The organism is Halomonas sp. IOP_31, assembly GCF_021151495.1.
GTDB lineage: Bacteria > Pseudomonadota > Gammaproteobacteria > Pseudomonadales > Halomonadaceae > Modicisalibacter > Modicisalibacter zincidurans.
Map to the genome: position 1 here is coordinate 57,672 of NZ_JAIRBP010000006.1, position 57,134 is coordinate 114,805.

Sequence of the window (57,134 nt, forward strand, 5' to 3'; positions counted from 1 at the left end):
CACCACCCACGGCCAGACCGAGCGCGCCCGGGCACTGTATCAGCAGCTGGCGATGCGCCCGCTGGTGGTGCGCCGCGAGATCGAGGGGCATATCGCCGACCGGCTGATGGAAGCGCTGTGGCGCGAGGCGCTGCACCTGGTCAACGACGGCGTGGCCACCACCGAGGAGATCGATGCCGCGGTGGTCTACGGTTGCGGGCTGCGCTGGTCGCTGATGGGCACCTTCCTGACCTTCCATCTGGCCGGCGGCGATGGCGGCATGCGCCACATGCTCGCGCAGTTCGGTCCAGCGCTGAAACTGCCGTGGACCAAGCTCGAGGCGCCGGAACTCACCGACGAGTTGATCGCCAAGGTGGCGGCCGGCTGCGAGCAGCAGGCCGCCGGCCGCTCGGTCGCCGAACTGGAGGCGCGCCGCGACGAATTCCTGGTGCGCCTGCTGGCGCTGGTCGAGGAGTACTGGCCCGAGGCCGAGGGGCTCAAGGGTCATATATGACGGAGACGGTCATGAGCGAAGCGAATCCAGGTCCTGTCGCTCAGCGCATCCTGGCCACCACGGTGGCGGCCGGCTGGGTCGACTATAACGGCCACATGAACGATGCCGCCTACGCGCTGGTGTTCTCGCAGGCGGTGGATGCGCTGATGGCGGCGATCGACCTCGACGCCGCCGGGCGCGCGCGCCACGCCTATACTCTGTATACGTTGGAGATCCATCTGAGCTATCGGCGCGAGGCGCACCGCGATCAGCCATTGACGGTCGAGGTGATATTGCTCGACCGTGACGCCAAGCGCCTGCATGCATTCTTCAGCATGCGCGACGAGGCGGGCGAATGCCTGGCGACCAGCGAGCAGATGCTGATGGGCATCGCCACCGACAGCGGCCGGCCGGGACCGTTTCCCGAACCGGTGACGGCGCACATCGCCGCCTTGCCGCACTGCGTGAGCGGCGCTTGGCCGGCGCTGGCCGGCCGGCGCATCGCCATCCCCCGGCGGGAGGCGTCCACTTGAGCGAGACGAGCAGGAGGCAGCATGTCAGCCAGCGACGCGGACAACACCGCCGACATCGGCGTGGACGATTTCATTCGGCGTTTCGAGCGCGGCATGCAGGCGGTGACCGCCGCCGAAGACACGCTCACCGCGCGGCGCCGCTATGAAGCGCTGTGCAAAAGCTTCGCCCCGCCGGATCCCGACTCGCTGAGCGTCGTGGATAGCGAGCTCGACGGCGTTCGGGTGCGCCGTCTGCGCCCGTCGGGGATCAATGACGGCACCGCGACCGATGCCCGTGGCAATGAATGCATTCTCTACATCCACGGTGGCGGCTGGAGCCTGGGCTCGGCGAAGAGCCATCATGGCATTGCCGCGGATCTCGCGGTGCGCCTCCAGCGCGAGGTGATCAGCGTCGACTATCGGTTAGCCCCCGAGGCCGACTACAGCCAGGCCATCGACGACTGTCACGCGGTCGCCGAACTGGCCCGTCCGGTCGCGCTCATCGGCGACAGCGCCGGGGCCAGGCTGGGTCTGGACCTGGCCCGGCGGCTCGACTGGCAGCCGCCGCTGGGACTTGTCTACCCACCGGTAGGCACGCCCAGCCTGGAGACCCTGGGAGCGGATGCACCGCTACTCACTCGCGAGGATGTCCTTGCCAGTTGGCGGCAGGTCGCCCGCAGCGTTTCCAAACTGTGCGAAGCGCGGGCGCCGGCGCCGCAGATCGTCGCCCTGGCGGTCGAGCGCGATCCGTTGACACGGCCCTTCGAGGCGGCGATCGCCGACTGGCGCGCCAGCGGCGCCGAAATCGACTACTTCTGTGCGGCGGGCATGGTCCACGGCGCGCTGCATGCGCACGCCCGTTTGCCGGCGATGCGCGACGCCTGGGCTGCTTTCTGCCAGGCCTTGAAGGTACGCCTGGGCTGAGCCGCGCGCGGCGAATCCACGCCGCTTGCCATATTGTGCCTGCCTGATCCGCATGGGCAGCTAGACTGGCAGTAATCGGACGTTCCCCGCCTGGCGAGCCGCGACGGGAATAGCCGAGTTGGTTCCATGCGTTTTCAAAAGCGTCGCTCGGCGGCGAAAGGCTAATGGCAGCATCCTCTCTCGTGCCCCACGCTCTCGCAACTCGCGGTCCGCTGATCGCCATCGGCGGTGCCGAGGACCGGACCTCCGATCTGGCGGTCCTCAACCAGGTCTTTTCCCGCGCCCCGGCGGGCAACGCGGAGGTTGCGGTGATCGCCACCGCGAGCTCGATCCCCGGGCAGATCCTGCCTATCTATCAAGCCGCCTTCGAGCGGCTGGGCGCGAGTCAGGTCCACACGCTGGCGATGGAGGGTCGCCGCCAGGCGGCCGATGGCGAGATCGTGCGGCTGATCGAGCGCAGCGGGGTGATCTTCTTCACCGGCGGCGATCAGCTGCGATTGACCCACGTGATGGGCGGCTCGCCGGCGCTCAAGACAATCCGCGCCCGCTTGCGGGCCGGCGCGGTGGTGGCCGGCACCAGCGCGGGGGCGGCGGCGCTGCCGAGCACCATGATCTACAACAGCACCGCCGAGGATGCCCTGCGCAAGGGCGCGGTCAACATGACCTCGGGGCTCGGGCTGGTCGAGGGATTGATCATCGACAGCCATTTCCTCAAGCGCGGCCGCTTCACGCGGCTGATGGAGGTCGGGGCGGCCAATCCGCAACAGCTCGGGGTCGGCCTCAGCGAGGACGCCGGGGTGGTCATTCATCCTCACGGCGTGCTCGAGGCGATCGGCCCGGGCCACGTGATCATCATCGACAGCCGCGACCTGGCCAGTTCGAACATCGCCGAGCTGGAGATGGGCGCGCCGGTGGCGATCGAGAACATGATCCTGCATGCGCTGATCAGCGGCAACGGCTTCGACGTCGAGGCGCGACGCTATCTCGCCAGCGAGGCGCTACGGGCCTGCCTCGCGGAGAGTCGATGAACATTCTCGAACATCGCGCCCTGCGCGGGCCGAACTACTACAGCCGCTACCTGGCGATCTTCATGCGCCTGGACATCGGCGAACTCGAACAGCGGCCGAGCGACACCATGCCCGACGTCGTCGCGCGTCTCACCGAGCAGATGCCCACCCTCGCGGAGCATCGCTGTTCGATCGGTCGCCGCGGCGGCTTCCTGGAGCGGCTGGCCCGCGGCACCTGGGCCGGGCACGTCGTCGAGCACGTGGCGATCGAACTGCAGAACCTGATCGGCTTCTCGGTGGGCTACGGCAAGACGCTGGATACCTATGAGACGGGCATCTACAACGTCATCTATCGTTACCGGGACGAGGCCTGCGGGCTGGCGGCCGGCGTCGAGGCGGTGGACTTCGTCGAGCGTCTGTTCGACGGTCGGGCGATCGACATGCCAATGATCATTGCACGGCTCAAGACGGTCCGCGACGCGCACATGCTGGGGCCGTCCACCGCCTCGATCGTCGCTGCGGCAAGCCAGCGCGGCATCCCCTGGACGCGGCTGAGCGAGGACAGCAGCTATGTGCAGCTCGGCCACGGCCATCGTCAGCAGCGCATCCAGGCGACCGTGACGGGGCGTACCGGGTTGCTCGGCTACAGCATCGCCGACGACAAGCACTGGACCAAGCAACTGCTCGACGATGCGGGGATTCCGGTGCCGCGCGGCTGGGTGTGCGATTCGTACGAGGCGGCGCTCGAGGCGGCGCGAAACCTGGGCTATCCGCTCGCGGTGAAGCCGCTGGCGGGCAATCACGGCCGCGGCGTGAGCACCGACATCCACGATGGTCACGACCTGCGCGAGGCTTTCGAGACCGCGGCCCGGCAGCACCCGTCGGTGATCGTCGAGCAGTACATCCGTGGCGACGACCACCGCCTGCTGGTGATCGACGGCACCCTCGTCGCCGCGGCGCGGCGGCGTCCGGCGCATGTCGTCGGCGACGGCGTCTCCACCCTGCAAGCGCTGGTTGAGACCGAGAATCGCGATCCCCGGCGCGGCCTGGGCCACGAGAACCTGCTCACCCGGATCGAGCTGGACGCCCAGTCGCAGCGCTTGATCGAGCAGCAGAACCTGACCCCGCAGAGCGTGGTCGCCAGCGGCGAGATCGTCTACCTCAAGGCCACCGCCAACCTGAGCACCGGCGGCACGGCCACCGACGTGACCGACGAGGTCCACCCGGGAGTCCGCTACCTGGCGGAGCGCATCGCACGGTTGGTGGGGCTCGACATCATCGGCATCGACCTGGTGGCCGAGACCCTGAGCCGCCCGCTGGAGGAACAGGCCGCGGCGGTGGTCGAGGTCAACGCCGGGCCGGGGTTTCGCATGCACCTGTCGCCGACCCATGGCGAGGGCCGCGAGGTCGGCCGCCACGTGGTGGATATGTTGTTCGCCGAGGGCGACGACGGGCGCATCCCGATCGTCGCGGTCACCGGCACCAACGGCAAGACCACCACGGTCAGGCTGCTTGCCCACCTGCTGCGCCAGGCCGGGCGCAAGGTGGGCATGGCCTGCACCGGCGGCATCGAAATCGACAACCACGTAATCCTGCGCGGCGATTACAGTGGCCCCCAGGCGGCGGCCATCGTGCTGCGCGAACCGACCGTCGAGTACGCGGTACTCGAGGTGGCGCGTGGCGGGATCATGCGCCGCGGGCTGGGCTTCGACGCCTGCGACGTGGGGGTGCTGCTGAACATCGCCAGCGATCATCTCGGCGAAAGCGACATCCATAGCCTCGACGACCTGGCGCGCTGCAAGACGGTGGTCATCGATGCGGTGCGCGAGGGCGGAAAGGCCGTGCTCAATGCCGACGATCCCCGGACGCTGGCGGCCCAGGAGTGGGTGCGGGGCGAGAGTATCTTCTTCACCCTGGATTCCGACTCCCGGGCGGTGCGGCGTCACGTCCGCGAGCACGGCGTGGCCTTCACCGTGGTCAACGGCTGCATCGTGATGCGCCAGGGGCACGTCGAGGCCGAGATCGTTCCGGTCCTTGACGTGCCCATCGCCTTCGAGGGCCATGCCCGCTTCAACGTCGCCAACGCGCTGGCCGCCGCCGCCGCCGCCCATGCGCTGGGACTGGGCATCGCCGACATCCAGCGCGGCCTGCGTACCTTCCACCCCTCGCATGGCCAGAACCCCGGACGCACCAACCTGATCATGGCCGACGGGGTCCAGGTGCTGGTCGACTACGGCCACAACGTCGCGGCGCTCATCGCCCTCGACGAACTGATCTGCCGGCTGCCCGCGCGGCGACGCATCGGCGTGGCCAGCGCGCCGGGCAACCGCCGTGACGAGGATCTCGTGGCGCTGGGCGAGCAGCTCGCCAGGATGCACGATGCGCTCTATATCTACGAAACCGATCCGCGTGGGCGCGCCGCCGGCGAAACCGCCGCGCTGCTGGGGCGTGGCGCCGAATCGCCGGCCGCCGCTGGCCACGCCGGGCGCGGCGACCATGTCTGTCGCGTCGCGCTGATCATGGACGAGAACCAGGCCATCGATGCGGCCTTCGCCGAGGCCGATCAGGGCGACCTGTTGGTCCTGTTGATCGACGACATCGACAGCGTCATCGCGCGACTCAAGGGGCGCCGGTTCGGCGCCGTGGCCGAGGGCTTGTGATCGGCCGCGAGGGACCACCGATCATGGCTGACACGAACGGAGGAGTGCCCATGGCGCTAGAGGTCGAGGAAAGCGCGGCGCTGCTGACGCTGATCCGCGTCGGTCATATCTACGCCCCCGAGCCGCTCGGCGCCGGCGACATCCTGATCGCCGGCGGTCGCATCGCCGCGATCGGAGCCCCCCTCGAGGTCCCGTCCGGCTGGCCGCTGCGGATCGTGGAGGCGCCCGAACTGACCGCGGTGCCGGCATTCATCGACCAGCACGTCCACGTCACCGGTGGTGGCGGGGAGGGCGGCTGCGCCACCCGTTGCCCGGAGATTACCGCGCTCGAGATCGCCGCGATGGGCATCGGCACCGTGGTCGGCGTGCTGGGCACCGACAGCGTCAGCCGCTCGCCGGCGGATCTGCTGGCCAAGGTTCGCGGGCTGCGCGCCGAGGGCATCGCGGCCTACCTGTATACCGGCGCCTATCGGGTGCCGCCGCCGACCCTGACCGGCGACCTGCAGCGCGACCTGGCGTGGATCCCCGAGGTGCTCGGCCTGGGCGAACTGGCGATTTCCGACCACCGCTCGAGCCAGCCGCGTCAGCACGAGATCGAGCGGCTGGTGAGCGACGTCCGGGTGGGGGCGATGCTGGCCGGCAAGCGCGGCATCTGCCACTTCCATGTCGGCGACGGCGAGCGCGGGCTGGAGCCGCTGCGACGGCTGCTGAGCGAAACCGAGATACCCGCCGAGCAGGTGATCCCCACCCACGTCAATCGTCGCCGGGCGCTGCTCGAGGAGGCCGCGGACTACGCCCTGCGCTTTGGCGCGAACGTCGACGTGACGGCCTTCGAGGACCCAGGAGAGGCGGGGCTCGATGGCTTCGACGCGGTCTGCCGGCTGCTCGAGCGCGGCGTCCCGCTGGCGCGCATCACGTTGAGTTCCGACTGCAACGGCAGCCTGCCGGAGTTCGACGCTGCGGGACGCTATCTGGGCATGCGGGTGGCGCGAAACACCGCCCTGATCGCCGCCTGGCGGCGCTTGGTGCAAGAGGGCGTGCTGCCGCTGGAGCGGGCGCTCGGACTGATTTCCGGGCACGTCGCGCAGGTGCTCGGGCTGCAGCATCGCAAGGGGCGACTGGCAGTCGGCCACGACGCCGATGTGACGCTCGTCGACGCCGCGCTCACGCCGTGCCAGACCTTCGTCAATGGCCGCCGTGTGTATGATGTCGGGACGGCCGGCTGACGGCATGCTCGGGCAGCGGCGTCGGCGATTTCCGCGCGACGGCCCATTCCCGTTACACTATCAGGATTGGTCCATGGCGGATGTCGAGCGATGCATTGTCCCTTTTGCGGTAAGAACGACACCAAGGTCACCGACTCGCGGCTGGTCGCCGAGGGCGATCAGGTGCGACGGCGTCGTCAGTGCGCCGGTTGCGGTGAGCGTTTCACCACCTACGAGACCGCCGAACTGGTCATGCCGCGGGTGATCAAGGCCGATGGCTCGCGGGAATCGTTCGACGAACGCAAGCTGCGCGACGGCATGCTGCGCGCGCTGGAGAAACGCCCGGTGAGCGCCGAGTCCACCGAGGCCGCCGTCGAACGCATTCGCCAGCGCCTGCGCGCCCGCGGCGAGCGCGAAATCGAGGCCGGCGAGATCGGTGAGGAGGTGATGCGCGCCTTGAAGCGTCTCGATCAGGTCGCCTACATTCGCTTCGCCTCGGTCTACCGGCGCTTCCAGGACATCGACGAGTTTCGTGCCGAGATCGACCGTCTGGCCCAGGAGCCCAATTTCTCGCCCAACGAGGAAGAGCACTGAGCACCTGCTTATCGGCGCGGCGTGCTCCGAGGCGTTGATGTTCACTCTTCAGGGAATGACATGCCCAAGACGACTCCCGAATCCTGCATGGCCCGCGCGCTCAAGCTGGCGCGGCGCGGTCTTTACACCACCGATCCCAATCCGCGCGTCGGCTGCGTGCTGGTCAAGGGCGGGCGCATCGTCGGTGAAGGCTGGCACGTGCGCGCCGGCGAGCCGCATGCCGAGATCCACGCGCTGCGTGCGGCCGGCGAGGCGGCGCGCGGGGCGACTGCCTACGTGACCCTGGAGCCCTGTGCGCACCACGGCCGCACCGGGCCCTGCGCCGAGGCGCTGATCGAGGCCGGCGTGGCCAGGGTCGTGGCGGCAATGAGCGATCCCAACCCCGAGGTGAGTGGGCGCGGCCTGACGCTGCTGCGCGAGGCCGGCGTGGCGGTCGAGCTGGGGCTGCTGGAAAGCGAGGCACGGGCGCTGAACCCGGGGTTCATAGCGCGGATGAGTCGCGGCCGGCCGTTCGTGCGACTGAAGATGGCGATGAGTCTCGATGCGCGCACCGCGATGGCCAGCGGTGAATCGCAGTGGATCACCGGTCCCGCGGCGCGGCGCGAGGTGCAGCGCCTGCGCGCACGCTCGAGCGCGGTGATGACCGGCGTCGAATCGGCGATCTTCGACAACTCGCGGCTCACCGTGCGTGCCGATCAATTGGGCATCGAGGGCGAGCAGGGCGGGACGATCGCTGCCCGCCAGCCGCTGCGGGTGATCGTCGACACGCGGCTGCGGCTGCCGCTGGCGGCGGCCTGCCTGAGCGAGCCGGGGCGTACGCTGATCGTCGCCTGCAGCCAGGACGCCGAGCGCCGCGCCGCGCTGGAAGCGGCCGGCGCCGAGGTACTGATCATGCCCAGCGGGCGTGACGGGCGCGTCGACCTGGCGGCGCTGCTCGATCATCTGGCCGTCCACGAGGCGTGCAACGAGGTCCTGCTGGAGACCGGGGCGACGCTCGCCGGGGCGATGCTCGACGCCGAGCTGATCGACGAGATGCAGCTGTTCGTCGCCCCCACGCTGCTGGGCGGCGAGGCGCGCCCGCTGTTCGCCATCCCCGGGCTCGAGCGCATGGCTCAGCAGCGCCCGTTGCTGATCGACGACATCCGCGCCGTCGGCCACGACTGGCGGATCATCGCCCGCCCGCAACGCGGCGTATGACGCTCCCTCGGGGGACTGGCGCGCGCGCCTGCAGACAGGTACCCTGACCGCCGACCTGACCCGGCGTAGCGACAAAGGCGCACGAAACAGTCGCCATTTGCCGACAACGCCGCTCGAAAAAGACCGGAGATTCCATGGCGCTCTCTTCTTCACAGTCGGCTTCTTCACCGCCCGCTTCTTCACAGTCCGCCGACGATTCGACGTCCGCCCAGGGCCTGGCACGTATCGAAGCGCTGGTCGAGGACATTCGCCAGGGCAAGATGGTGATCCTCATGGATGACGAGGATCGCGAGAACGAAGGCGACATCATCATGGCCGCCGAAAAGGTCGAGGCCGCGCATATCAACTTCATGGCGCGCCATGCCCGCGGCCTGATCTGCCTGCCGATGACCCGCGAGCGCTGCGAGCGGCTCAACCTGCCGTTGATGGTGCGTGACAACGGCTCGGGCTTCGGTACCAAGTTCACGCTGTCGATCGAGGCCGCCGAGGGCGTTTCCACCGGCATCTCCGCCGCCGACCGGGCGCGTACCGTGCAGGCCGCGGTGGCGCGCGACGCCAGGGCCGCGGATATCGTCCAGCCCGGGCACATCTTCCCGCTGATGGCCGAGCCGGGCGGGGTGCTGCGCCGCGCCGGGCATACCGAGGCGGCCTGTGACCTGGCGGCGCTGGCCGGTTTCGAGCCGAGCGGAGTGATCTGCGAGGTGATGAGCGACGACGGCAGCATGGCGCGGCGCCCAGAGCTGGAGCGCTTCGCCGCCGAGCACGGCCTGAAGATCGGCACCATCGCCGATCTGATCCACTATCGCATGCACACCGAGCAGACCATCGAGCGCGTCGAGTCGCAGCCGGTCGAGACCGCCTTTGGCCCGATGACCCTGAATGTGTTCCACGACCGCATCCAGGGCGCCCACCATCTGGCGCTGGTCAAGGGCGAGCCGACGCCCGATGCGGCGACCACCGTGCGCGTGCACCTGGCCGACAGCCTGCGCGATCTGCTGACGCTGCAAAAGGCTGAGCGCAGCAACTGGACCGCCCATCACGCCCTGGCGAAGATCGCTGCGGCCGAGGCCGGGGTCTTCGTGCTGCTCGACGACGGCCGCGCCTCGCTCGACTTCAAGTCGCAGCTGGATATCTTCCTCGAGCGTCGCCGGGCGCCGCGCACCAGCGATTCCGATGGCGCCGGCAACTACCTGATGATTGGCACCGGCTCGCAGATCCTGCGTCAGCTGGGGGTCGGCAGGATGCGCCTGTTGAGCTCGCCGTGGAAGTTCTCCGCGCTGTCGGGTTTCGACCTGGAAGTGGTCGAGCGGCTGGATGCCGATTCCGCCGCTGCGGGCGAGCCGCTAGACTAAGCCCCTTTTTGTCAGGACCCTTTTTTTGCCAGGACAAGGCTATGCAACCGATTTCTCAAGTCGAAGGTTCCTTCACCGATGTCGACGCTCGCTACGTGATCGTCGTGGGGCGTTTCAACCACCACGTGGTCGACAGCCTGGTCGAGGGCGCCGTCGATAGCCTGGTGCGCCACGGTGTCGACGAGGACAATATCGATATCGTCCACGTCCCCGGCGCCTGGGAATTGCCGCTGGCCGTCAAGCGCGCGCTGCGTGTGGTCAAGCCCGACGCGGTGATCGCGCTGGGTACGGTGATCCGCGGCGGCACGCCGCATTTCGAGTATGTCGCCGGCGGCTGCAACAGCGCGCTGGGCGCCCTGCAGCTGGAATTCGAGACGCCGGTCGCCAACGGCGTGCTGACCGTCAATTCCATCGAGCAGGCCATCGAGCGCGCCGGCACCAAGGCTGGCAACAAGGGCGCCGAGGCGGCCATGGCGGCGATGGAAATGGTCTCGCTGATGAAGCGCTTCGGAGGCCAGGCATGAGTCGCCGCGAACAGCCCACGAGCAGTGCCCGCGAGGCACGTCACGCCGCCCGCGAACTGGCCGTCCAGGGCCTCTATCAGTGGCAGATGACCGGCAAGGCGGTGGCCAGCGTGGAAGTCGAGTTCCGCAGCCAGATCGCCGACGAGGATCTCGCCGATCACGAGAACTGGCGCAAGGTGATGGAGATCGCCGACCTGGCGCTGTTTCACGACCTGCTGCACAACGTGGCCCGCAACTGCGGCGAGCTGGACGCCGCCATCGCGCCGCTGCTCGATCGGCGCATCGAGGATCTCGACGCCATCGAGCTGGCGATCCTGCGTCTCGGCGCCTACGAGCTGTCGCATCGCCTCGAAGTGCCGTATCGCGCGGTGATCAACGAAGGCGTCGAGCTGGCCAAGTCGTTCGGCGCCACCGATGGCCACAAGTATGTCAACGGCATCCTCGACAAGCTCGCCGGGCGCTTGCGGATGACCGAGGTCAGCGCACGCCGTCGCTGACGTGCCCGTTGCCATGCTGAGCGAATTCGAGCTCATAGCCCGCTATTTCGCCGACCCCGCGCAGTCCACCGGGGCTGTCGGCTCCGGCGTCGTCCTGGGTCCCGGCGACGACTGCGCGGTGCTGGCACCGAGCCCCGGCAGCCAGCTGGCGGTCAGCGTCGACACCTCGCTGGTCGAGGTGCATTTTCCTGCCGCTGCGCCGGCCGTGGCGATCGGTCACCGGGCGTTGGCGGTGGCGCTTAGCGACCTGGCGGCGATGGGCGCGCGGGCGCGTTGGTGCGTGATGGCGATCAGCCTGCCCGAGGCCGACGACGCCTGGCTGGCCGGTTTCGCCGAGGGTTTCCATGCGTTGTGCCGGGTCTGCGGGGTGACCCTGGTCGGCGGCGACGTGACCCGCGGGCCGTTGAGCATCACGGTGACCGTGCACGGTGAGTTCCCCGCCGGGCAGGCGTTGACCCGCGGCGGCGGTAAAGCCGGCGACGTGCTGGTGGTGACCGGCGCGCTGGGTGGCGGCCGCGGCGGCCTGGAAGCCTGGTATGCCGGGGCGCGCGAGCTCGACGACCCGCTGCTGGCCGCCTATCTGCTGCCGCAGCCGCGGTTGGCGGCGGGCGAGGCGCTGCGCCAGCTGGCCCACAGCGCCATCGATATCTCCGATGGCCTGCTGGTGGATCTCGAACACCTGTGTAGTGCCGCCGGGCTGGGTGCCGAACTCGACGTCGCCGGCCTGCCGCTGAGCGCCGGCCTGGTGGCGCGGCTCGGCGAGGCGGGGGCGCACGAGGCGGCGCTGTGCGGCGGCGACGACTATGAGCTGCTGGTCAGCTTGCCGGCCGCCCGACTCGAAACCGCCCGGCAACGCCTCGCCGCTCTCGATGTACCGCTGACCGCCATCGGCCGCCTGCGCCGGGCACCGGGCATTGCCGGGGTCGATGCCGGGCTGTTGCGCAACGGCTGGCGACATTTTCCGGAGGGCGCGACATGAACCGAGCGCCCGCCAGCGTCTGGCGTCGACCGACGCACTTCTTCGCTTTCGGCCTGGGCAGCGGCGCCGTGCCGTTCGCTCCGGGCACCTTCGGTACCCTGGCGGCGATCCCTTTCTACTGGCTGCTGTCCGATCTCGAGCTGTCCTGGTATCTGGGGCTGACGCTGTTCGCCGGTCTGGTCGGCATCTGGCTGTGCGGCAAGACCTCGCGGGACCTGGGCGTCCACGACCATTCGGGGATCGTCTGGGACGAATTCGTCGGTTACTGGCTGACCATGGCCGCGGTGCCGTTCTCATGGGAGACGGCGCTATGGGGGTTCGTGGTGTTTCGGGTCTTCGACATCATCAAGCCCTGGCCGATTCGCTGGGTCGATCGGCGCATCGCCGGCGGCTTCGGCATCATGTTCGACGACGTGCTCGCCGGGGTCTACGCCTGGAGTACCATGCATCTATGGTTCTGGCTGCACTGAACAAAGGATTGCTCACTCGGCCCGCTCACGCGCTGGTGCTGGCCGACGGCACGCTGCGCCTCAACGACCGCCCGCTGCCCGAATTATCCTTCTAAGCTTGAAGTTCACTGCCGATGCCCGCATTGCATGCAGCATGATGGTCGTCAATGACCCAGCGGATACGAAGGTGAACGATGAACGAAAATGATCAGGGACACGATCTCGACGTAGCGGAAATTCTCGGCGATAGCGCCGAACGACAGCAGCAGCAGGGCCAGCACGGCGCCGTGGTGCCGACCAGCGAATACCTTCCCGAGCGCATCTACCTGCTGCCGATTCACAATCGACCCTTCTTCCCGGCTCAGGTCCAGCCGCTGGTGATCCAGCGCCAGCGCTGGCAGGAGACCATGCAGCGGGTCGCCAACACCAACCATCACGCGGTGGGCGTGGCCTACGTCGGCGACGCTGGCGGCGGGGAGCTCGAGCAGGACGATTTCCCCGAGATCGGCACCGCGGTCAAGGTCCACAAGATTCAGGGCGAGGATCAGCAGATCCAGTTCATCGCCCAGGGCATGCGGCGTTTTCGCATCGTGCGCTGGCTGTCGAAGAAGCCGCCGTACCTGGTCGAAGTCAGCTATCCCAAGGAGCCGATCAACGCCGAGGACGAGGAAGCGCGCGCCTACGCCATGGCGTTGATCAACGGCATCAAGGAGCTGTTGCCGATCAACCCGCTGTACGGCGAGGAGCTCAAGCACTATCTCAACCGCTTCAGCCCCCACGAACCGGGGCCGCTGACCGACTTCGCCGCGGCCATCACCTCGGCCAAGGGTGGCGAGCTGCAGGAGATTCTCGAGACCCTGCCGATCATGCCGCGCATGCAGAAGGTGCTGCCGCTGCTGCGCAAGGAGATCGAGGTCGCCCAGCTGCAGAGCGAGATCAGCGAGCAGGTCAATGCGCAGATGCAGGAGCGTCAGCGCGAGTTCTTCCTGCGCGAGCAGTTGAAAGTGATCCAGAAGGAACTGGGCATCTCCAAGGACGATCGCGAGAACGACGTCGACACCTTCCGCGCCCGGCTGGAGAATCTCGAGGTCCCCGAGCGGGTCATGTCGCGCATCGACGATGAGCTCGACAAGCTCTCGGTGCTCGAGACCGGCTCGCCGGAATACGGTACCACGCGCAACTACCTGGATTGGCTGACCGCGCTGCCGTGGGGCGTCACCTCCAACGACCAGCTCGACCTCAAGCACGCTCGCCAGGTGCTCGACCGCGACCACGACGGTCTCAACGACGTCAAGGAGCGCATCGTCGAGTTTCTCGCCGAGGGCACCTTCAAGGGTGACGTGGGCGGCTCGATTTTGATGCTGGTCGGCCCGCCGGGGGTCGGCAAGACCTCGGTGGGGCGCTCGATCGCCGATGCGCTGGGCCGCAAGTTCTACCGTTTTTCGGTGGGCGGCATGCGCGACGAGGCCGAAATCAAGGGCCACCGGCGCACCTATATTGGCGCCATGCCCGGCAAGCTGGTGCAGGCACTCAAGGAGGTCGAGGTCGAGAACCCGGTGATCATGCTCGACGAGGTCGACAAGATGGGCCAGTCCTTCCAGGGCGACCCGGCCTCGGCGCTGCTCGAGGTGCTCGATCCCGAGCAGAACGTCGACTTCCTCGATCACTACCTCGACGTGCGCCTGGATCTGTCCAAGGTGCTGTTCGTGTGCACCGCCAACCAGCTCGACACCATTCCGCCGGCGCTGCTCGACCGCATGGAACAGCTGCGACTGTCCGGCTACATTGCCGAGGAGAAGGTGGCGATCGCCAGGAATCATCTCTGGCCACGGCTGCTCGCGCGGGACAAGATCCCCAGGAAGCGCATCAACTTGACCAATGCGGCATTGCGTCAAGTGATCGAGGGCTACGCCCGCGAGGCCGGGGTGCGCCAGCTCGAGAAGCAACTGCACCGCATCGTGCGCAAGGCGGCGGTCAAGCTGCTGGAAAACGACCAGCAGAGCGTCAAGGTGTCGGTCAATAACCTCGAGGAGTACCTGGGCGCGCCGATCTTCCGCAAGGAGCAGGTGCTCAAGGGCGTGGGCGTGGTCACCGGGCTGGCGTGGACGGCGATGGGCGGCGCCACGCTGCCCATCGAGGCGAGCAAGGTGCATGCGCTGACCCGCGGCATCAAGCTCACCGGCAAGCTCGGCGAGGTGATGCAGGAGTCGGCGAACATCGCCTACAGCTATGCGCTGGGTCATCTGGGCGACTATGGCGCCGACCCGGACTTCTTCAACGAGGCGTTCATCCACCTGCACGTGCCCGAGGGCGCCACGCCCAAGGATGGCCCGTCGGCGGGAGTGACCATGACCACCGCGCTATTGTCGCTGGCCAGAAACGAGAGCGTCGACCGGGCGCTGGCGATGACCGGCGAGCTGACGCTGACCGGCCAGGTACTGCCGGTGGGCGGCATCCGCGAGAAGATCATCGCCGCCCGGCGCAGCGACATCTTCGAGGCGATCCTGCCCGAGGCCAACCGTCGCGACTACGATGAGCTGCCCGACTTTCTCAAGGCGGGCATGACGGTACATTTTGCCAGGCACTACCAGGATGTCGCGAAGGCGGTTTTCGCCTGACGCTCCGAGCATGAGCGGCGAGCTAGTGATTCTGCCTTCGCAGCGCGCGGGCAACGCAGGCCGATATCGCCCTGCGGGCATTGGTCAGCCACGACAGCGAGGATGTCCTGGCGCTGGCCGCGATCGGCGCTGCCGGTTCCTGGACGGCCGGCTGGTCGGCGAGCCGGCGATCTGACAGAATCGCTGCTCGCTGGAGACACCGTCATAGACCATCATGAGCGCCGCCCGGCGCCCCTCAAGATGGCAGTCACGATCGAGGAATGACCATGCCCGAGTATCGCTCACGCACCACCACCGCCGGCCGCAACATGGCCGGCGCCCGCGCCCTGTGGCGCGCCACCGGGATGAACGACGAGGACTTCCACAAGCCGATCGTCGCCGTCGCCAACTCCTTCACCCAGTTCGTGCCCGGCCACGTCCATCTCAAGGACATGGGCCAACTGGTGGCCCGGGAGATCGAGAAGGCCGGCGGGGTGGCCAAGGAATTCAACACCATCGCCGTCGACGACGGCATCGCCATGGGCCACGACGGCATGCTCTATTCGCTGCCGAGCCGCGACATCATCGCCGACAGCGTCGAGTACATGGTCAATGCCCACTGTGCCGATGCGCTGGTGTGCATCTCCAACTGCGACAAGATCACCCCGGGGATGCTGATGGCGGCGATGCGCCTCAACGTGCCGACGATCTTCGTCTCCGGCGGGCCGATGGAGGCGGGTAAGACGAAACTGCTCGATCACGGCCTGGACCTGGTCGATGCGATGGTGATGGCGGCCGACGACAGCGTCGACGACGCCACGCTCGACGAGGTCGAGCGCAGCGCCTGCCCGACCTGCGGCAGCTGCTCGGGGATGTTCACCGCCAACTCGATGAACTGCCTGACCGAGGCGCTGGGCCTGGCGCTGCCCGGCAACGGCACTATGCTGGCGACCCACAGCGACCGCCGGCGGCTGTTCGAGACCGCCGGCGAGCGCATCGTCGAGCTGGCCAAGCGCTATTACGAGAATGACGAGGCGCACCTGCTGCCGCGCGCCATCGGTTCCAGGGACGCCTTCAAGAACGCCATGACGCTCGATATCGCCATGGGCGGCTCGACCAACACCATCCTGCACTTGCTGGCGGCGGCCCAGGAGGCCGAGGTCGACTTCACCCTGGCCGACATCGACCGGCTTTCCCGCGAGGTGCCGCAGTTGTGCAAGCTGGCGCCCAACACCCAGCAGTACCACATCGAGGATTGCCATCGTGCCGGCGGCATCATGGGGATTCTCGGCGAGCTCGACCGCGCCGGGGTGCTCAACACCGCGGTGCCCACGGTCTACGGCGACAGCCTGGCCGAGGCGCTGGACAGCTGGGACATCATGCGCAACCCGACGCCCGCGGTAGTCGAGTTCTTCAAGGCCGGCCCCGGCGGCGTGCGCACCCAGCAGGCCTTCTCGCAGTCGGCGCGCTGGCCGAGCCTCGACGGCAACCGGGCCAGCGGCTGCATTCGCGATCTCGCCCATGCCTTCTCCCGCGAAGGCGGGCTGGCGGTGCTCTACGGCAACATCGCCGAAAACGGCTGCGTGGTGAAGACCGCCGGTGTCGACGACTCGATTCTGGTATTCGAGGGTCCGGCGCACGTAGTCGAGTCCCAGGATCAGGCGGTCGAGCATGTGCTCGAAGGCAAGGTCAAGGCGGGTGAGGTGGTAATCATCCGCTACGAAGGCCCGAAGGGCGGGCCGGGCATGCAGGAGATGCTCTATCCGACCTCGTATCTCAAGTCCAAGGGGCTGGGCAAGGTCTGCGCGCTGCTGACCGACGGACGCTTCTCGGGCGGCACCTCGGGGCTGTCGATCGGCCATGTCTCGCCCGAGGCGGCGGCGGGCGGGGCGATCGGCCTGGTCGAAAGTGGCGACGTGATTCGCATCGACATTCCCCAGCGGACCATCGACGTGCAGCTGCCTGCCGGGGAGCTGGCGCGACGCCGCGAGGCGATGGAGGCGCGCGGCAACGAAGCCTGGAAACCGGTCATCCAGCGCGTGCGCAAGGTATCCGCGGCACTCAAGGCCTACGCCTTGCTTGCGACTTCGGCCGACCGCGGCGCAGTGCGCGATCTCTCCAAGCTCGACTGAGTGGCCGCTGCGTGATTTATGACGTTCTTGATTTACAGAATAAGACCCGCGGCGCAGGCCGCGGGTCCTGGAATTTCGAATTGCTGATCGTCGCCGTGCCCTGTATCACTGACTGAGTACCCCCGACTGGCCACAACGACAGTCATTACGCGGCCTGAGGTATACCCTCGGCGGCTTCGTTCTCGAGCGCTTCGAGCTGGCATTCGATGACATACCATACGTTCAGCAATTCCAGACTTTCTTCGCCACAACACATCGTCGCTGTCTCCTGGGTCGAGTGGATAAAACATGCACCGCTCACTTACAGTGGGCTGTAAGAAGTATGGCTGCTTAGACCAAGGCCGACATGACATTTTCTTGAACGTTTTTTGATGGTCAACGTGCTCTTTTTGTATAAGCACGCTGGCCTGTATGGACAAGGAGGAAGCAATGAGGGAGTCGTTCAACGTCGGTCTGGTGGGTTACGGGTTTTCCAGTCAAACGTTCCATGTGCCGCTGATTCGCGCAACCCCGGGGCTCGAACTGGTGGCTGTCTCGTCGAGCGATGCCGCCAAGGTGCATGCCGGGCTGCCCGATGTCGCGGTGGAGGTCAGCCCGCACGCGTTGTTCGCGCGCAGCGATATCGATCTGGTGGTGATTCCCACGCCCAACGAGACCCACTATCCGCTGGCCAAGGCAGCGCTCGCTGCCGGCAAGAACGTGGTGGTCGACAAACCTTTTACCATCACCTTGAGCGAGGGGCGCCAGCTCAAGAGCCAGGCCGAGAACGCCGGTAAATTGCTGTCGGTGTTCCATAATCGGCGCTGGGACAGCGACTTCATGACTGTGCGTGAGCTGCTCGAGGCCGGCACGTTGGGAAGAGTGGTGCACTTCGAGTCGCATTTCGACCGCTTTCGTCCCGAGGTACGCCAGCGCTGGCGCGAACAAGCCAAGCCGGGGGCCGGGATCTGGTACGACCTGGGACCGCATCTGCTCGATCAGGTGCGCGCGCTGTTCGGCATGCCCCAGACGATCCTGCTCGACCTCGTCCAGCGTCGGGATGACGCCCAGATCGACGACGATTTCCATGCCTTGCTCGATTACGGCAATTGTCGTGTTGTCCTGCATGCGGCGACGCTGGTGGCGTCCGAGTCGCCACGGTTCGCGATCCACGGCACCGCCGGCAGTTATGTCAAGTATGGACTCGACCCGCAGGAGGATCGTCTGAAAGCCGGCGAGACACCGGCACCACAGTGGGGCGAGGATCCACGCAACGGCACCCTGACCCTGCGTGACGGCGAGGGGGAGGGGGCGCCATTGATTAGCCGCGAGCAACCGACTCGACCGGGCGACTATCTGGCCTATTACGCCGCTATCCGCGCTGCGCTGCGCGGCCAGGCCAGCAACCCCGTGCCGCTCGACGAGGCGTTGGCGGTCATGCAGCTTATCGAGGCGGGGTTGGACAGCTCGCGTCAGCAGCGCTGGGTGCGCATCAAGGAAAGCGGCCTCAACAAGCTGCGCGGATAGCGGCGGCTGCGAGGCTTGGCCTCGCCCGAATCCTTTCATGAGGGCCCCGGCAACCGTCGGGGTTCTTTGCGTTTGCGGGCCCGGTTGTGCGCAGGCTGTGATTGTCGGCTTGGTTTTGGCAGGCGTAGCTATTAGTCAGCTACTAAAGTTGTAGTGCAATAATTAGTCTGCTATCATGTTTTGCATCGACGAGGCGCCACGAACGCCGAGTCCGATGGCCTTTCGGCCAAGTATCTTTCAAAAGGAGATGAGCAACATGAAAAGCGTAAAGAGCCTGCCCCTGACTTCTCTGCTGCTGGCCTCGGCACTGGTATTTTCCGGCGCCGCACTGGCCCAAACAAGCAGCAGCCTGGCACCCGATCACGGCCTTGATCGTGGTCATCAGGTTCCGCCGGCATACCCGGCCCGGGATGTCCGCAACACGTCGATCAACCTGGATAGTCAATCGGCGGTCGTCGAGCGCAGCGTGAGCCTGGTGCCCGATGGCGGCGTCGATGCCAGGCAGCACCAGGCACCGAGCGAAGCGCAAGTAGATACCCGTACCGCCTACAATGTCAGCCCGCTGGTAAGCGATGCCGGTGTATAACGACTGATAGAATTGCCACCGGTCGCGCGCTTGCGGTGACCGTGCAACGAACAGACCTCGGCCAAGGCCGAGGTCTGTTCGTAGGGGTGAGTGCGTTCAAGGACTATTGGAATCGATGTGATCGTCTTCGGCATCGACGCCGCTGTCGTCGACCAGCGGCTCGCTGGAATAGGAGGTCCAGTCAGTCGAGTTGCCGGATTGGGCCATGCCGTTGGCTCGCTCCTCTTGGGCATCGACGCCGTTGGCCGGCGCCAGCGTTTCTGCACCGCTGTTGGTGTCATTCATCATATCCGCGTCTTGCATGTCTTCCATGCCGTTGGTGGACATGGGCTGCGATGCATCGGGCTGGACCTGATGGCCGGAGTCGACGCCGCTATCCGGGGCCAGTTCCGAGGTCTGCTGGGCGAAGGCAAGCGTGGAAACGCTCAGCAATGCGGCCAGCAGCACCGTTGTCGCTACGGGTGCGAAGCGTTTGAAATTCTGCATGTTCACTCTCCTTACCTAGTGTGTCCCAGGGGCCCGGCGTATGTCGTGTGCGTGCGCCCAGGGTGTCCATGGCCGGACATCGATGAATACGTTGGCCGACCCAGGATGGATTCAGCGAATGCGATAAAAATCGTTCGTGTAAAGGTACAGGCTGCGGTAGGTGATTATCGATAGCGGCACGTTTACAAAAAACCCCGGCCGGAGCCGGGGTCGTGTCATACCGAGAACGAGGGGTTATGGCGTATCGCCGTCATTGCGATCTTCACGGGTATCGACGCCCTTGTCCTCGACGAGTTCCTCGTCCTGATAGGAGGTCTGGTCGCCGTCGTTGGCGCCGGTTTCGGAATCGCGATCCTCGATGGCATCGACGCCGTCATCCGACGCCAATTCATCTTCTTCGCGCATGGTAGCGTTTTCGGCGTTGTTGATATCGGATGATTCCGTGCTCTTTTCGGGCTTCTGCGGTGGCACGTTATGGCCTTCGACCCCCGCATCGACACCACTGTCCGGAGCGACATCCGAAGATTCCTGAGCCAGCGCGGCGGCCGAAAAAGCCAGCAGCGATGTCAACAGGGCGGAACCCAGAGTCAATGATAGTCCTTTCACATTTTTCATGGTCATACCTCCTTGCATGGTCATTCCCTGTTTGCGGGTGAAGCGTCTCTCTTTCAACCCGCCTGAAACAGGTTTGCTATCAAGCGTTAACCTGTACAGAAGCTAGACGCCTGAAGCTGGCCTGTAAAGAATTCGGGTTGCTGTTGCTTTCCCTTCTGGCGGCTACTTCACCCTTCAAGTCACTGCCAAGTTAGTCAATGAACGATTGCATTTCAAACGATGATCATGCCATTACCACCAGGACTCGCTCTGGCGTTCGGTGCGCAGTTTCTCGCGGGCGATGAACAGCGCGGCGATGGCCCGAGCTTCGTGAAAGTCCTCGCGGGCAAGCAGCGCGGGCAACGCATCGATGGCGTGCGTCTCAACCACCAGCGGTTCGGGTTCGTCGCCGGGCAGACGCTTCTCGTACAGATCGGTGGCGAGCATCACCTGCATGCGGTGGTTCATGTAGTTGGGCGCCAACGACAGTTCGACCAGCGGCTCGATGCGTCGCGCGCCCATGCCGCATTCCTCCATGAGTTCGCGGTTGGCGGCGGTGATGATGTCCTCGCCGGGGTCGACCAGGCCCTTGGGCAGGGTCAGCGCATAGTCGTCGAAACCGGCGGCATACTCGTGGATGAGCAGCACATGATCGGGGTCGGGCATGGCGACGATCATCACCGCGCCGCTGCCGCTGCCCTTGAGGCGCTCGAAGGTCCGCTCGGCGCCGTTGGCAAAGCGCAATTCGAGGCTTTCGATGGTGAACAGGCGACTGCGCGCGATCTCCTCGCGGCCGAGGACCTGGGGTTTGTGGAGCGATATTGGCGGCATGGCGGGCGTATCCGTACAATGAAGCTGATCGTGTTCGTCTCTTTTACCACTGCCCCGGAGCCCCTGGCCAATGCTTGATTGGCGCGATATCGACACCGTGCTGCTGGACATGGACGGCACGCTGCTCGACCTGCACTTCGACAGCCACTTCTGGCTCGAGCACCTGCCGCGACGTTACGTCGAGCTGCATCATCTCGACCAGGCGACCCAGGACATCCTGCGCGACCGGATCATTCGCGAGCAGGGCACGCTCAACTGGTACAGCCTGGCCTACTGGCGCCAGGAACTGGGCGTCGATATCGTGGCGCTCAAGCGCGAAGTGCAGCACCTGATCGGCCTGCGCAGCGACGCGCTGGATTTCCTGACCTGGCTCAAGCAGCAGCACCCGCGGGTGGTGCTGGCGACCAACGCCGATCGCGAGAGTCTGGCGCTCAAGCTGCCGCTGACCGGTCTCGAGCAGTACCTGGACGCGATCGTCTCGTCGGCCGATGTCGGCGTGCCCAAGGAGCGTCAGGAGTTCTGGTTCGCGCTGCAGGAGATCGAGCCGTTCGATCCGCAGCGCACGCTGTTCATCGACGACAACCCGGCGGTCCTGGAGAGCGCCCGGGAGTTCGGCATTCGCCACCTGCTGGGCATCAAGCAGCCCGACAGCCAGCGACCCGAGCGCGAACTCGAGGCATTTATCGTCCTCGATCGCTTCGCGACCTTGTTACCCAGCGCCTGAATCGCCATTTACCTATTCTCTAACAGGCTATGTAACGGGCTATGCAACAGGTACGCATCGACAAGTGGCTGTGGGCGGCGCGTTTCTTCAAGACGCGCGGCCTGGCCAAGCAAGCCATCGAGGGCGGCAAGGTCCAGTACAACGGCGCCCGGGTGAAGACCAGCAAGATGGTCGAGCCGGGGGCGCTGATCAAGGTGCCTCAAGGCTGGGATTACTGGGAGGTCGAGGTACTGGCGGTCAGCGACCAGCGCCGCGGCGCCCCCGAGGCCCGCGAGCTCTACCGCGAAACCGCCGACAGCCTGGCCCGCCGCGAGCGCGAGACCGAGAATCGCCGGCTCGCCAATCAGGCGATGCGTGCGCCGCCCGGACGCCCCGACAAGCGCGAACGTCGCAACATTCAGCGTTTCCAGCGCCAGCGCCCCGTCGAAGACGACTAACCCGCCGTTCCTTTCATGTTCTTGTTCCCGACTCCGAGTGACGACGACAGCGATGACCGACCAGATCCAGCGATTCCTTTTCGATGACACCAATGTGCGCGGCGAGGTCGCCGGCCTCGAGCGCGCCTACGCCGAAGTGCTCGAGCGCCACGCCTATCCACCGGCAGTGACGCGGCACCTGGGCGAGATGCTCGCCGCCGTGGCGTTGCTCACCGAGACCGTCAAGCTCGACGGCACGCTGAGCGTCGAGGTCCGCGGCGAGGGCGCCTTGAGCCTGCTGATGGCCGAATCGAATCCCGGCGGTGAATTGCGCGCGATCGCCCGGCTCGACGAAGACGCAGCGTTGCCGGCCGACGATGCCGACTTCCACGCGCTGGTCGGCGAGGGGCGTATCGTGATCACCCTCGATCCGCGCGAGGGCAATCGCTATCAGGGCATCGTGGCGATCGAGGAGTCTTCGCTGGCCGGCTGCCTGGAGGCCTACTTCGCGCGCTCCGAGCAGCTTGCCACGCGGCTGTGGCTGGCGGCCGACGGCCAGCATGCGGCGGGGCTGCTGCTGCAGCAGCTTCCCGACGATCGAAACAGCCGCGACCCGGACGCCTGGGAGCGCACGGTGCATCTGGCCAGTACCGTCAAGCCCGAGGAATTGCTGCAGCTCGGTCAACGCGAATTGCTGCACCGGCTGTATCACGAAGAGACCGTGCGCGTGTTCGATCCCAAGCCGTTGCGGTTTGCCTGCAACTGCTCACGCCAGCGCATCGCCCAGGCACTGCTCAATCTGGGCGCCGAGGAGCTGCGCGGGATTCTCGACGAGCAGCAGGCCATCGATACCCAATGCCATTTCTGCCATACCCGCCATCACTTCTCGGCGGCGGAGATCGAGTCGCTGATCGAATCGCCGGACGCCGGGACGCCGACCTTGCACTGATGCGGCGCGGCGTGACGAAGGGGGGCTTTTTGCCATACTGTTTCAGTCTGTGTGCCGGCGAGAGGCGGCAAACGCCCACGACGGTATTCAGTGAAGCACTTTGGCTAACGAGAGAGAACCGGCCCCCGGCCCAGGACCCATTACCCATGACAAGCAACCAAGCTGCGCCCCGGACATCCAAGGAACAGCGCACCCGACGCCATCTCAACCTGAACGCCGCCGAACTCATCGAACGCGCCATCGTCCGCGGCGAAGGGCGGTTGGCGGACAACGGCGCGCTGGTTGTCGAGACCGGGGCGCGCACCGGACGTTCCCCGAGCGATCGCTTCATCGTCGACGAGCCCTCCACCGCCGAGCTGATCGACTGGGGCAAGGTCAACCAGCCGTTCGACGCCGAGCGTTTCGATGCGCTGTGGGAGCGCGTCGAGGACTACCTGGCGGAAGGCGAGAATTACACCGCCGAGCTGCACGTCGGCGCCGATCCCGAGCATTACCTGCCGATTCGCGTGACCACCGAAACCGCCTGGCACTGCCTGTTCGCCCGCACCCTGTTCGTCCGCCCCGAGGCGTTCAACCCCAAGGGCAAGCACGAATGGACGATTCTCAATGCGCCGCACTTCACCTGTGAACCAGAGCGCGACGGGACCCGCTCGGAAGGCGCGGTGATCCTCAACTTCGCCCGGCGCCGGGTGCTGATCGCCGGGATGCGCTACGCCGGCGAGATGAAGAAGGCGATGTTCTCGGTGCAGAACTTCCTGCTGCCCGAAAAGGACGTATTGCCCATGCACTGCAGCGCCAACGTCGGCGAGGATGGCGAGACGACGCTGTTCTTCGGTCTCTCCGGGACCGGCAAGACCACGCTGTCCGCCGACCCCGCGCGCTATCTGATCGGCGACGACGAGCACGGCTGGGGCGAGGGCACGGTATTCAACATCGAGGGTGGCTGCTACGCCAAATGCATCGATCTTTCCGAGCGCAACGAGCCGCTCATCTGGCAGGCGATTCGCTTCGGCACGGTGCTCGAGAACGTGGTGCTCGACGCGTGCCGCCATCCCGACTATGCCGACGACAGCCTGACCCAGAATTCGCGGGCTGCCTATCCGCTCGAGCATATCGCGAAGCGGGTCGCCGCCAATCGCGCCGGCGAGCCCAACGCCATCATCTTTCTCACCTGCGACATGAGCGGCGTGCTGCCGCCGGTATCGATCCTCTCCAGGGAAGCGGCGGCCTATCACTTCCTGTCGGGCTATACGGCCAAGATCGGCTCCACCGAAATGGGCTCGTCGGCCGGTCTCGAGGCGACCTTCTCGACCTGTTTCGGCGCGCCGTTCTTCCCGCGTCCGGCCCGCGAGTACGCCGATCTGCTGATCAAGCGTCTCGAGGGCTTCGGCTCGCGCGTCTATCTGGTCAATACCGGCTGGACCGGCGGCAGCCACGGCCAGGGCGGCAGCCGCTTCAGCATCCCCACCACCCGGGCGGTGATCGGCGCGATTCAGTCCGGCGCGCTCAAGAAGGCCGAGACCCGCATGATCGAAGGACTCAACCTGGCGGTGCCGACCCGCGTGCCGGGGGTCGATTCGCAACTGCTCGACCCGCGCCAGACCTGGGACGACAAGGAAGCCTACGATGTCCAGCGTCGGGAGCTGGTGGCCAAGTTCGTCGCCAACTTCGCGAAGTTCGAGGGCATCGACGAGGCGATCGTCGCGGCGGGGCCGACGCTCGACTGAGCGTGCAAGCGGTGAACTGCGGACCCGCCTCGCGATCGAAACAGGGAGCGCATGACCAACATGGGGATCTGGTCAGCCATCGACCAGGCGCAGCGGCCGACCGGAGACGAAAGCGCGGATGTTGGCGCCGGCATCGGTCAGGAAGCGTTCGTAGGTACCGCGGGTCGTCCAGCCCATGTGCGGGGTGATCAGCACATCTTCGCGCGACAGCAGCGGATGGCCGGCGGGCAGCGGCTCGGGGTCGGTGACGTCCAGTGCGGCGCCCCGCAGGCGTCCGGCCTGCAGGGCGCCGAGCAGGGCGTGCTGGTCGAGCAGCGCCCCGCGTGCGGTGTTGACGAGCAGCGCCCCGGGGCGGATCGCGGCAATGCGATTTGCATCGAGGAACCCACGGGTCTCGGGGGTCAGGCGCAGATGCAGGCTGACCACGTCGACGGCCTCGAGCAGCGCCTCGACGCTGGGCATGGCCTCGACGCCCAACTGCCGGGCCTGGGCCGGCTCCAGCGAACGGCCCCAGGCCTTGATCCGCATGCCCAGCGCCTGGGCGCGCGGGGCGACGGCCCGGGCGATCGCCCCGAAGCCGACCAGGCCGAGCGTTTGACCGCTCGCCTCGCGGCCCAACTGGCTCGCCCAGTCACCGGCCGCGACGTGGCGACTGCCGGCGACGATGCGATGGTCGAAGGCCAGCATCAGACCGATGACCAGCTCGGCCACGGCATCGACCGACCCGCCCGGGGTGGTGGCGATGGCGATGCCGCGCTGGCGCACCCGCGGTACGTCGACGTGGTTGAGGCCGGTGCCCGTCTGTGCCACCAGTTCGAGTTCCGGGGCGGCCTCGAGGAAGCGCTGGTCGATCGCCGAGCGTTCGCGCAGGGTGACCACGATACGGGCCTGGCGCAGCGCACTCTGTAACGCCGGGCCCTCCAGACGCCGACGATGGACGGTGAGGGGAAAATCGCGCTGTAACGCAGCGACCGCCGGCGACCGGGCGCAGACGTCGTCGAAGTCGTCGAGGATCACGATCGGCCAGTCGGGGTGCCGGGGAGCGTGCTGGGTCATTCGGTTCTCCTTCGTCGGGTGGGCATTACGCGGCTTCGCGCTCGGCGCGGTCGAAGCCGGGGGCCAGGCGGATCACCACTGTCAGCAGACAAAGCAGTATCGCGCCGCAGAGCAAAAAGGCCAGCGTGAATCCCAGCCATTCGGCGATGAACCCCAGCAGCAGGGGCGCCAGGACCTGGGCGCCACGATTGCCCATCAGCCGCATACCCAACGCGCTGGCGCGCTGCTCGGCGGAGACGTGCTCGGCCAGCACCACCATCGACAACGGTTGCGAGATGCCGGATCCCAGCCCGACCAGCACGGCGTAGAAGGCTAGCAAGCCGATGCTATCGGTGGCGCCGGTCCACATCATGCCCAGGGCGACGGCCGCCACCGAAGCGATCATCGTCCGGGAGCGGCCACCCAGGGCTTGAATGACACCGGGCATGAACGGACGGATCAGCATCGCACACAGCGCGCGCAGGCTGATCAGCACACCGATCGCGGTCGCCGACAGAGCGATGCTCTCGAGGTAGACGGGGAGAAAGACGGCATGGGCGGCGAGGGCGAAGAGGACCGCGACGGTCACCGCGATCGACATCTTGACGCCGATATTGGCGCGCAGTAATGAAGCCTGGGCGCGATAGCCGAGCAAGGCCCGGGGCGCCACGTGGCCCTTGCGCGAGTCGCCGACGAACAGCAGCGAGGTGGTCACGGCGATCAGCGGTAGCGTGCCGATCACCATGATCACGCTGGCCATCGGCTGGGTATCGATCAGCCGCCCGGCGAGCAACGGTCCGATGAGTTGGCCCCCAGACAGGCACATGGTGTACCAGCCGAAATAGCGCTCGAGCTGTCGTCCGCGTCCCAGCGAGGCGACGATCGACTGCGCCGCGATCACCATCACCACATGCGCTATGCCGATCACCAACTGAGTGGCGAGCAGGCCGACGAGACCCGGAACCGCTAGCGTCAGCCAGGGCCCGGCGAACATGCCGCAGGCGCCCAGCAGGGTGACCTTCTGGGCGCCGACGCGAGTTACCACGCCGCCGAGGGGAATCGCCAACAGCAGCGGCAACAGGTAGGGCGCCGAGAGCACCAGCCCGACCATCGCCGGGCTGGCGCCCATGTCCAGCGCGCGCAATGGCACCGCCAGCAGCAGCATGGTCTGGGCGACGAAGACGCTGGTCAGGCCGATGCATACCAGCACCAGGTTGCGGATCGCCGCGGCGTCGGGCTTGCCGGTCGGAGCTTCTGGCATGCCGGCTTCAGGCCTTGAAGAGCACGGGAGCCAGGTGATCCTGGTCGATCATCACGTCGACCACCGCCGGGCCTTCGGCGGCAAAGGCGCGCTGCATGGCGGCCTCGAGATCGCCGGGTCGGGTCACCGTCTCGCCGTGCGCGCCGAACACCCGGGCCAGTTCGCCGAAGTCCGGGTTGCGGTAGTCGACCGCGAAGTGCCGGCCGCCGTAATGGGCATTCTGGAAGGCACGTTCGTTGCCCAGCCCCTGGTCATTGAAGACCACCGCGACCAGCTTGATCTTCTCGCGCACGGCGGTTTCCAGCTCGCCGATATTGCACATGAAGCCCATGTCGCCCTGGACCGCCAGCACCGGCACGTCGGGGCGGGCCAGCGCCGCGCCGATGGCAGTGGGAAAGCCGGCGCCCACCGCGGCCCAGTTGTCGATGAATTGGTAGGTGTCCGGGGCGTGACTGACGAAGTGCATGCGCGCATGCTTGCCGGCATTGCCGGCGTCGACCACCATGATCCCGCCCTTGGGCAGGGTGCGGCGCAACACGTCGGCGACGAACGGCGGCTGGATGGGCTCGGCCTCGGCGTCGATCAGCCCCTGGCGCTGGGCTTCCCACTGCGCGACTTCCGCACCGACGTCGAGCCACGCCCAGCGGCGCTCGGCGAGGCGCAGGGTGAGCCCGGCGAGCAGGCTCGGCGTCGCGCCGACGGCGGCCACGTCGACCGGGAATACCGTGCCGATGGGGTCGTCGCTGGCCGCGTGATGGATCAAGGTGGCGTCGGCCTGGATCAGGCCGTGCTTGAAGGTCGTCGAGAACAGATCCATGCGCGCGCCCACGGCGAGCACCAGGTCGGCTTGCTTGACGGCACGGTTGGCGCTTTCCCAGCCGTTGCGGCCCAGCGGCCCCAGCGCCAGCGGATGCGCCGTGGGGAACGCATCGGGGCTGAACTGCAGCGGTGCGACCGGAATGCCGTGACGCTCGGCGAAGGCGATGAGCGCGTCGCTGGACCGCTCGCGGAGCACTCCGCCGCCGGCCAGGATCACCGGGCGCTCGGCGCGTGCGAGCCGCGCGACGATCTCGTCGAGCACGCCGGCGTCCACGCTGGGCAGCGTGGTGGCGCGGTATTGCGCCGGCTGCCACGCCTCCTGCTCGACCTCCTGCAGATAGATGTCCGACGGCGCCTCGAGGTGCACCGGGCCGGGCGGTTCGCTCAGCGCCACGCGGAACGCCTTGCGCAACGCCTCCTGGGCCTTTTCGGGGTCACTGATCGAATAGGCCCATTTGGTAATGGGCTTGAAGAAACTGATCTGATCCATCTCCTGGCTGGCGTCCTTCTCGCGCAGCCAGGCCTCCTGCAGGCCATTGATGCCGATGATCGGTACGTTGCCGCGAAAGGCCGCACCGAACGGTGTCGCCATGTTGGTGACGCCGGGGCCCTCGGTGGCGGTCACCACCGCCGGGCGCTGTCCGGCTCGGGCATAGCCGTAAGCCATGAAAGCCGCGCCCTGTTCATGGCGGGTGAGGATGAAACGGATGTCCGGCGTGTCGCGCAGCACGTCGAGTAGCGGCAGGTTCTGGGTGCCGGGAATGCCGAAGATATGGGTGATGCCTTCGCGGCGAAGGCCTTCGATCAGGGTGTGGGCAACCGAGGGCATGGCAAGCTCCTGACTTTGTTGTTCGGATCGAGACGATCAGACGACGGGACTGCGGCCACCGTCGACGTTGAGGCTGGCGCCGGTCACGTACGAAGCGCAGGGCGAGACCAGAAAGGCGATGCAATTGGCGACTTCGCTGGCGTCACCCAGGCGTCCCAGCGGAATCGCCTGGCTCTGCCTGGTCGAGTATTCATCCCAGCTCAGCTCGGGGGCTTCGCGTTGCCAGCGGCGTTCCACCTGGGCCGAGCGGACCCGGCCGATGCACACCGTGTTGACACGCACCCCCGCGTTGCCCAGCTCGTTGGCCAGCGACTTGGTCAGGGCGATGCCGGCGGCGCGGGTAGCCGAGGTGGGCAGCGAATTGGCCGGCGCCGCCTTGCCGGCGACCGTGGTGATGTTGACGATCGCCGCGGCGGCGGAAACCTTCAGATAGGGCAGGGCCGCCCGCGTGCAGCGAATCGCGCCCATCAGCTTGAGGTCGAAGTCGGCCTGCCAGAGGGCGTCGTCGGACTCCAGGAAGGGGCCGGAGGCGCTGCTGCCGGCATTGTTGATCAGAATGTCCAGCTCGCCATGGGCCTCGATGGCGGCCTGCACGGCCCGCGCCGGAGCCTCCGCGGTGGCCATGTCCGCCGAGACGATGACCGGGGGGTGACCGCCGAGCGCCTCGAGCTCGCGGGCGGCGCTTCGCAGCGTCGCTTCGCGGCGAGCGGCGAGTACCACGCGCGCGCCCTCGGCGGCCAGCACCCGCGCCGTGGCCAGGCCGATGCCTTCGCTGCCACCGGTAATCAGAGCCACCTTATTGCTTATATCAAGATTCATCGCGACGCCCCAATGTTGTCAGTGTTGCCCGCCGGCATTGTCGGTGGCGAGTGCCGCCCGTCTGGAGCGTCTCCCTGACCATGAATGCCTTGGCAATATAGCAAGCTTTCCAAGTTAAAGAACACTCTTGCATATTAATGCAGCCATTTGCATACTCAGGTACACAATAATAATTACATGCCTCTCAAGCCTTAGCGCATCGCACCGACTCGGTATGGGTTTCGAGTGGTTGCGATACCGATGAACAACAATGCCAGCCATCGGGTGCGGGTGCCGGAGAACCGGCGGCCCCGCTCAGGAGAATCGACCATGAACAACGATGTACGCCTTCGTACCGGCCGCATTGCGGCCACTCTGCTAGCCGCCGCCGGCCTGTCGCTGGGAGTAGCGACGACGGCGACGGCACAGACCGAGCAAGCCGAGCTCAACGGCTTCTACGACGACGAGACACTGGAGATCCTGACGCCATGGTCGCCGGGCGGTGGGGCGGATACCTGGGGCCGCTTCGTGGCCGCCACGCTGCCGCCGTACCTCGGCGATGACGCCAGCATCCAGGTCGTCAACCGCCCGGGTGCAGGCGGCGTTCAGGGCACCAACGAATTCGAGCTGCGTACCGCCAGCGACGGCTTCACGGTGCTGCTGCAGAGCGCCGGTCAGGTATTTCCGTTCATGTACGGCTCCGATGCCGTACGCTACGATTTTCGCAATTACGCGCCGATCGCCGCCATGGCGCAAGGCGGGGTCGTCTACGCGCGCTCCGACCTGGGCATCGAGGATCCGCAGCAGCTGTGGGAAGCCGACAACCTGATCTACGGCGAGGTCTCGCCCCAGGCCATCGGCTCCACGGCGCTGGCGGCCTTCGCCTTGCTCGACCTGCCGCACCAGGCGATCTTCGGCTACCAGAGCCGTGGCCCGGCACGTCTGGCCCTCGAGCAGGGCGAGACCAATATCGATTTCCAGACCACTAGCGCCTACACCGCGAACGTTCAGCCGTTGGTCGACGAAGGCATCGCGGTGCCGTTATTCAGCATGGGCGTCATCAACACCCAGGGTGAACTGGTGCGCGACCCGGCGTTCCCCGAGCTGCCGACGGTGGCCGAAGTCTACGAGGAGCGCTACGGCGAGAAGCCCTCGGGGCTGGCCTGGGATGCCTATCGTGCGGTGCTCTCGGCCGGCAGCATCAAGATGCTGTGGGCCAAGAAGGATGCCCCCGAAGCCTCCATCGAAGACCTTCGCCAGGCGTTTCGCGATGCGCGTCAGGATCCCGAATTCATCGCCGAGTCCGAAGCCACCAACGGGCCCTACGAGTGGCTGGTCGGCGAGGAGGCCTACACGGCGATGAGCTCGACCCTCGACGTGTCCGACGAGGCGCTCGACTTCCTGCGCAAGACCTTCCGCGAGCGTTACGACGCCGATCTCTGACGGCGACGCGCCTCGACAGGAGAGGGCTTCGGCTGAAAGAGCCAAGGCTTCTCTGCTGTATTCTGCCATGTGAAGGGAGCACTTGCCGTGTTCGAAGCTGCGCTCGAAGCGTTATCCATCGTGCTCGATCCCTCGCGACTGATGTTCATGCTGCTCGGCGTGAGCGTAGGGCTGATCGTCGGCATCCTGCCGGGGCTGGGCGGGGTGGTCGGCATGTCGCTGCTGCTGCCGTTCGTCTACGGCATGGATACCTACGCCGCCATCGCCATGCTGATCGGCATGGCCGCGGTGATCGCGACGGCCGATACCTTTCCCAGCGTGCTGATCGGGGTGCCCGGCTCGGCCGGCTCCCAGGCGACGGTGCTCGACGGCTATCCGCTGGCCCAGCAGGGGCGAGCCGGCCTGGCCCTCAGCGCGGCCTTCAGTGCCTCGCTGATCGGCGGACTGATCGGCGCGCTGGTACTGTTCATGATCCTGCCGGTGGCGCGGCCGGTGATCCTGTCGTTCAGGTCGCCGCACCTGTTCATGCTGACCGTGCTGGGACTGTGCGTGGTCGGGTTGCTGGCCGGCAAGTATCCGTTTCGCGGCATCCTGGCGACGCTGTTCGGTATCCTGATCGCGATGCTCGGTTCGGCACCGGCCTCGGTGACCTTTCGCTTCGTCGGCGACAGCACCTACCTGATGGATGGCATACCGTTGGCGATCCTCGCCATGGGCCTGTTCGCGGTGCCCGAGATCATCGACCTGCTGGCCGAGAATCGCGCCGTCTCCAAGGTCAAGACGCTGTCCGAAGGCTGGAGGGCGGGGATCAAGGCAACCTTCACGCATCGCTGGCTGGTGCTGCGTTCGTCGGCACTGGGCGTCGCGGTGGGGGCGATACCCGGTCTCGGCGGCTCGGTGGTGGACTGGCTGTCCTACGGCCAGGCGATGCATACCACCAAGGACAAGAGCCGCTTCGGCCAGGGCGAGATCCGCGGCGTGATCGCCCCGGAAAGCTCCAACAACGCCAAGGAGGGCGGGGCGCTGATCCCCACCCTGCTGTTCGGCATTCCCGGCAGCGGCACCACGGCGGTACTGCTGGGCGGGCTGATCCTGCTGGGCATCCAGCCGGGGCCGTCGATGCTGACCTCCAACCTGCCGGTCACCCTGACGGTGGTCTGGACGCTGGCGCTGGCCAATGTCGTCGGCGCACTGGCGTGTTTCCTGCTGTCGCGGCCGATCGCCCGGCTGAGCATGATCCCGGCCAGCAAGTTCGCGCCTTTCCTGATCATCGTGATGATGGTCGGCGCCTACCAGAATACCCGTCACTGGGGCGATCTGGTGGCTTTCCTGGTAGTCGGCCTGATCGGTTGGCTGCTCAAGACCTATGACTGGCCGCGCGCCCCGGTGCTGATCGGCTTCGTGCTGGCGCCGAGCATCGAGCGCTACCTGACCATCTCGGCCTCGCGCTATGGCTGGTCGTGGCTGGCCGACCCGATCGTCATCGCGATCGGCCTGGTGTCCATCGCGGTGGTGGTGGCCGGGGTGCGCGTCAAGGGCAAGAGCCAGACTCGGGAGGCCTCGTGATGTCCCGCCGTCTAGTCGAAGAACTGGTGTTCATGGCGATCGTCGCCGTGATTCTGGTGGCCATGCTGTGGGCGGCCATGGACTATCCGTTCACGGCACGGCTGATGCCTCAGGTGGTCGCCGGCGCGGCCTTGCTGCTGCTGATCGTGGAGTTCGTGCTGACCGTGCGCCGCTCGCGGCACGTGACCGCCGCCGAGCACGGCGAACCGCTGACCGGCGACAAGCTTAAACGCACCATGCCCTACCTGCTGTGGCTGGCCGCGTTGTATGTCTGTATCTCATTGATTGGACTGGTTATATCGGCGGCGCTGTTCTGCGCGGCCTTCGGCTATTTCGTCGGCAAGCTGCGCTGGTGGTCGGCACTGCTCGGCAGCGCCTTGCTGGTGGTGTTCCTGATCGTGCTCGGCGAGGGCTTCAACCTCGACTGGCCGGCGGGCTATTTCTTCTCGCCGTTTCACTGACGCCGGAGACGTGTATGAGTACCCACGATTACAGGTTGCGTATCGGCGACAGCTGGCGGGCGGCCGAAGGCGATGCCAGCTTCGCCGCCATCAATCCCTTTAATCAGACGACCTGGGCGCGTGTCCCCGAGGCCAGTGCGGCCGACGTCGACGCCGCGGTGGCTGCTGCGCGCACGGCCTTCGATAACGACGGCTGGGGTCGCTCGCCCGGCCTTGCGCGGGCGACTCTCCTTCATCGCCTCGCCGAGCTGCTCGAGGGCGACGCCGAGCGCATGGCGCAGCTCGAGACCACCGACAACGGCAAGGTGATTCGCGAGACCCGCGTGCAGATGCGCTTCGCGGCACGCAACTACCGTTATTTCGCCGGCTGGGCCGACAAGCTGCACGGCGAGACGCTGCCGCTCGATCGTCCCGAGCTGTTCGACTACACCACCCGCGAACCGCGGGGCGTCGCCGCGCTGGTGACCTCGTGGAACTCGCCGATGGCGATCCTCGCCAACAAGCTGGCGCCGGCCCTGGCGGCGGGTTGCACGGTGGTGATCAAGCCCTCGGAAGTGGCCAGCGTGACCACCCTCGAGTTCGCCGCGCTGTGCGAACGGGCCGGCTTCCCGCCCGGGGTGGTCAACGTGGTGACCGGCGGCGGCGAGGTGGGCTCGGCGCTGACCGGCCATGCCGACATCGACCTGATCAGCTTCACCGGCGGCACAGCGACAGGCCGGGCGATCGCGCGGGTGGCTGCCGAGGCGCTCAAGCCGGTGACCCTGGAGCTGGGCGGCAAGTCGGCCAACATCGTCTTCGACGATGCCTCGCTGGAGCAGGCGGTGACCGGCGCGGTGGCCGGAATCTTCGCCGCCGCCGGGCAGACCTGCATCGCCGGGTCACGGCTGCTGGTCCAGCGTGGGCTCTACGAGCGGGTCTGCGAGCGGGTCTGTGCGCGGGCCGCGGCGATCCGCCTCGGCGATCCGCGCCGCGACGACACCGAGATGGGCCCGGTCGCCAATCCCGTGCAGCACGAGCGGGTGTTGGGGTTCATCGAGCGCGCCCGGCGCGATGGCGCGACGCTCAAGGTCGGCGGTCGGGCGCCGGACAGCGCCGCATTGCAGGCTGGCTGCTTCGTCGAGCCGACGGTGTTCACCGGGGTCGCCCCCGACAGCGAGCTTGCCCGGGAGGAGGTATTCGGCCCGGTGCTGGCGATCATCCCGTTCGACAGCGAGGACGAGGCCGTGGCGATCGCCAACGGCACCGACTATGGGCTGGTCGCCGGGGTCTGGACGCGCGATCTGGCGCGGGCCCATCGCGTGGTCGGACGGCTACGGGTCGGCAGCGTGTGGATCAATACCTACCGCGCCTCGGCGGCGCAGGCGCCGTTCGGCGGCGTCAAGGCCAGCGGCTTCGGCCGCGAGCGCAGCCATCACGCCCTCAACGAGTACCTGGACATCAAGAACGTGATGATCGACCTGGGCGACGAGGTGCGCGATCCCTTTGCACTGCGGACCTGAGCGCTGCGCAGCTGATCAGGTCTCGCCCTCGAAGAATGCCTCGAGACGCACCTTGTAGGCCTCGCGGATGTGGGTGCGGGCGTGTTGCTCGGCGGCGTCGGGATCGCGGCTCTCCAGTGCCGTGACGATGGCGGCGTGCTCCTGGCGCGCAGTCTGGGGGCGTCCCGGCTTGGCCAGGGTGCTGCGCCCCAGCAGGACCATCGAATCCTGCAGCGAATGCAACATCTTCAGCAGGTAGCGGTTGTGCGCGCAGCGATACAGCGTGCTGTGGAACAGCTTGTTGTTCTTGACCAGGTCGAGAGTCTCGGTGAACTGCTCGTCGCGTTCGCTGATCTCGCGCAGGAAGGTGATCTCGACGTCGGAGGCGTGGCGTGCCGAGAGCCGTGCGGCGGTGCCCTCGAGCACCTCGCGCATGGCATACAGTTCGCTGACCATGCCGTGGTCGAGCTCGGTGACGATCGTGCCGCGGGCCGGGTCGTTGGCCACCAACCCCTCCATCTGCAAGCGGTTGAGCGCCTCGCGAACCGGGGTTCGGCTCAGCCCGGTGCGCTCGGCCAGGTCGACTTCGCGGATGCGCGTACCGGGGCGCAGCGAACCCTCCTTGATGGCCTCGACGATGTACCGGTAGGCCTGTTCGCTGCGCGGTTCGCCGCGCTCGTTGGCGGACGCCGCCGGGGATTTGCGTGACTTGCTTTCTGCCATGGAGCTGCCTGTCCGATCGACGCTTTGGCGCACATGATAATCCTCCATACATGGCTTGTCATTTTGAACACTGATGGATACAGTTGTATTTAGTAGCTACGGGAGGGGTCGATGATCGTCTCATCGCTCGGACGGCCGATAGATAAACAGGCGCTTACCGGCCATGACGTGCTGGTGATCGGCGGCGGCAATGCCGCCTTGTGCGCGGCGCTGTCGGCTCGCGAGCGGGGCGCCAGCGTGCTGCTGCTGGAGAGCGCGCCGCGCGAAGTACGCGGCGGCAACAGCAGCCATACCCGCAACCTGCGCTGCATGCACCGTGCGCCCACCGATGTGCTGACCGACGCCTATCTGGAGGAGGAATTCTTCGAGGACGTCTGGCGGGTGACCGGCGGCAACACCAACGAGGCCCTGGCGCGGTACGTGATTCGCGCCTCGGAAACCTGCACCGACTGGATGAGGGGCTACGGCGTACGCTTCCAGCCCTCTCTGGGCGGCACCCTGCACCTGGGGCGGACCAACGCCTTCTTCCTGGGCGGCGGCAAGGCGCTGGTCAACACCTACTACAAGGCCGCCGAGCGGCTGGGGGTGACCATCATCTACCAGGCCGAGGCCGAGCGGCTGGTCTTCGATGGCACGCGTTTCGATCATGCCCTGGTAACGCTGGGTGACGAGCAAGTGAGGGTGAGCGCCAAGGCGGTGGTGGTCGCCTCGGGCGGGTTCGAGTCCAACCTGGAGTGGCTCGAAGAGGCCTGGGGGCCGGTGTCGCGCAACTTCCTGATCCGCGGCACGCGCTTCAACCAGGGCAAGATGCTGCGCTCGCTGCTCGACAACGGCGCCAAGTCGATCGGCGACCCGACCCAGGGCCATGCCGTGGCGATCGATGCGCGTGCGCCAAAATACGACGGTGGCATCGTCACCCGCGTCGATTGCGTATCGCTGGGCATCGTCGTCAATCGCGAGGGCCGGCGCTTCTACGACGAGGGCGAGGATTTCTGGCCCAAGCGCTACGCGATCTGGGGGCGGCTGATCGCCCGCCAGCCGGACCAGATCGGTTATTCGATCACCGACGCCAAGGCCGAGGGCCGCTTCATGCCGTCGGTGTTCCCGCCGGAGCGCGCCGACAGCCTCGACGAACTGGCGGTAAAGCTCGATCTGCCGGTCGAGGCGCTCAGACGCACCGTCGACGAGTTCAACGCCGCCGTGCAGCCCGGCCACTTCGACCATAGCGTGCTCGACGACTGCCGTACTCAGGGCGTCACGCCGGAGAAGACCCACTGGGCACAGCGCATTGATACGCCGCCCTTCTACGGTTATCCGCTGCGCACCGGTATCACCTTCACTTACCTGGGCGCCGAGGTTGACGACCGGGCGCGCATGTACATGGACAACGGCGAACTCGCCGACAACGTCTTCCTCGCCGGCGAGATCATGGCCGGCAACATCCTGGGGCAGGGCTACGTGGCCGGATTCGGCATGACCATCGGCACGGTTTTCGGGCGCACCGCAGGTACACAGGCAGGAGGCTACGCGAAGAGCCATGCAACGGATTGAGACCCTGATCGACGAAGCGCGCCACAACATGACGGTGTGCAACGCGTGCCGCTACTGTGAAGGCTTCTGCCCGGTCTTTCCGGCCATGGAGCGGCGCCTGACCTTCTCCCGCGAGGATCTCAACTACCTCGCCAACCTGTGCCACAACTGCAGCGAATGCCTTTACGCCTGCCAGTACGCGCCGCCGCACGAGTTCGCCGTCAACGTGCCCAAGTCGATGGCCAAGCTGCGCGCGTCCTCCTACCGCGAATACGCCTGGCCGGGGCCTTTGGCGCGGCTGTTCGACCGCAACGGGCTGGTCTCGTCGATCGCCCTGGCGCTGGGCATGACGCTGATCCTGCTGGTCGCCATCGCGCTCAACGGTGGTCTCGCGGGATTGTTCGGCGCCCGGCACGGCGGCGACTTCTATGCGCTGATGCCGCACAACGTGATGGCGGGGCTGTTCGGCGGCGTCGCGCTGTTCGTCGTCCTGGCGCTGGCGATGGGCTTCGTCGGCTTCTGGCGCGAGAGTGGCGAGGGCGCGCGGGCGCTGTTCGACCGTGGGGCCTGGCGCGACGCGCTGAGCGAGGCCGCGTCGCTGCGTCACCTGCACGGCCAGGGCGACGTCGGTTGTACCTATCCCGACGAGTACCACTCCCATTGGCGGCGGCGCTTTCATCATTTTACGGCCTACGGTTTTTTGCTGTGTTTCGCGGCCACCGTCACCGGAACCTTCTATTACTACCTGCTCGGCTGGGTGGCGCCCTATGAGCTCGTCAGTCTGCCCAAGTTGTTCGGTATTCCCGGCGGGCTGGGCCTGCTGGTGGGCCCGGCCGGACTGTTCTATCTCAAGCTCAAGCGCGATCCGGCGTCCGGGGACGGCCGCCAGCTGGGCATGGACATGGCCTTCATCGCGCTGTTGTGGCTGAGCAGTCTGAGCGGTCTCGTACTGATGCTGTTTCGCGAGTCGTCGGCACTCGGCCTGCTGCTGGTGATCCACCTGGGCATCGTGCTGGCGCTGTTCGTCACGCTGCCCTACGGCAAATTCGTGCATGGCCTGTATCGCCTGGGCGCGCTCTATCGCAACGCCCTGGAGCGCCGTCGCGGGGGAGCCGGCTAGCCCAGCTCGCGAGTGCCAGACGGGCGGTGCAGCGAAAGCGTTTGTGGTACCTTGTCGCGAACTTTTTGTATCGCTGGATCGCCAGCCGCTGGAACGCCAAGGATTTCATGGACGCCCAAGCCCAGATCATCGCCCGCCTCGCCGGGGAACTCGCCGTTCGTCCCGACCAAGTCGCCGCCGCCGTGGAAATGCTCGATGGCGGCGCCACCGTGCCGTTCATCTCGCGCTACCGCAAGGAGGCCACCGGCGGCCTCGACGACGGCCAGTTGCGTGAACTCGAGGAGCGCCTGCGCTACCTGCGCGAGCTCGAGGAGCGCCGCGCCGCGGTGCTTGCCAGCATCGACGAGCAGGGCAAGCTCACGGCCGTGCTGGCCGCCCAAGTGCGCAACGCCGACACCAAGCAGCGCCTGGAAGACTTGTACCTGCCTTACAAGAAGAAGCGCCGCACCAAGGCCCAGATCGCCCGCGAGGCCGGGCTCGAGCCACTCGCCGCTGCACTGCTCGCCGACCCGACGCTGGACCCCGAAAGCGAGGCCCAGAATTACCTGCGTGCGGCCGACGGCGACACCCCGGCCGTCGAGGATGCCAAGGCGGCGCTGGACGGCGCCAAGCAGATCCTCATGGAGCGCTTTGCCGAGGACGCCGAACTGGTCGGCCGGCTGCGCGACCGGCTGTGGGGAGAAGGCGAGCTGCGCGCGCGGGTGATCGACGGCAAGCAGCGCGAGGGCGCCAAGTTCTCCGATTACTTCGAACACGACGAACGCCTCGCCAAGGTGCCTTCGCACCGCGCGCTGGCGATGTTCCGCGGTCGCAACGAAGGCGTGCTGGCGCTGAGCCTCAGGCTGCCCGGCGAAGATGAAGCGCCGGTGCACCCGGCCGAGATCGCCATCGCCAAACACGTCGACATTCACGACGCCGGGCGCGCCGCCGATCGCTGGCTGCGCGAAGTGGTGCGCTGGACCTGGCGGGTCAAGCTCTACACCCATCTCGAGACCGAGCTGATGGGGCGGCTGCGCGAGCGCGCCGAGCTCGAAGCGATCGGGGTGTTCGCCGCCAACCTCAAGGATCTGCTGCTCGCCGCCCCGGCCGGCCCGCAGGCGACGCTGGCGATCGATCCGGGCTTGCGTACCGGCTGCAAGGTGGCGGTGGTCGACGCCACCGGGCAATACCTCGAGCAGGCGGTGATCTATCCGCATGCGCCGCACAAGCGCTGGGACGAATCGCTGGCGACGCTGGCCCGGTTGGCCGACAAGCACGCCGTGAGCCTGATCGCCATCGGCAACGGCACCGCCAGCCGCGAGACCGACAAGCTCGCTGGCGAACTGGTCAAGCGCCTGGCCGCGCAGGACGCCTCGCGGCGGCTCGCCAAGGTGATGGTCAGCGAGGCCGGCGCCTCGGTGTATTCGGCCTCCGAGCTGGCGGCGCGGGAGATGCCCGATCTCGACGTGACCATTCGCGGTGCGGTGTCGATCGCCCGGCGCCTGCAGGACCCATTGGCCGAGCTGGTCAAGATCGAGCCCAAGTCGATCGGCGTCGGCCAGTACCAGCACGACGTCTCCCAGGTGCAGCTCTCGCGCAGTCTGGAAACGGTCATCGAGGACTGCGTCAACGCCGTGGGGGTGGACCTGAACACCGCCTCCGGGGCGCTGCTCTCGCGAGTTTCGGGGCTCAATCCGGGACTCGCCGAGAACATCGTCGCGCGGCGCAACGAGCGCGGGGCGTTCCGCAATCGCCGCGAGCTGCTCGAGGTCAGCCGGCTGGGACCGCGGACCTTCGAGCAGTGCGCCGGTTTCCTGCGCATCATGAACGGCGACAACCCGCTCGACGCCAGCGCCGTGCACCCGGAAGCCTACCCGGTGGTGACGCGGATCGCCGAGCGCGGCGGCCGGCAACTGGCCAGCCTGATCGGCGACAGCGCCTTGCTGAAATCGCTCAAGCCCGCCGACTACGTCGACGACAATTTCGGCGTGCCGACGGTGACCGATATCCTCAAGGAGCTCGACAAGCCTGGGCGCGACCCGCGGCCCGAGTTCAAGGCCGCCGAGTTCCGCGAGGGCGTGGAGACGCTCAAGGATCTCGAGCCCGGGATGATCCTCGAGGGCAGCGTGACCAACGTCACCCACTTCGGCGCGTTCGTCGACATCGGCGTTCATCAGGATGGCCTGGTGCATATCTCGGCGCTGGCCGAGAAGTTCATCGACGACCCGCGCCAGGTGGTCAAGGCCGGCGATATCGTCAAGGTCAAGGTCATGGCCGTGGATATCGAGCGCGCGCGAATCGGCCTGTCGATGCGCCTGAGCGACGACCCCCAGGCCGAGGAGGGGGCGCCGGCCCGGGGCGCCCGGCGCCAGCAGGGCGACGGCGAGCGGCGCAACAAGGGCGCGCGCCGCGGCGGCGCGGACAAGCGAGCGAGTGGCGATGGCGCTGGCAATGGCGGCATGGGGGCGCTGGGCGAGGCGTTGCTCAAGGCCCGCAACAAGCGCTGAGCTATCGTCATGATCGTTAGCCTTGAAAGGGCTGCGCCAGTCACCATAATCTGACCTTCACCCACCGCCGCGGCATGCGGCGGTGAATCGCCTGCAACCGGGGGTGTTCAACTTGTCCGAGCAACTAGTCAAGGCCGTCGAGCGGCTCAAGGGATTGGCCCGCGAAGGGCGGCTGGGTCGCTTGCGCCGCGGCGTCGAAAAGGAAGGGCTGCGCCTCGACCGTCAGGGGGCGATCGCTCAGACGCCGCATCCCCGGGCGCTGGGGTCGAAGCTGACCCATCCGCACATCACCACCGATTACTCCGAGTCGCTGCTCGAATACATCACACCGGTCTACTGTCGCCCCGAAGACGCGACGGCGTTTCTCGCCGACCTGCATCGCTTCAGCTATCGTCACCTGGACGATGAACTGATCTGGCCGGCGAGCATGCCCGGCCGCCTGAACGGCAACGACAGCGTGCCGATCGCCGATTACGGGCGCTCCAATGTCGGCACCATGAAATCGGTTTATCGCAAGGGCCTGGACGTGCGCTATGGGCGGATCATGCAGTCGATCGCCGGCGTGCATTACAACGTCTCGCTGCCCGAGGAAGTCTGGCCGTTGCTGCGTGAGCTCGAGGGTGCCCAGGACAAGCCGCTGAACGGCTATCGCTCGGGACGCTACTTCGACATGATCCGCAATTTCCGGCGCAACAGCTGGCTGCTGCTGTATTTGTTCGGCGCCTCGCCGGCGCTGGATCGCAGCTTTCTGACCGGCGCGGTGCCCGACAAGCTCAAGACCCATGCCCGCGATACCCTGGTGTCGCCATATGCCACCAGCCTGCGGATGTCCGACCTGGGCTATCAGAACAAGGTCCAGGCGCAGCTCAAAATCTGTTTCAACTCGCTGTCCAACTACGTCGGTACCCTGCGCCACGCCATCAGCACTCCATGGCCGGCTTACCAGCGCCTGGGCGTCAACAAGGGCGGCGAATGGCGTCAGCTCAACGCCAACATCCTGCAGATCGAGAACGAGTACTACAGCGACATTCGTCCCAAGCGCGTGGCGCGCCACGACGAGACACCCACCCAGGCGCTCGAGGCGCGCGGCGTGGAATACATCGAAGTGCGCTGTCTCGATCTCAACCCGTTTCTGGCGCTGGGCATCGACGAGACGCAGATGCGCTTTCTCGATACCTTCGTGATGTGGTGCCTGCTCGCCGGCAGTCCGTGGATTCCCGACGAGGAGTGCGACCGGCTCGACGACAATCGCCAGGCGGTGGTCGAGCGTGGTCGCGACCCCTCGCTCACGCTGGCCATCGATGCCCGCGAAGAGCAATTGGCGCGGCGCGCCGAGACGATCTTCGATGAACTGCGCGAGGTGGCCGGACTGCTCGACACCATCGAGGCTTCGCAGGCGCATGCCTCGGCGCTCGACAGTCTGGCGCCGTTGCTGCGCCAGCCCGAGCGCACGCCCTCGGCGCGCTTGCTCGAGGTGCTCGAGGAAAGCGGCGACGAATTCGTCGACTACATGCTCGAGATGGCCGGCGAGCAGGCCACGCGGTTTCGCCGCGAGCCGCTGGACCCTGCCCGCGAGGCGCTGTTCAGCCAGCTCAGCGAGACCTCACATCAGCAGCAGGGCGACATCGAGGCCGGCGATCGCGAAAGCTTCGCGGCCTTCCTCGAGGCCTATTTCGCGCGCGCCCGGGAACCGCGGCCCGCGTCGGCAGTCTGAGCGACTCATTCGGGTCCGCCTGGTGGCCCCGAATTCTCTGCAATTGACATTTACTGACGGGAGCGCCCGAATGGCGGCTAGCTTGAGTGGAACGTGGACGCGGCGGATGACGGTTCGCCACTGGAGTCTGGCCGGCCTGGCCTTCTGTGCGCTGATGATGGCGGTGGCGTTGGCGCTGCAGTACGTGGCGGGGCTCGAGCCCTGCCCGCTGTGTATCTTCCAGCGTATCGCGGTGATCGCCACGGCGCTGGTCTTGCTGATCGCGGCGATCCACAATCCGCGTGGCTGGGGCGGCGGCGTCTACGGCCTGCTGGGGCTGGCGACGGTTGGCAGTGGCATTGCCCTGGCCAGTCGCCACGTCTGGCTGCAATCGCTGCCGGCCGATCAGGTGCCCAGCTGCGGGCCGGGGCTCGGCTACATGATGGACGTCCTGCCGTTGTGGGACGTGCTTTCACGCGTCCTGTCGAGCTCCGGCGAATGCGCTGCGGTGGAGGGCATATGGCTGGGCGTGACCCTGCCGCAGTGGACCTTGGTCGGATTCCTGGTCCTGGCGTTGGTGCCCATCGCATTGATTGCTCGCGGCTTTGTGAACGCACGCCGCAGCGGGCGCCGCGACTAGCCGACGAATCTTGCGCATCCAGGATTGACAGCCGTGCGACCACGAGGGACGCTGAACTTCCGCAGGCTGCATGAATGCATGGAGGCAGGACAATGCTGGAAGATTGCAAGACCGCTCAGGAGCGCTGGGGCGGCGTCCACCGACTGATCGATCGCTGGTTCGAGGAGCGTCGCGAGATGCTGGTCGCCATGCTGGAGCTTCAAGAAGCTTGCGATGCGGACCCCGAAGTAATCACCAAGGAACAGATCGACCGCTTCAGCGAGCTGCTGATGGACTACATCAGCGCCGGGCATTTCGAGATCTATCCACAGTTGCGCGAGGAGGCCGAGCAGTTCAATGACCATGAGGCGCTGAAGCTCGCCGAACAGCTGCTGCAGCGCCTGGAAATGTCGACCGGCATGGTGCTCGAGTTCGACGAAGATTACTCGACGCCGACCCGTTGTCAGCACTATCTGTTCCGCTTGCCGGCGTGGATGAATCGCCTGCGCAAGGCGTTGACCGAGCGTTTTACGCTCGAGGATCAATTGATCAGTCGCCTGCATGCCGCGCATTCGCCGCCGCCGGCCCCCGAGGTAGCGCCCAGCGCGGCCTATTGAGCCACCTTGAGTCTGGAGGCTTTTGCGGAAGGGCGTTTATTCGCGATAATTTCGCGATAATGCAGCCCGGTCCATCGGGAATGAATTCCCGCCCACTAGGCGTCTGTCGGGCTTGGCCGATCGTCACGAGAAGCACGGGTTTCGAGTCAAATTTATCGATCGATTGAGGCGAATAGCGCGCTATTTAACGAAATGGATCGATGGAATTGGCCGAAAGGCCGGGATTCGCAGTAGGTCAGTGTCAAGTCCGACGGGGTCCTAGAACAGTACCCCCCTCTGGAACAAGGTGAGCTCCCTATCACTCAGCCTTCGTCACGCCCCTCGTCGATGCACGCAGCGGCCGTTGGCCCAGGTGGCGTGCACGGCGCGGTCGTCGCCGAGAATCATCAGCGCGAACAGCCGCTCGGCCAGCGTTTCGGTGCGCGCGGTCCGTCGCGAGAGCAGCGGTGTCGCACGTGGATCGAGGGCCACCAGGTCCGCTTCGGCGCCCTCGCGAAAGCGCCCGATATGCTCATCGAGGTGCAGGGCGCGGGCATTGCCCAGCGTCAGCCGGTAGAAGCCCTGCCAGGCGGTGAGTGGTTGAGCGAGCAACTGGCCGACCTGGTAGGCCGCCTTGAGCGTGGCGAACCCGGAAAGATCGGTGCCGGCGCCCACGTCGCTGGCCAGCGAAACCGCCAGCCCGGCTTCACGGCAGGCATGGCGGTCGAACAGACCGCTGCCCAGATACAGATTCGAGGTGGGGCAGAAGGCGACATTGGCGCCTGCCGCGGCGAGCCGGCGGCGTTCGTCCATCGATAGATGAATGCCGTGGGCGAAGGTGCTGCGCGGGCCGACCAGTCCGTGGCGCTCGTAGACATCGAGATAGTCGCGGGCCTCGGGAAACAGCTCGGCGACCCAGTCGACCTCGCCGCGATTCTCGGAGATATGCGCCTGCAGGTAGACATCCGGTGCATTGCGCAACACGCCGCCGACGGCGTCGAGTTGTGCGCGGCTCGAGGTCGGCGCGAAGCGCGGGGTCAGCGAATAGCTCAGCCGATCCTTGCCATGCCAGTCGGCGATCAGCCGTTCGCTGTCGTCGACGCCGCCCAGCGCGGTGTCGGTCAGCGCCTGCGGTGCGTGACGATCCATCAGCACCTTGCCGGCGAGCATACGCAGGCCGCGGCGCCGAGCGGCGGTGAAGAAGCTATCCACCGAACCGGGGTGCGAGGTGCAGAATACCTGGGCGGTGGTGGTGCCGACGCGCAGCGTCTCGTCGAGGAAGGCCTCGGCGACGTTGTCGGCGTGGGCGCGCTCGGCGAAGCGGCACTCTTCGGGGAAGGTGTATTCGTTGAGCCAATCGAGCAGTTGCCGGCCGTAGGAGGCCATGATATCGAGCTGCACGTAGTGCACATGGCTGTCGATGAAGCCGGGCATCATCAGCTTGTCGGAGTAATCGACGTGGGCGATGCCGGCGGGCAGTTGCGCGGCGATCTCGGCGTAGGCGCCGACTGCGCGAATACGGCCGTTCTCCAGCCATAGCGCACCGTCCTCGATGTGCAGCACGCTGCCGGCGGCCGGCGTGTCGTCCTCGCCGGGGTCGTCGTTGAAGCTCAGCAGGGGGCCGCGCAATACTCGGGCGTCGCTCATCCAGGGTCTCCGGAAGGAGTGGCGGAAGAGGAGGTTGCGGAAAAAGGGGCGGCGACCGGGGCGCTCGAAAAGACCTCGCGCAATCGGCGTGGCTCGATGCCGCGGTGCGCATGTCGTTCGCTTTCGATTTCGCTGGCGCTGGCCGGCGTGAGCGTCAGCAGTTCGGCGGCCACGGCCAGGGCGATCTCGTAGGGGCGCTTGCCGGTCGCCCGGGGAATGCCGATCGGGCAGCGCACCCGGGTCAGTGCGGCCTCGTTGTGGCCGGCGGCGGCCAGCCGGCGGCGAAAGCTCGCCCATTTGCTGGGCGAGCCGATCAGGCCGATGGAGGCGAGGTCGTCGCGGCCCAGCAGCGCATCGATCAACGCACGATCCTCGCCGTGGTCGTGGGTCATTACCAGCACGTGGCTATGCGCCGGCAGTGAGGCGGCATCACTCGCCGGGTCGGCGCTGCGCCGGCAGGCCAGTCGCGGTTGCCCGGTGGCCCAGTCGGGAAAGACGCCATCACGGCTGTCGAACCAGGCCAGGCGCCAGGGCAGCGGGACGAGCAGTTGGACCAACGCCTGGCCGACATGCCCCGCGCCGAACACCGCGACCGTCATCTCGGCGCCGGGGAACACCTCGATCAACACGTGCACGTAGCCGCCGCAGCATTGCCCCGAGCGCGCGCCCAGCGGGAAGGCCTCGAGTCGCGGGCCGCCCTGGCCATCGTCTTGTGAAGCGCGCAGCGCCTGGCGGGCGACGTCGATTACCTGGTATTCGAAGCCGCCGCCGCCGAGCGTGTCGTGAACGGCATCGGCGGTGATCACCATCTTGGCGCCGGGTTCGCGCGGCGTGGAGCCGGCCGCGCCGACCACGCTGGCCAGCGCGTGGGGCTCGCCGGCCTGCTGCAGGCGGTGCAGCGCCGCGTGCCAGCTCATGGCGTAGAGCCGTTCACTGATCGACGCAGCGCTTGTGCCGCCATCAACACGCGCTCCGGGGTGGCCGGCGTATCCAGGCGTGGCGACTGGCGATAGTCGCTCAAGCTGGACAGCGCATCGCGCAGCGCCGACCACACCGAGATGCCGAGCATGAACGGCGGCTCGCCGACCGCCTTGGAGCGGTAGATGCTGGCCTGCGAGTTGGGATGGCCCTGGAGCAGCTCGACGTTGAACGCCGGCGGCAGGTCGCCGTAGGTGGGGATCTTGTAGGTCGCCGGGCCGTCGCTGAGCAGGCGGCCCCGGGCGTCCCACTTGAGCTCCTCGCTGGTCAGCCAGCCCATCGCCTGGATGAAGCCGCCCTCGACCTGACCGGTGTCGATCGCCGGGTTCAGCGAATCGCCGACGTCGTGAAGGATGTCGACCCGCTCGACGCGGTACTCGCCGGACAGCGTATCGAGACTGACTTCGGCGACCGCCGCGCCGTAGGCGAAGTAGTAGAACGGCCGGCCGCTGCCGGTGTCGCGGTCGTAATGGATCAGCGGCGTGGAGTAGAAGCCGTTGGCGGACAGCGAGATGCGCGACAGATAGGCGGCCTGGACCAGCTCGCCCCAGGCGATACGCCGGCTGCTTTCGCCATGCCCGGCGAGCAGTTCGCCGCCCGCCAGGCGCATGCCTTCGCGATCCAATTGATAGTGTTCCGCAGCGAAGTCGAACAACCGCTCGCGAAGCTGGCTCGCCGCATCGCGGGCGGCCATGCCGTTGAGGTCGGCGCCGCTCGACGCCGCGGTGGGCGAGGTGTTGGGCACCTTGTCGGTGCGCGTGGCGGTGATCCGCACGCGCGCCATGTCGAGGCCCAGCTCGCGGGCCGCCACCTGACAGATCTTGGTATGCAGGCCCTGGCCCATCTCGGTACCGCCGTGGTTGATCATCACGCTGCCATCGGTATACACGTGCAGCAGCGCGCCGGCCTGATTCAAGTGCCTGGCGGTGAACGAGATGCCGAACTTGACCGGGGTCAGCGCCAGGCCCTTCTTGACGACCGGGCTGGCGGCGTTGTGGGCACGGATCGCCTCGCGGCGCGTCCAATAGTCGCTGCTGAGCTCGAGACGTTCGACGATCTCGCTCAGCAGCGGGTACTGATCGACCTGCTGGCCGTAATGGGTGACGTCGCGGCCGGCGCGGTAGAAGTTGCGCTTGCGCACGCTCAGCGGGTCCTCGCCGAGGTGGCGGGCGATGTCGTCCATCGCCGCCTCGATGATCATCATCCCCTGGGGGCCGCCGAAGCCGCGAAAGGCGGTATTCGAGGCGGTATGGGTGCGCGCGCGGTGGCCGGTGACGCGAGCCGCGCCCAGCGAGTAGGCGTTGTCGGCGTGGAACATCGCGCGATCGACGATCGCCTCGGAGAGATCCGGCGAGTAGCCGCAGTCGCCGATCACGGTGATCTCGCCGCCGGCCAGCACGCCCTCGGCGTCGAAGCCCAGCCGGTAACGATTGTAAAACGGATGGCGCTTGCCGGTGGCACGCGTGTCCTCGGCGCGCGGCAGGCGCAGCCGGGCGGCGCGGCCGGTACGCCGGGCGATCAGCGCGGCGATGCACGCCCACGGCGAAGCCTGGGTTTCCTTGCCGCCGAAGCCGCCGCCCATGCGCCGGGTTTCCACCGTCACCGCATGAAAGGGCACGGCGAGCACCTCGGAGACCAGCTTCTGGGTTTCGCTGGGATGCTGGTTCGAGGTATAGACGACCACGCCCTCGTCCTCGCTGGGCGTGACCAGGCAGGCCTGGCCCTCCAGGTAGAAATGCTCCTGGCCGCCGACGAACTGCTCGCCTTCGAGGACGTGCTCGGCCTCGCTCAGCGCCTGCTGCCAGTCGCCGCGCTGCTGGACGTGGGTGGGGCGCACCACGTCGCCGCGCTCGGCGGCTTTGAGCGGATCGAGACTCGCCGGCTGCTCGTCGATCTCGACCACCGCGGCCCTGACCGCCAGGCGCGCCGCCTTGTGGCTGGTAGCGGCGACGGCGAACAGCGTCTGCCCGGCGTAACTGATCTCGTCGTCGACGAACAGTGGGTCGCCGGGAAACACCGGGCCGATATCGGTATGTCCGGGGATATCGATCACGGTGATCACGTCGACCACCTCCGGGGCGCGCTTGACTGCCTCGAGGTCGAGCCGGGTCAGGCGGCCGTGGGCCACCGGCGAGAAGCCCAGCGCTATATGCAGGGCGTCGGCGGGGGCCGGCAGGTCGTCGATGTAGGCGGCGCGCCCGATGACGTGCTTGATGGCGCTCTCGTGGCGGTGCGAATCGCTTGCCGGCGTGCGCGGCTGCGGATCGCGGGCCAGCGGGCCGTCGCCCTTGTTGCGGCCGACCTGTTCTTTACGCACCTCGGCGGATTCGTGACCAACCGCTGGCGCGGCTTCGGGCGCCTTGGCCGGCGCGGCTTCGGGCGCCTTGGCCGGCGCGGCTTCGGGCGCCTTGGCTGGCGCGGTTTCGGGCGCCTTGGAAAGCCTAGTGAGCGTACGCATCGAGCGACACCTCCGCGGTGGTGGATTCGAGCCCCAGGCGCAGCCGTTCGAGCAGGTTGGCGGCGACCGTCAGGCGGTATTCGCTCGAGCCGCGCACGTCGCTGAGCGGCTGGAAGTCGTCGCGCAGCGCGGCCTTGGCGTCGGCAAATACGCTTGGGGTAGGTGCTTGGCCCTCGAGTGCCGCCTCGGCGGGCGCGCAGCGGCGGGGAATCGCCGCCATCCCGCCGAACGCCAGGTGCACGTCGCGCAGCATGCCGTCCTCGAGGCGCCAGGCGAACGCGGCGAGCACCGTGGAAATATCGTCCTCGCGGCGCTTGGCGATCTTCCACACCTTGAGGTGCTGAAGCTGGCTCCGCCGTGGCAGGAAGATCGCGCGCAGAAACTCGCCGTCGTTCAATGCGGTCCGCTTGTAGTCGAGGAAGAAGTCGCCGACCGGCAGCTCACGCGGCCCGGCCGGGCCGTCGATGGCCAGCCGCGCGCCGAGCGCCAGCAGTACCGGCGGGGTGTCGCCGATCGGTGAGGCGTTGGCGATATTGCCGCCCAGCGTGGCGCGGTTGCGGATCTGCAGCGAGGCGAAGCGCTGCATCAAGTGGGCGAAAGCCGAGAAATGCTCGGCGAGCAGCGGCTCGAGCCGTGAATAGGTCACCGCAGCGCCGACCCACCAGCCTTCGGCGGTCTCCTCGATGCGCTGAAGCTCGGCGACCCGGCGCAGATCGATCAGCTCCGTGAGCGGCTTGAGCTGCTGGGTGGCCTCAAGCCACAGGTCGGTGGCGCCGGCGACCAGCCGTGCATGCGGTCGCTGGCGGCGCAGCTCGCGCAGCGCGTCCAGCGTGGTCGGCACGGCGTAATGCCCCGGTGCCGGCGAGCGCTGGCTGGCATCATGGGCGAGGGCGGCCACGTTGGCGGCCAGCGCCGGATCGTCGGCCCAGCTCGGCTGCGTATCGGGATACTCGCTCATGCGCAGCGCCGCATCGCGGATCGGCCGGTAGCCGGTGCAGCGGCACAGGTTGCCGCCGAGCGCCGCTTCCAGACGCGCGGGCGTCAACGGCGTCGGAACGCGGCGTTGGGCTTGGTGCAGGGTGAACAGCGACATCACGATGCCGGGAGTACAGAAGCCGCACTGGCTGGCGTGACAATCGACCATTGCCGCCTGGACGGGATGCAGGGCGTCGCCGCGGGCCAGGCCCTCGACGGTGACCAGGTGGCAGCCGTCGAGCTGATGGGCGGGGACGATGCAGGCATTGGCGCTGCGGTAGGCCAGCTCGCCACTGGCGTCGGGCTCGCCGATCGCCACCGTGCAGGCCCCGCAATCGCCCGAGGCGCAGCCCTCCTTGGTGCCGGTCCGGCCCAGCGCGCCGCGCAACAGCTCGAGAACGCTGGTGTCGGCGCTGGCATCGGCGCACTGCTGGCGTCGGCCATTGAGATAGAAGTCGATCATCGCGGAAGCTCGTTGTTGTCGCTGTTCGAACCGGGGATTGACCGGCCAGGAAATGAATTGACCGAATGGTCAGTTTCAGCGTCGCGCATTCTCATTGCTTGTGCAAGAGACTAAGGAAGAGACACAGGGCAGCATTGTCGCTCGGGGCTGATCCGTCGATAAGCCTGCGAGGAGGCGCTGTGAATACCTCCATGTACGCTACCGACGCCATCCATGGCGCCGGACCTCCTCTTCGGCTTATTCCCCGCGCCCCTCGTCAGTTCAACTGCGACTGTCCTGGCAAGAGACATGCCGCATCCGCCAGCGCGCGTTCTACGCGGCGGGCGCCACGAGCGTTGAGTCGTACGCCCGGCTAGGGCAAGCTTGGCTCTTCCCGGCAGGCAGAGCACACCGATGACGACCACCACCACGCCCGAGTTCACACGTGCCCGGCTGCGCAACCAACCGCGCATTCTCGAGGCGGCGGAGCAGGTGTTCGCCCGGCATGGCTACCGGGGGACGAGCATTCAGGCGATCGCCGAGGCGGCCGGGCTGCCCAAGTCCAACGTGCTCTATTACGTGGGCAGCAAGCGCCAACTCTACGTGGCGCTGCTCGAGCGGATGATGAGCCGCTGGAACGCCATGCTCGACGATATCAGCGTCGACGACGACCCCGCCGAGGTCATCGAGGCCTTCATTCGCAGCAAGATGGCGCTGACGCGCAGTCATCCGCAAGGCTCGCGGCTGTTTGCCGCCGAGATTCTGCAGGGTGCGCCTTTCTTGCAGGAGTACCTGCGTGGCGAACTGCGCGACTGGGTCGAGTCCCGCGCGCGGGTCTTCGAGCAGTGGACGGCACGAGGGCTGATGGATGCGGTGGATCCGGTGTGGCTGATCTTTCTGATCTGGTCGGCCACCCAGCACTACGCCGACTTCGAGGCCCAGGTGCTGGGCATCACCGACCGCATGGCGTTGAACGACGGGGATTACCAGGCGATCACCGACTTTCTGTGCCGGGTCATCCTCAAGGGCTGCGGGGTCGTTGCGCGCAGGTAACACGGGTTAATCCATTGTCTGCGCGGACGATGGTAGCTTTAAGAAGTCGAACCGACGTCAACCAAAGGCAGGAAGCCATCATGTTGAATCGCTCACGGAATGTAATCTGTCCCACGTGCCGGTCCGTCAATAGCTGGGAAGGCGACCCGGCTCCGGATGAAGCCCTTTACTGTCATCTGTGCGATGGATTCATCGCTACCCACCAGCATTACGTCGAGAGCCTGATCAAGGGCGAGGTGGCACGCATCATGGCCCGTTACGCTAATCCCGATTCGTCCTATCAATTGTCACTGTTGAAGCAGGTGCTCGCCGATCGGCCCTCGGCAGACGCTCGCCTCTGAGCCATTCGATCTCCACATCTTTATAACTGCTTTATAGCTGTTTCAGGGGCCCGGCCGGGATCGACGCCGGGCCCTGCGCATCGTCCTTCTAGCTCTCCTGCATCTCGCCCGTTGTCGGGTCCGCTTGGCCGTACGGCAGCGCTTGAACCTGGTCGATCACGAAGCGGCTGGTCGGGATGATCGGCGTCCGCGACCAATCGATATCCAGCGCCTGGCTCGGTACGCGATAGCGCATCCGGGTGAGCAGTTGCTCGATCGCCACCTTGATCAGCGCTTCGGTAAACCATTCCCCGGGGCAGCGATGATGGGTGGCATGCTCGTCGCCGCCCTGGGGAATGAAGTTGTAGGCGTTGGCCGCTTCGCGGAGGAATCTATCGCCTTGAAACGTATCCGGCTCTCGCCAGCTGCGCGGGTCGCGATTGGTACCGAACAAATCCAGCAGGACCCGGGTGCCGCGAGGGAAATGGTAACCCTGCCAGGTGAAGTCGGCGCGGACCCGGGCGGCGAGGAACGGGAAAAAGCTGTAGTAGCGACGCACTTCCTGAACGAAGGCGTCGAGCAGGGCGGCGTCGGTGGGCAGCGATTGGCGCCACTCGGGATGTTCATGCAGCGCCAAGGCGGCGAAGGTCACGTAGCGTGCGATGGCCACGGTGGGACGTATCAGGTTGAGCACTTCCACGGCCGCGGTCTGCGTGTCGAGCAGTTGCCCGTCGGCATCCTGGTGCCAGCAGACCCGCGACAGCGCGCGTTCCTTGTCGACCTCGAGCCGCCCCGCGCGGATCCGTTCGACGAGATCGCCGATCCACGCTTCGCTGCGGATACGCGCGCGACGCGCCCGCCAATAGCGCCAACCGACGCCGCCGCCGGCTCCATCGATCATCGCTGCGATATCGGCGCAATGCTTGACGACTTCCGCCTCGCACAGCGGCAGGTCGGCCCACCGGCAGGCGGCGCGCAGGTGAATCTCCTGAACGGCGTGAAAAAACACGACCTGGTCCCGGCGTTGCCAGGCGTCGATGGCGACTCGCCACTCTTCGGTGGCCAGCTCGGCCAGCTCGCGGATGTTCGCGGCGGTCATCAGCGACATGAACAGCTGCTTGCGAATGCGGTGGGCCTCGCCATCCAGGCCTTGCACGCCGCCTTCGCCGAATAGCGTCTTCTTGAGCATCCCCGGGGCGGCGCCCTCGCGCGTGAAGCGCGACTGATCGTAGAACAGCCGCGCCGCCGCTTCGCCGTGCAGGCACAGCGTCGGTTCGAACAATAGCCGGGTCTGGAAGATATCGCTGCGAAGGCGCTGGCATCGCCGGGGAATGAAATGATTGCCTTCGCGCAGTAGCGACAGCGAGCTGTCCAGCTTGCCGTCCCTGGGGATCGTCGTCATGTTCGCGCTCCTTGAGAATGACTGGTTTGCAGCCGGCCGTGGCTGCGGACGGCCAACTGCCGGGGCCTCGGACGGCTGAACTAGCCGCGGTTTCGGGCGGCTGAACTAGCCGCGGTTTCGGGCGGCTGAACTAGCCGCGGTTTCGGGCGGCCAAATTAGCCGAGACCCACGGCCTGGCGCATCCTGGCGTCGATCGCGCGCCGGGCGTCGTCGAAACCCGCCCAGGGATCCTTGCGCAACGAGGCGAGCCGTCGCGGCAGATTGCGAACGGTGTAGCGGTCGGGCTTCAGCTTGGCGTCGAGTTCGTCCCAGCGAACTGGCACGCATACCGGGGCGCCCTCGCGGGCACGCACGGTATAGGAGGCCACGGCGGTGGCGCCGCGGCCGTTGCGCAGATAATCGATGAAGATACGCCCCTCGCGCTGAGCCTTCGACAGGTTGGTGGTCAGTCGCTTGGGGTCCGCCTTGGCCTCCTGCCGGGCGAGCGCCCTGGCGAACGCCTTGGCGTCGTCCCATTCGAGTGCAGGCTCGATGGGCACCACCAGATGCAGTCCCTTGCCGCCGGTGACCCGCACGAAGCTCTCGAGGCCCAGCGAGGCAAGGCGTTCGCGCAGCGAGCGGGCGACACGGACGATTTCCGGCCATGCCACGCCGGGGGCGGGGTCAAGATCGAAGACCAGATTGTCGGGTCTTTCGAGATCGCCGACGCGGCTGCCCCAGGGGTGGATTTCCAGCGCGCCGGCCTGCACCAGCGCGATCAGGTCCGCGGCCGATTCCACGTAGATATACTCGGACGTGCCCTTTTTCTCGTCGATGTCGATACGCGGCACGCTGTCGGGAATGGCGACCCGGGGATGCTTCTGAAAGAAGCACTCGCCGTCACGCCCCTCGGGGCAGCGCATCAGCGCGAGCGGGCGCCGGGCGAGATGCGGCATGACCCAGTCCTGGATCGCCTCGTAGTAGCGCGCCAGGTCGAGCTTGGTCAGGCCCTGTTCCGGGTAGAGCACTCGATCGGCGTGGGTCAGACGCACGCCGAGTACCTGCGTCGTTTGCCCGCTGCGCGACGCGCTGGAACCGCTGGCTCGCTTGCTCCGCGAGGCGGCCTTGCTTTCGTCACTGTCGCTGGGGCGGGACGACTTGCCGGAGCGCGACGGCGCTGCCGATTCATCCTTGTCGGAAGCCATGCGGATCTCCTCGGGGTTGCGGTCCTCGCGCAGGCCGCGAAAGGCCGGGTGGCGCAGCAGACCATCGCGGGTGCGTCCGGCGAATTCGACTTCGATGACCTGCTCGGGGCGTACCCAGTGCACGCCGCGGCTGTTCCGGATCGAGCCGGCGAAGGGCGACTCCGACGTCTCGAGATCGCGCAGCGCGGCGCTCAACGTCTCGAGCAGGCGCTTGCTGAAGCCGGTGCCCACGCGCCCGGCGTAGACCAGCCGGTCCTGGTCGTCGAAGGCGCCCATCAGCAGGGCGCCGAAGCCGCTGCGTGAACCGTCGGGCTCGGTGTAGCCGCCGATCACGAACTCTTCGTGGTTGGCGCACTTGACCTTGAGCCACTGCTTGCTGCGCGTGCTGTGATAGTGGCTCGAGGCGCGCTTGCTGATGATGCCTTCCAGCCCCAGCCGGCAGGCGCGTTCGTAGAAGGTCTCGCCCTGGGCGTCGATATGATCGGAATAGCGAATGCGGCTGGCGTTGTCGAAGCTCGCGGCCTCCAGCAACGCGGCCAGGATCTTTTTGCGTCGCGACGCGGGTCAGGTCGTAGCCGTCGAGGTGCAGCAGGTCGAAGGCCTGATAGATCAGCCTGCGCGTGTCGCCGCGGCTCAGCGCCTCCTGCAGACGTCGGAAACTGCTGATGCCGTCGGGGGCGAGGGCGACGATCTCGCCGTCGAGCGTCGCCAACTGCGGATTGGTCTCCCTGGGCAGGGCCTGACGTCGCGCCCCGCTCAACTTCCCTACGCGTTGGGACGGAGCCGGGGTGTGCTCGCCATCATCGCTTTCGGTCGCACCTTGCCCGGCGCGCTCGTCGCTTGCCTTCGCCTGCCAGACGTTGTCGACGTCCTCGGTGATCTGGTGCATGGTGCGGTCGCTGGCGACGCTGCGATCGTCGTCGCTGATCTTCAGCGTCTGATCCTGTGAATCCTCGTCGTCGTGGCGCTTGATCAACAGCCAGTTCTTGTCGCTCTTCTGCTGGCCCCCGGTCATCCGCGTCAGTGTCCAGGCGCCGCGCAGCTTTTCGCCGTCGAGGGTGAAGTCGATGCGGTTCCTGTCGCGCTTTCCGGTCGGCTGCCAGCGGCCGCGATCCCACAGCATGACCGTGCCGCCGCCGTAGGATTCCTGCGGGATGATGCCTTCGAAGTCGCCGTAATCCAGGGGGTGGTCCTCGACCTCGACGGCCAGGCGCTTTTCGCCGGGTCTGAGACTGGGGCCCTTGGGCAGCGCCCAACTCTTGAGCACGCCGTCCTGTTCGAGGCGCAGGTCGAAATGGTCGTGGCTGGCGGCGTGCTTGTGCATCACGTAGCGCTCGCCGCTCGATGAAGCGGCGTTATCGTCACCGGCCGGCTCGCGGGTCTTGCGGAAATCGCGCTTGCGGCGATACTCCTCGAGTTTCGCCATGATTCTCGTCCTTGATGAGTCGCTAACGAAAAGTCCCTAACGCAAGAGCGTTTCATCTGAGCCTAGCAGGCTATCGGACATGGCGCTGAGCGGCTCCTTGCCGTGACCGTTCGCTGCGCCATGCCCGCCGTTAAGAAGCGATGACCGTGCGCCGCCTGAGTGCCGCGTAGCGGCTCCGGGCATCGGCGAGCAGCGCCTGCGGGGTGTCGAATTCCAGCACTCGGCCGGCGTCGAGCACGGCGATGCGATCGAAGCGATCGAGCTCGCGTAAACGGTGGGTGGCCAGCAGCAGGGTGCGGCCCCGGCAACGCCGGCGTATTTCGGCGAGCACGCGTGACGCGCTGGCCTCGTCGAGCCATTCGGTGGGTTCGTCGAGCAGCACCACCGGCGCCTCGTAGAGCAGCGCGCGAGCGACGCCGAAGCGGCGTAGCTGGCCGCCCGACAGGGAACTGCCGCCTTCGTCGGGATAGCTGTCGAGCCCCGCCGGCTGGCTGGCCAGCCAGTCGCCGAGTCCCAGCGCCTCGAGCAGTTCGATCAGCGTCGCGTCGCTGGCCTCGGGGGCGGCGATCAGCAGGTTTTCCCGGTAACTGGCGACGAACAGGTGAACGTCCTGCGGGGCGACGGCGAACGCCTGGCGCAAACTGGGCTCGCTCAGCGCGTCAAGCGCCGCTCCGCCCAGGCTCAGCGTGCCCCGTTGGGGGGCGACGAAGCGCAGCAGGGCATTGAGCAACGTGGTCTTGCCGCTACCGGTAGCGCCGAGCAGGGCGACGTGTTCGCCGCTGGCGATCGCCAGCGTCACGTCGTCGAGCGCGGGAATGCCGTCGAAGCAGACGCGCAGCGCCTCGACCTTCAGGCGCGCATCGCCAGGCGTGGCGCGGTCGACATCGGGATAGTCGACGCCGGGCAGCTCGGCATGCAGGCGGTTGAGCCGCGCCGCGGCGTGTCGCAGTCGCCCCAGGTCCTGCATGGCCTTGGGCAACGGGGCGATGGCTTCGAAGGCCGCGAGTACCGCCAGGCCCATCAGCGCGAGCAGCGTCGGATCGAGAGTGCCTGCATCGACCAGCCAGGCGGCCAGCGCCAGGGTCACGGTCACGCTGATGCCGAGCAGCGTGTGGGTCAGCAGTTGCGAATGCCCCCATAGCCGGGCCAGGCGCCGCTCCTCGGCGTCGCGTTGGCGCTGGGCGGCGAGCAGGGTGTCGCGCTCGTGGGTCCAGCGGCCGTAGAGCAGCAGCTCGGAGAAGGCGGCGAGCCGGGCAATGAGCCGTCCGCGCAGCTGAGCGTCGAGCGCCTGCCAGCGCGCCGAGTGCCGCTGGCCCCGGCGCCAGGCGAGCCACGGGCCGAGAAGCGCCGACGCCAGCAAGGCCGTGGCGGCGAACAGGCCGATGCCCGGGGCGAAGACGCCGATCACCACGCCGCAGCCGACGATCACCCACAGCGCGACGATCGACGGCATGAGGACCCGCAGATAGAGCCCGTCCAGGGCATCGACGTCGGCGGTCAGGCGGGTCATCAGGTCGCCGCTGCCGTAACGCTGCAGCGCCGCCGGCGACAGCGGCTCGATATGCCGATAGGCGCGCTCGCGCAGGGCGGAGAGCAGCTTGAGGGTGGCCTGGTGCGAGGTGAGCCGTTCGCCGTAGCGCCCTGCGGTGCGCACCAGCACGAACAGGCGAATCCAGGCCGATGGCAGGTAGAAGTTGAAAGCGGTGGCGGCGCTGAGTCCGGCCAGCGCCGTCGCGCTGAGGAACCAGCCGGATAGCGCGATCAGCCCGATGCTGGCGGAGAAGGCCAGCAGATTGAGCGCGATGCCCAGTATGAACAGGCCGGCATGCGCGCGCAGCGGTGCCAGGTAGGGGCGCAGTTCGCGCCACGTTT

The 57,134-nt window shown here is 67.0% G+C and carries 49 protein-coding genes and 1 pseudogene (2 of these 50 cut by a window edge); 34 read left to right on the forward strand and 16 right to left on the reverse strand.

Annotated features, from left to right (window positions below; genetic code table 11):
* The 17 genes from K7I12_RS05155 to K7I12_RS05235 form a co-directional block, all read left to right on the forward strand.
* Positions 1-493, forward strand: partial view of an L-carnitine dehydrogenase gene (locus K7I12_RS05155; protein ID WP_031383320.1) — the 3' portion only. The gene continues 479 nt to the left of window position 1, outside the view; 493 of the gene's 972 nt are visible here — the last part of the coding sequence; its start codon lies beyond the left edge, outside the window; the stop codon is at positions 491-493.
* 11 nt (positions 494-504) lie between these two features.
* Positions 505-1,005: a thioesterase family protein gene (locus tag K7I12_RS05160; RefSeq protein ID WP_051907398.1), complete on the forward strand. Its 501-nt coding sequence runs from the start codon at positions 505-507 to the stop codon at positions 1,003-1,005.
* A 21-nt stretch (positions 1,006-1,026) separates the two neighbouring features.
* On the forward strand, positions 1,027-1,908 hold the full coding sequence (locus tag K7I12_RS05165; RefSeq protein ID WP_231663320.1) for an alpha/beta hydrolase fold domain-containing protein: 882 nt from the start codon (positions 1,027-1,029) through the stop codon (positions 1,906-1,908).
* Between the two features lie 164 nt (positions 1,909-2,072).
* Entirely contained in the window at positions 2,073-2,936 is an 864-nt protein-coding gene (locus K7I12_RS05170; RefSeq protein ID WP_231663321.1) for a cyanophycinase, read from the forward strand.
* Positions 2,933-5,575 (forward strand): cyanophycin synthetase, encoded by a 2,643-nt coding sequence (gene cphA / locus K7I12_RS05175; RefSeq protein ID WP_231663323.1) that lies wholly within the window; start codon positions 2,933-2,935, stop codon positions 5,573-5,575. The genes K7I12_RS05170 and cphA overlap by 4 nt, the downstream gene beginning before the upstream one ends.
* A gap of 23 nt (positions 5,576-5,598) precedes the next feature.
* Positions 5,599-6,801, forward strand: a complete 1,203-nt coding sequence (gene iadA / locus K7I12_RS05180) for a beta-aspartyl-peptidase (RefSeq protein WP_231663326.1) — start codon at positions 5,599-5,601, stop codon at positions 6,799-6,801.
* 90 nt (positions 6,802-6,891) lie between these two features.
* Positions 6,892-7,374 (forward strand): transcriptional regulator NrdR, encoded by a 483-nt coding sequence (gene nrdR, locus K7I12_RS05185; protein ID WP_031383326.1) that lies wholly within the window; start codon positions 6,892-6,894, stop codon positions 7,372-7,374.
* A 60-nt stretch (positions 7,375-7,434) separates the two neighbouring features.
* The gene (ribD, locus tag K7I12_RS05190; RefSeq protein ID WP_231663329.1) at positions 7,435-8,571 is read left to right on the forward strand and encodes a bifunctional diaminohydroxyphosphoribosylaminopyrimidine deaminase/5-amino-6-(5-phosphoribosylamino)uracil reductase RibD; all 1,137 of its coding nucleotides are present in this window, start codon (positions 7,435-7,437) and stop codon (positions 8,569-8,571) included.
* Between the two features lie 134 nt (positions 8,572-8,705).
* Positions 8,706-9,923 carry a bifunctional 3,4-dihydroxy-2-butanone-4-phosphate synthase/GTP cyclohydrolase II gene (ribBA, locus tag K7I12_RS05195; protein ID WP_231663331.1) on the forward strand — a complete coding sequence of 406 codons (1,218 nt, stop codon included), beginning with the start codon at positions 8,706-8,708 and terminating at the stop codon, positions 9,921-9,923.
* A 41-nt stretch (positions 9,924-9,964) separates the two neighbouring features.
* A complete protein-coding gene (gene ribH, locus K7I12_RS05200) occupies positions 9,965-10,447 on the forward strand; it encodes a 6,7-dimethyl-8-ribityllumazine synthase (protein ID WP_031383329.1) in 483 nt (160 codons plus the stop codon).
* The gene (gene nusB / locus K7I12_RS05205) at positions 10,444-10,944 is read left to right on the forward strand and encodes a transcription antitermination factor NusB (RefSeq protein WP_031383330.1); all 501 of its coding nucleotides are present in this window, start codon (positions 10,444-10,446) and stop codon (positions 10,942-10,944) included. Before ribH ends, nusB begins: the two co-directional genes overlap by 4 nt.
* Before the next feature lie 13 nt (positions 10,945-10,957).
* Positions 10,958-11,923, forward strand: coding sequence for a thiamine-phosphate kinase (thiL, locus tag K7I12_RS05210; RefSeq protein ID WP_031383331.1), 966 nt, complete (start codon positions 10,958-10,960; stop codon positions 11,921-11,923).
* Positions 11,920-12,393: a phosphatidylglycerophosphatase A family protein gene (locus tag K7I12_RS05215; protein WP_031383332.1), complete on the forward strand. Its 474-nt coding sequence runs from the start codon at positions 11,920-11,922 to the stop codon at positions 12,391-12,393. The genes thiL and K7I12_RS05215 overlap by 4 nt, the downstream gene beginning before the upstream one ends.
* A gap of 173 nt (positions 12,394-12,566) precedes the next feature.
* The gene (gene lon / locus K7I12_RS05220) at positions 12,567-14,990 is read left to right on the forward strand and encodes an endopeptidase La (RefSeq protein ID WP_231663333.1); all 2,424 of its coding nucleotides are present in this window, start codon (positions 12,567-12,569) and stop codon (positions 14,988-14,990) included.
* A gap of 266 nt (positions 14,991-15,256) precedes the next feature.
* Positions 15,257-17,101 carry a dihydroxy-acid dehydratase gene (ilvD, locus tag K7I12_RS05225; RefSeq protein WP_031383334.1) on the forward strand — a complete coding sequence of 615 codons (1,845 nt, stop codon included), beginning with the start codon at positions 15,257-15,259 and terminating at the stop codon, positions 17,099-17,101.
* Positions 17,102-17,530: 429 nt separating this feature from the next.
* Complete coding sequence (locus K7I12_RS05230; RefSeq protein WP_031383335.1) at positions 17,531-18,607, forward strand: oxidoreductase; 1,077 nt, start codon at positions 17,531-17,533, stop codon at positions 18,605-18,607.
* Positions 18,608-18,863: 256 nt separating this feature from the next.
* Positions 18,864-19,193 (forward strand): hypothetical protein, encoded by a 330-nt coding sequence (locus K7I12_RS05235; RefSeq protein ID WP_031383336.1) that lies wholly within the window; start codon positions 18,864-18,866, stop codon positions 19,191-19,193.
* Between the two features lie 96 nt (positions 19,194-19,289).
* Here the strand turns inward: K7I12_RS05235 and K7I12_RS05240 are convergent, their stop codons facing one another.
* The 3 genes from K7I12_RS05240 to nudE all read right to left on the reverse strand — a co-directional run bounded on the left by K7I12_RS05240 (position 19,290) and on the right by nudE (position 21,104).
* Positions 19,290-19,679, reverse strand: coding sequence for a hypothetical protein (locus tag K7I12_RS05240; protein ID WP_031383337.1), 390 nt, complete (start codon positions 19,677-19,679; stop codon positions 19,290-19,292).
* Positions 19,680-19,913: 234 nt separating this feature from the next.
* Positions 19,914-20,318, reverse strand: a complete 405-nt coding sequence (locus K7I12_RS05245) for a hypothetical protein (protein WP_160171090.1) — start codon at positions 20,316-20,318, stop codon at positions 19,914-19,916.
* Between the two features lie 207 nt (positions 20,319-20,525).
* Positions 20,526-21,104 carry an ADP compounds hydrolase NudE gene (gene nudE / locus K7I12_RS05250; protein ID WP_031383339.1) on the reverse strand — a complete coding sequence of 193 codons (579 nt, stop codon included), beginning with the start codon at positions 21,102-21,104 and terminating at the stop codon, positions 20,526-20,528.
* Positions 21,105-21,174: 70 nt separating this feature from the next.
* Between nudE and yrfG the strand changes: the two genes are divergently transcribed.
* The 4 genes from yrfG (at position 21,175) to K7I12_RS05270 (ending at position 24,920) form a co-directional block, all read left to right on the forward strand.
* Positions 21,175-21,828, forward strand: coding sequence for a GMP/IMP nucleotidase (gene yrfG, locus K7I12_RS05255; RefSeq protein WP_031383340.1), 654 nt, complete (start codon positions 21,175-21,177; stop codon positions 21,826-21,828).
* Positions 21,829-21,869: 41 nt separating this feature from the next.
* Complete coding sequence (locus K7I12_RS05260; protein ID WP_031383341.1) at positions 21,870-22,265, forward strand: RNA-binding S4 domain-containing protein; 396 nt, start codon at positions 21,870-21,872, stop codon at positions 22,263-22,265.
* Positions 22,266-22,317: 52 nt separating this feature from the next.
* Positions 22,318-23,193 carry an Hsp33 family molecular chaperone HslO gene (gene hslO / locus K7I12_RS05265; RefSeq protein ID WP_031383342.1) on the forward strand — a complete coding sequence of 292 codons (876 nt, stop codon included), beginning with the start codon at positions 22,318-22,320 and terminating at the stop codon, positions 23,191-23,193.
* Between the two features lie 146 nt (positions 23,194-23,339).
* The gene (locus K7I12_RS05270) at positions 23,340-24,920 is read left to right on the forward strand and encodes a phosphoenolpyruvate carboxykinase (protein ID WP_231663335.1); all 1,581 of its coding nucleotides are present in this window, start codon (positions 23,340-23,342) and stop codon (positions 24,918-24,920) included.
* 72 nt (positions 24,921-24,992) lie between these two features.
* Here the strand turns inward: K7I12_RS05270 and K7I12_RS05275 are convergent, their stop codons facing one another.
* From K7I12_RS05275 to K7I12_RS05290, 4 genes are read right to left on the reverse strand one after another with little or no spacing between them, the layout of a single operon-like run.
* Entirely contained in the window at positions 24,993-25,976 is a 984-nt protein-coding gene (locus K7I12_RS05275) for an NAD(P)-dependent oxidoreductase (protein WP_231663337.1), read from the reverse strand.
* 25 nt (positions 25,977-26,001) lie between these two features.
* Positions 26,002-27,216: an MFS transporter gene (locus K7I12_RS05280; protein WP_051907402.1), complete on the reverse strand. Its 1,215-nt coding sequence runs from the start codon at positions 27,214-27,216 to the stop codon at positions 26,002-26,004.
* Positions 27,217-27,223: 7 nt separating this feature from the next.
* Positions 27,224-28,864, reverse strand: coding sequence for a thiamine pyrophosphate-binding protein (locus tag K7I12_RS05285; protein ID WP_031383346.1), 1,641 nt, complete (start codon positions 28,862-28,864; stop codon positions 27,224-27,226).
* Between the two features lie 36 nt (positions 28,865-28,900).
* A complete protein-coding gene (locus tag K7I12_RS05290) occupies positions 28,901-29,659 on the reverse strand; it encodes an SDR family NAD(P)-dependent oxidoreductase (RefSeq protein ID WP_231663339.1) in 759 nt (252 codons plus the stop codon).
* Between the two features lie 333 nt (positions 29,660-29,992).
* On the opposite strand from K7I12_RS05290, the gene K7I12_RS05295 reads away from it, so the two are divergent.
* From K7I12_RS05295 to K7I12_RS05310, 4 genes are all read left to right on the forward strand, one after another.
* Entirely contained in the window at positions 29,993-31,105 is a 1,113-nt protein-coding gene (locus K7I12_RS05295; RefSeq protein ID WP_051907403.1) for a Bug family tripartite tricarboxylate transporter substrate binding protein, read from the forward strand.
* Positions 31,106-31,192: 87 nt separating this feature from the next.
* The gene (locus tag K7I12_RS05300) at positions 31,193-32,671 is read left to right on the forward strand and encodes a tripartite tricarboxylate transporter permease (RefSeq protein ID WP_031383349.1); all 1,479 of its coding nucleotides are present in this window, start codon (positions 31,193-31,195) and stop codon (positions 32,669-32,671) included.
* Positions 32,671-33,132, forward strand: coding sequence for a tripartite tricarboxylate transporter TctB family protein (locus K7I12_RS05305; protein WP_031383350.1), 462 nt, complete (start codon positions 32,671-32,673; stop codon positions 33,130-33,132). The genes K7I12_RS05300 and K7I12_RS05305 overlap by 1 nt, the downstream gene beginning before the upstream one ends.
* A gap of 14 nt (positions 33,133-33,146) precedes the next feature.
* Positions 33,147-34,631, forward strand: a complete 1,485-nt coding sequence (locus K7I12_RS05310) for an aldehyde dehydrogenase (protein ID WP_031383351.1) — start codon at positions 33,147-33,149, stop codon at positions 34,629-34,631.
* Between the two features lie 15 nt (positions 34,632-34,646).
* Here the strand turns inward: K7I12_RS05310 and K7I12_RS05315 are convergent, their stop codons facing one another.
* Positions 34,647-35,333, reverse strand: coding sequence for a GntR family transcriptional regulator (locus K7I12_RS05315; protein ID WP_231663341.1), 687 nt, complete (start codon positions 35,331-35,333; stop codon positions 34,647-34,649).
* Between the two features lie 111 nt (positions 35,334-35,444).
* Here K7I12_RS05315 and tcuA point away from each other — a divergent pair, with 111 nt between their 5' ends.
* The 6 genes from tcuA to K7I12_RS05345 all read left to right on the forward strand — a co-directional run bounded on the left by tcuA (position 35,445) and on the right by K7I12_RS05345 (position 43,398).
* Positions 35,445-36,884 (forward strand): FAD-dependent tricarballylate dehydrogenase TcuA, encoded by a 1,440-nt coding sequence (gene tcuA, locus K7I12_RS05320; RefSeq protein ID WP_051907404.1) that lies wholly within the window; start codon positions 35,445-35,447, stop codon positions 36,882-36,884.
* Positions 36,871-37,983 carry a tricarballylate utilization 4Fe-4S protein TcuB gene (gene tcuB, locus K7I12_RS05325; protein WP_231663344.1) on the forward strand — a complete coding sequence of 371 codons (1,113 nt, stop codon included), beginning with the start codon at positions 36,871-36,873 and terminating at the stop codon, positions 37,981-37,983. The genes tcuA and tcuB overlap by 14 nt, the downstream gene beginning before the upstream one ends.
* Before the next feature lie 107 nt (positions 37,984-38,090).
* On the forward strand, positions 38,091-40,469 hold the full coding sequence (locus K7I12_RS05330) for a Tex family protein (protein WP_031383355.1): 2,379 nt from the start codon (positions 38,091-38,093) through the stop codon (positions 40,467-40,469).
* A gap of 112 nt (positions 40,470-40,581) precedes the next feature.
* Entirely contained in the window at positions 40,582-42,183 is a 1,602-nt protein-coding gene (gene gshA / locus K7I12_RS05335; RefSeq protein ID WP_031383356.1) for a glutamate--cysteine ligase, read from the forward strand.
* A gap of 106 nt (positions 42,184-42,289) precedes the next feature.
* Positions 42,290-42,802 carry a disulfide bond formation protein B gene (locus tag K7I12_RS05340; RefSeq protein WP_231663346.1) on the forward strand — a complete coding sequence of 171 codons (513 nt, stop codon included), beginning with the start codon at positions 42,290-42,292 and terminating at the stop codon, positions 42,800-42,802.
* 92 nt (positions 42,803-42,894) lie between these two features.
* Complete coding sequence (locus K7I12_RS05345; RefSeq protein ID WP_031383358.1) at positions 42,895-43,398, forward strand: Rsd/AlgQ family anti-sigma factor; 504 nt, start codon at positions 42,895-42,897, stop codon at positions 43,396-43,398.
* Positions 43,399-43,710: 312 nt separating this feature from the next.
* On the opposite strand, the gene guaD is transcribed toward K7I12_RS05345, so the two are convergent.
* From guaD to xdhA, 4 genes are read right to left on the reverse strand one after another with little or no spacing between them, the layout of a single operon-like run.
* Positions 43,711-45,024 (reverse strand): guanine deaminase, encoded by a 1,314-nt coding sequence (guaD, locus tag K7I12_RS05350; protein WP_031383359.1) that lies wholly within the window; start codon positions 45,022-45,024, stop codon positions 43,711-43,713.
* Positions 45,021-45,941 carry a xanthine dehydrogenase accessory protein XdhC gene (gene xdhC / locus K7I12_RS05355; protein ID WP_231663348.1) on the reverse strand — a complete coding sequence of 307 codons (921 nt, stop codon included), beginning with the start codon at positions 45,939-45,941 and terminating at the stop codon, positions 45,021-45,023. The genes guaD and xdhC overlap by 4 nt, the downstream gene beginning before the upstream one ends.
* Positions 45,938-48,460, reverse strand: coding sequence for a xanthine dehydrogenase molybdopterin binding subunit (gene xdhB, locus K7I12_RS05360; protein ID WP_231663350.1), 2,523 nt, complete (start codon positions 48,458-48,460; stop codon positions 45,938-45,940). Before xdhB ends, xdhC begins: the two co-directional genes overlap by 4 nt.
* Positions 48,444-49,898: a xanthine dehydrogenase small subunit gene (gene xdhA / locus K7I12_RS05365; RefSeq protein WP_231663352.1), complete on the reverse strand. Its 1,455-nt coding sequence runs from the start codon at positions 49,896-49,898 to the stop codon at positions 48,444-48,446. The genes xdhB and xdhA overlap by 17 nt, the downstream gene beginning before the upstream one ends.
* Before the next feature lie 393 nt (positions 49,899-50,291).
* Here xdhA and K7I12_RS05370 point away from each other — a divergent pair, with 393 nt between their 5' ends.
* Together K7I12_RS05370 and K7I12_RS05375 are read left to right on the forward strand one after the other, a co-directional pair.
* Positions 50,292-50,930, forward strand: a complete 639-nt coding sequence (locus tag K7I12_RS05370; RefSeq protein WP_231663354.1) for a TetR/AcrR family transcriptional regulator — start codon at positions 50,292-50,294, stop codon at positions 50,928-50,930.
* 80 nt (positions 50,931-51,010) lie between these two features.
* Positions 51,011-51,271 (forward strand): hypothetical protein, encoded by a 261-nt coding sequence (locus K7I12_RS05375; RefSeq protein ID WP_031383364.1) that lies wholly within the window; start codon positions 51,011-51,013, stop codon positions 51,269-51,271.
* A gap of 88 nt (positions 51,272-51,359) precedes the next feature.
* Here the strand turns inward: K7I12_RS05375 and K7I12_RS05380 are convergent, their stop codons facing one another.
* The gene (locus K7I12_RS05380) at positions 51,360-52,652 is read right to left on the reverse strand and encodes a cytochrome P450 (RefSeq protein WP_051907407.1); all 1,293 of its coding nucleotides are present in this window, start codon (positions 52,650-52,652) and stop codon (positions 51,360-51,362) included.
* A gap of 155 nt (positions 52,653-52,807) precedes the next feature.
* A complete protein-coding gene (gene ligD / locus K7I12_RS05385) occupies positions 52,808-54,367 on the reverse strand; it encodes a DNA ligase D (RefSeq protein WP_231663357.1) in 1,560 nt (519 codons plus the stop codon).
* Between ligD and K7I12_RS05390 the strand changes: the two genes are divergently transcribed.
* The gene (locus K7I12_RS05390; protein WP_231663375.1) at positions 54,330-54,785 is read left to right on the forward strand and encodes a hypothetical protein; all 456 of its coding nucleotides are present in this window, start codon (positions 54,330-54,332) and stop codon (positions 54,783-54,785) included. The two genes, ligD and K7I12_RS05390, sit on opposite strands and share 38 nt — an antisense overlap.
* Positions 54,786-54,854: 69 nt before the next feature.
* Here K7I12_RS05390 and K7I12_RS05395 read toward each other — a convergent pair.
* Both K7I12_RS05395 and cydC read right to left on the reverse strand, forming a co-directional pair.
* Positions 54,855-55,262, reverse strand: a pseudogene (locus K7I12_RS05395) (DNA polymerase ligase N-terminal domain-containing protein); the annotation flags it as partial.
* 130 nt (positions 55,263-55,392) lie between these two features.
* Positions 55,393-57,134, reverse strand: the 3' portion of a protein-coding gene (cydC, locus tag K7I12_RS05400) for a thiol reductant ABC exporter subunit CydC (RefSeq protein WP_231663360.1). Its footprint extends 31 nt past the window's final position; the window shows 1,742 of its 1,773 coding nt (coding positions 32-1,773); its start codon lies off the right edge, out of view; its stop codon occupies positions 55,393-55,395.

Bases quoted from the DNA above. Each gene is read 5' to 3' on its own strand.
- K7I12_RS05160 (WP_051907398.1), top strand. From the start codon at position 505: ATGAGCGAAGCGAATCCAGGTCCTGTCGCTCAGCGCATCCTGGCCACC.
- K7I12_RS05165 (WP_231663320.1), top strand. From the start codon at position 1,027: ATGTCAGCCAGCGACGCGGACAACACCGCCGACATCGGCGTGGACGAT.
- K7I12_RS05170 (WP_231663321.1), top strand. From the start codon at position 2,073: ATGGCAGCATCCTCTCTCGTGCCCCACGCTCTCGCAACTCGCGGTCCG.
- cphA (WP_231663323.1), top strand. From the start codon at position 2,933: ATGAACATTCTCGAACATCGCGCCCTGCGCGGGCCGAACTACTACAGC.
- iadA (WP_231663326.1), top strand. From the start codon at position 5,599: ATGGCTGACACGAACGGAGGAGTGCCCATGGCGCTAGAGGTCGAGGAA.
- nrdR (WP_031383326.1), top strand. From the start codon at position 6,892: ATGCATTGTCCCTTTTGCGGTAAGAACGACACCAAGGTCACCGACTCG.
- ribD (WP_231663329.1), top strand. From the start codon at position 7,435: ATGCCCAAGACGACTCCCGAATCCTGCATGGCCCGCGCGCTCAAGCTG.
- ribBA (WP_231663331.1), top strand. From the start codon at position 8,706: ATGGCGCTCTCTTCTTCACAGTCGGCTTCTTCACCGCCCGCTTCTTCA.
- ribH (WP_031383329.1), top strand. From the start codon at position 9,965: ATGCAACCGATTTCTCAAGTCGAAGGTTCCTTCACCGATGTCGACGCT.
- nusB (WP_031383330.1), top strand. From the start codon at position 10,444: ATGAGTCGCCGCGAACAGCCCACGAGCAGTGCCCGCGAGGCACGTCAC.
- thiL (WP_031383331.1), top strand. From the start codon at position 10,958: ATGCTGAGCGAATTCGAGCTCATAGCCCGCTATTTCGCCGACCCCGCG.
- K7I12_RS05215 (WP_031383332.1), top strand. From the start codon at position 11,920: ATGAACCGAGCGCCCGCCAGCGTCTGGCGTCGACCGACGCACTTCTTC.
- lon (WP_231663333.1), top strand. From the start codon at position 12,567: ATGAACGAAAATGATCAGGGACACGATCTCGACGTAGCGGAAATTCTC.
- ilvD (WP_031383334.1), top strand. From the start codon at position 15,257: ATGCCCGAGTATCGCTCACGCACCACCACCGCCGGCCGCAACATGGCC.
- K7I12_RS05230 (WP_031383335.1), top strand. From the start codon at position 17,531: ATGAGGGAGTCGTTCAACGTCGGTCTGGTGGGTTACGGGTTTTCCAGT.
- K7I12_RS05235 (WP_031383336.1), top strand. From the start codon at position 18,864: ATGAAAAGCGTAAAGAGCCTGCCCCTGACTTCTCTGCTGCTGGCCTCG.
- K7I12_RS05240 (WP_031383337.1), bottom strand. From the start codon at position 19,679: ATGCAGAATTTCAAACGCTTCGCACCCGTAGCGACAACGGTGCTGCTG.
- K7I12_RS05245 (WP_160171090.1), bottom strand. From the start codon at position 20,318: ATGACCATGCAAGGAGGTATGACCATGAAAAATGTGAAAGGACTATCA.
- nudE (WP_031383339.1), bottom strand. From the start codon at position 21,104: ATGCCGCCAATATCGCTCCACAAACCCCAGGTCCTCGGCCGCGAGGAG.
- yrfG (WP_031383340.1), top strand. From the start codon at position 21,175: ATGCTTGATTGGCGCGATATCGACACCGTGCTGCTGGACATGGACGGC.
- K7I12_RS05260 (WP_031383341.1), top strand. From the start codon at position 21,870: ATGCAACAGGTACGCATCGACAAGTGGCTGTGGGCGGCGCGTTTCTTC.
- hslO (WP_031383342.1), top strand. From the start codon at position 22,318: ATGACCGACCAGATCCAGCGATTCCTTTTCGATGACACCAATGTGCGC.
- K7I12_RS05270 (WP_231663335.1), top strand. From the start codon at position 23,340: ATGACAAGCAACCAAGCTGCGCCCCGGACATCCAAGGAACAGCGCACC.
- K7I12_RS05275 (WP_231663337.1), bottom strand. From the start codon at position 25,976: ATGACCCAGCACGCTCCCCGGCACCCCGACTGGCCGATCGTGATCCTC.
- K7I12_RS05280 (WP_051907402.1), bottom strand. From the start codon at position 27,216: ATGCCAGAAGCTCCGACCGGCAAGCCCGACGCCGCGGCGATCCGCAAC.
- K7I12_RS05285 (WP_031383346.1), bottom strand. From the start codon at position 28,864: ATGCCCTCGGTTGCCCACACCCTGATCGAAGGCCTTCGCCGCGAAGGC.
- K7I12_RS05295 (WP_051907403.1), top strand. From the start codon at position 29,993: ATGAACAACGATGTACGCCTTCGTACCGGCCGCATTGCGGCCACTCTG.
- K7I12_RS05305 (WP_031383350.1), top strand. From the start codon at position 32,671: ATGTCCCGCCGTCTAGTCGAAGAACTGGTGTTCATGGCGATCGTCGCC.
- K7I12_RS05310 (WP_031383351.1), top strand. From the start codon at position 33,147: ATGAGTACCCACGATTACAGGTTGCGTATCGGCGACAGCTGGCGGGCG.
- K7I12_RS05315 (WP_231663341.1), bottom strand. From the start codon at position 35,333: ATGGCAGAAAGCAAGTCACGCAAATCCCCGGCGGCGTCCGCCAACGAG.
- tcuA (WP_051907404.1), top strand. From the start codon at position 35,445: ATGATCGTCTCATCGCTCGGACGGCCGATAGATAAACAGGCGCTTACC.
- tcuB (WP_231663344.1), top strand. From the start codon at position 36,871: ATGCAACGGATTGAGACCCTGATCGACGAAGCGCGCCACAACATGACG.
- K7I12_RS05330 (WP_031383355.1), top strand. From the start codon at position 38,091: ATGGACGCCCAAGCCCAGATCATCGCCCGCCTCGCCGGGGAACTCGCC.
- K7I12_RS05340 (WP_231663346.1), top strand. From the start codon at position 42,290: ATGACGGTTCGCCACTGGAGTCTGGCCGGCCTGGCCTTCTGTGCGCTG.
- K7I12_RS05345 (WP_031383358.1), top strand. From the start codon at position 42,895: ATGCTGGAAGATTGCAAGACCGCTCAGGAGCGCTGGGGCGGCGTCCAC.
- guaD (WP_031383359.1), bottom strand. From the start codon at position 45,024: ATGAGCGACGCCCGAGTATTGCGCGGCCCCCTGCTGAGCTTCAACGAC.
- xdhC (WP_231663348.1), bottom strand. From the start codon at position 45,941: ATGAGCTGGCACGCGGCGCTGCACCGCCTGCAGCAGGCCGGCGAGCCC.
- xdhB (WP_231663350.1), bottom strand. From the start codon at position 48,460: ATGCGTACGCTCACTAGGCTTTCCAAGGCGCCCGAAACCGCGCCAGCC.
- xdhA (WP_231663352.1), bottom strand. From the start codon at position 49,898: ATGATCGACTTCTATCTCAATGGCCGACGCCAGCAGTGCGCCGATGCC.
- K7I12_RS05370 (WP_231663354.1), top strand. From the start codon at position 50,292: ATGACGACCACCACCACGCCCGAGTTCACACGTGCCCGGCTGCGCAAC.
- K7I12_RS05375 (WP_031383364.1), top strand. From the start codon at position 51,011: ATGTTGAATCGCTCACGGAATGTAATCTGTCCCACGTGCCGGTCCGTC.
- K7I12_RS05380 (WP_051907407.1), bottom strand. From the start codon at position 52,652: ATGACGACGATCCCCAGGGACGGCAAGCTGGACAGCTCGCTGTCGCTA.
- K7I12_RS05390 (WP_231663375.1), top strand. From the start codon at position 54,330: ATGCGGCTGGCGTTGTCGAAGCTCGCGGCCTCCAGCAACGCGGCCAGG.